Raw genomic sequence first — 57,671 nt, forward strand, 5'->3', positions numbered from 1 at the left:
GTGCGCTAAGTGTGTGTGTGTGTGTTAGCAAATTATTTGGATTAACCAAATAATAAGCGTTAAAAGATGCAGAGAAATCAAAGTTTCTTTGCATCGTGTTTACACATTTATTATAATGGGTTGTTAATATCATCTTGGCGGCAAAGGTAAGGCTAATTCTGCAAACAGCCAAACTTTTCGCAGCTTTTTTGTCTTGCTGCGATTCGACCTTAAGGTGGCTATGCCTATTATTTTCGGGCGTAGTAGTTGTGTTCTGACTTCACACTTCCGTTCTTACTGAGCGTCAACGTCACCTGCTGGAGCGACTTGTTGGCATGGTCGAAGACCACAGCGGGGTTCATGCGACGGCCCTGAAAGAACACTTCAAAGTGGAGATGCTCGGTGGTTGCGCGCCCCGTTCGGCCCGTCAAGCCAATCACTTGCCCTGCTTTCACCCGGTCACCCGGCTTGACAAAGTTCTTAGACTGATGGCTGTAAAGGGTCTCAAAGCCGTATTTATGCTTAATGCGAATGCAGTTTCCGTAGCCCGAGAAAGGGCCGCTCATGGTGACAACGCCGTCGAATGCGGCCAGGATATTGTCGTTGGGCTTGGTCTTGATGTCCACTCCCGAGTGGTGACGTGCCCCACCATAGGGGCTGATAACATGGCTTCCGGGCAACGGATAGGCCCATTGTTCTTTCTCTATGTCGGCAAGGTTGAGCTTGAAAGTATTGGCATTCTCAAACGGGTTCTCCGGGTCTATATCGTTCTTTTTGCTCTTTTTGTTTGTGTTTGCCTTGTTTCCGTCTTTCACGGCCACGTCTACATAACGGCCGTTCTTGGTGCATAGCAACGTTTGCTTGCGCAGTTTGTGGCTGCGCACCTCGAGAACAGTCTCGGGATTGATGCGTCCGCCGTTCACCATGATAGAGAACTTGCAGTAAGTCTTGCCTCCTTCGCTTCCCACAATGGCTATCGACCGACCGGCACTGACCTTTTGTCCCACCTTTACAAGGTTCTGTGCATTGTTCGCATAAACTGTTTCAAGCCCGTTGTCGTGGCGGATAACGATGACGTTCCCATAGCCGTTGACGTTGCGTGAGAGCCTTACGACACCCGCGAACATTGCTTTGACGACGTCGCCCTCCTTGGTCTTGATGTCTAAGGCCTGACGGTTGTCGGTCAATTCGGCTTTTCCCACGGGCAACGGAAAGGAGTATTCGTTGTCGTTGAGTATGCCGAGATCGATACTGATGGCGTTCGAGCGACTGAAGAGGTCGGGCGTTGCAATGCTGATTTGTTGTTGTTCGGCGGCGGTAAAGGTGTTGTTGGCCGGTGCAAAGGCCGATGTTGTCACGACGAACAGTACTCCGAAGAGGTTGTATTTCAAATTTAGTTTCATATCCTTGTTGTTAAAGGGTTGTAAAAGTTAGCTGTTATTATTCAGTTTGCATGATTCCTGTGAATATCCTGCCAGACTTCAAGCCCAGTTTCCGGGCCGAGAAGTATTCGTCGGCATGTGAGAACGTGCAGCAATCTGCCATTTGTATACGGTCGGTCTGCAGACCTGCGGCCAAGAGTTGCAGTCGGTTACAGGTCGGAAGGTCGATATGCCATTTGCTGAAACGGCAGGCGATAGCCTTCATATCGAAGCCTTCGGCACGGAAAGCCTCGTAGACCTCGTCGCCCACCTCAAAGGCTTCGAGCGAGATGCCCGGCCCGATGACGGCCTGAAGACCAGAAGGTTGGGTGCCATAAGCCTGTTGCATGCGGCGGATAGTGTGCTCCGCAATGCGCTTCACCGTGCCCCGCCAGCCCGCATGGACGGCTGCTATGGCATCATGTTCGGCATCATAGAGCAGCAAGGGTATGCAATCGGCCGTCGAAACACCGATGCAAATGCCCCGCAGTCGGGTCATAACGGCATCATAACCTTCGGCCTTTTGGCAGCGTTCCGCTGCAGTATAGGCAAGCCATGTCTCGTCTATTTGCAGGCATTCCGTGCCATGTATCTGATGGGGCATGACGATATGGTCGGCCGATATGCCCAATTCTGCGGCCAAAGCCTTGCGGTTTTCAGCAATACTCGCAGGGTCGTCGCCGCAGAAGGCATTGATGTTGAACGCACGAAAGGGCCCTTTGCTGAAGCCTCCCCTGCGGGTCGAGCTGAAAGCACGTACACCTTTTGCGATGCTATATTCGTTTAATTCGGGCCTGATCATGCTTGAATGTCGTTGTATTCAAAGTCTTCTAAGTCCTCAATATCGGCCTCGTCGATGAACTCAACATCGTCATCATCGACCCCTTCGGCCTGAATCTCGGCCGCAAAAAGGCGCATATCTTTGTCGCGATGCACGAGCGTGTCTTCGGCAATGATGTCTTGCAGCTTGTTGCTCTCGCTGTTGAGTTCTTTCCACAACGTGTCTTTGAGCGGCTCAAGGCCCATACCTGTGACCGAAGAGATGAAGACCACGGGCAGATCCGTGGGCAAAGTGTCTTTCAACATCGCGATGAGTTCCTCGTCGAGCAGGTCACTTTTCGTCACAGCCAACACGCGATGCTTGTCTAACATCTCGGGATTGAACCTTTGAAGTTCGTTGAGCAGCACCTCATATTCCTTTTTGATGTCGTCGGTGTCGCCCGGAACCATGAACAACAACAGCGAGTTGCGCTCGATATGGCGCAGGAAACGCAGGCCTAAGCCCTTGCCCTCGCTCGCACCTTCGATGATTCCCGGAATGTCGGCCATGACGAACGACTTGCTGTCACGGTAGCCCACGATGCCCAGTGAGGGCTCGAGCGTGGTAAAAGGATAGTTGGCAATCTTCGGACGTGCGCTCGAAAGGGCCGAAAGCAGCGTGGATTTCCCGGCATTTGGGAAACCTACGAGGCCAACATCGGCCAAGAGCTTCAACTCCATGATGACCGTCATCTCCTCCATGGGCTCACCGGGCTGCGCATAACGTGGCGTTTGGTTGGTAGCCGAGCGAAACTGGAAGTTGCCCAAGCCTCCGCGGCCTCCTTTCAGTAGCAATACTTCCTGCCCGTCGTAGGTGACATCGCACACATACTTGCCTGTTTCGGCATTGTAGACCACGGTTCCGCAGGGCACATCGATGTAGGTATCTTTCCCATTTGTGCCATGACATTTGTCACGCCCGCCGTTTCCGCCGTGTTCGGCGTAGATGTGGCGTTGATATTTCAGGTGGAGTAGGGTCCAATAGTTGTGGTTTCCCCTTAGATAAATGCTTCCTCCGTGTCCTCCGTCGCCTCCGTCAGGTCCTCCGTTGGGCTGATATTTCACGTGACGCAAGTGCATGGAGCCTCTTCCGCCCTTTCCCGAACGGCAATAAATCTTTACGTAGTCAACGAAGTTAGATTCCATTCCTTATTCTTCTTTATCTTTTTGAACATTGACCTCTTTTACTTTGAACATTGACCTTTGAACATTGACCTTTATGATTAGCTATCTTTGAAGTTTGACCTTTGGACATTGAACTTTATGATTAGAAAGAGTGGACAACAGGAACTATCATCTTGCTATCAACTCCTTAGATATAGGCTTCTGCTATCAGCCACTTCACCGTGTAATATCAGTCATCTTAGTTCATAAAATAGGCCATCTTGTAACTCAAACATTGATAATATGTTCTCAACCGCTACGAAGCACGGCCCTTGAGTCTTTTATTTTAATTCTTTAGTCCTTGCATTTGAACCTTGTTTTATGATTGGCAAACCATCACTTCTCTAAAGAGGAGCGGACAGACTTTACGATTTTAGTGAGCACAGCATTGATTTTCTTGCAGTCATCTGCCAAAGAAGCATGCATGGTTTCTTCTATATAGTCAGCCTCTCGCAATAAATCTATCCAGTATTCGGCCTCCGTTGCCTCCTTTAACGCAATATTCATCTTGCTACAAAAGTCGGGACGGCTCTGTGCATTCTTTCCTTCATGCACATTCGCGCCGATACTTGTACCACAACGTAGCAGTTGTTTAGACATGATAAACTCTTTTCGCTCATCAATCAAATGGCGATAGAGCTGTACTATTCTTAGCGCAAAGGCCTTGGACAATAGATATATGTCGTTCTCAACCACTTTTCTTTCCAACATAATAAGTTCATCAACGCGTTTAGTATATTGCTATTAAAGACAATAAGTCATATCCTAAAGTTCAAAGTCTAAAGTTCAAAGTTCAAACTTCAATGTTCAAAGTTCAAACTTCACACCTTGTCAACGACCGAAGCGATGCGTTCAAAGATGTCATCCACTGTGCCAAGGCCTTCCACATGATGGTGTATGCCCTCTTTCTTATACCAATCGATGAGCGGAGCAGTCTGAGTGTGATAAACATTGAGGCGTTTCTTGATGGTTGCTTCATTGTCGTCGCTGCGTCCGCTTTCCTTTCCGCGATTGATAAGCCGTAACATCAGCTCCTCTTCTGGTACGGATAGTTCGATCATGGCCGCTATCTTGTGGCCACGTTCATGGAGCATCTTCTTCAAAGCCTCTGCTTGTGGCGTGGTACGTGGGAAGCCGTCGAAGATGATTCCTTTGTGGTCTTTGCCAAAACTGTCGTAAACGTTGGCAAGGATGTCTATCATCAGCTCGTCAGGTATGAGCTGTCCGTTGTCAATATAGCCCTTTGCGGTCTTTCCGAGTGCCGTTTCATTCTTGATTTCACGGCGCAATACGTCGCCCGTAGAGATGTGTCCGAAGCCATACTTCGCTATCATCTTGTCGCTCTGTGTGCCTTTTCCTGCACCGGGAGCACCGAAAATTACGATATTCTTCATTGTTTCTTTGTGTATATAATGATGTTCTTGTTCGTTATTATGGGTCGATGACCGTGTAGATGTCGCGGAGTTGGCGGCCTTGTTGGTCGTAGTCGAGCCCGTAACCCACGATGAAATCGTTGGGAATTTCCATGGCAACGTATTCGATATTCAGTGGAACCTGAAGCTTGTCGGGCTTGACGAGCAGCGAACAGATATGGATTGACGCCGGATTTCGGGTGCCGAGACTCTCTATCATGCGCTTCATGGTGAGCCCGGTGTCGATGATGTCTTCAACAATAACGACCGTTCTGCCGGCCAAGTCTTCGTTCAATCCGATGACTTCCTTGATTTCTCCGGTCGAAGTAGTACCTTGATAGGAAGCCAACTTCACGAACGAAATCTCGCAAGGTATCGTGATATGGCGTATCAAGTCGGCCGCAAAGATGAACGAACCGTTAAGCACGGCCAGCAACAACGGGTTCTTTCCGTCTAAATCGCGGTTGATTTTCTCGGCAACGGCCTTCACACGTTGTTGGATTTCGGCTTCGGGAATGAACGTTTTGAACGTTAAATCCTTGATTTTGACGATGCTCATAGGAGGCGAAATAAAATAATTTGTGGCAAAATTACTAAAAATATGGGAAACGACATCTACCGATTAGCATTAATTTTGTATTTTTGCAGCATTATATAATAATGCATGAAGATATTCAATAGTGCTCAAATTCGTGAGCTCGATGACTATACCATCAGGCATGAAGCCATCACTTCGCTCGACTTGATGGAGCGTGCTGCCAAGGCAATCGCGCGAGTTGTCATGCAACGATGGGCGACAGCGACGCCTATTGTGGTCTTTGCTGGCCCGGGAAACAACGGGGGTGATGCCTTGGCTGTGGCTCGATTGATGGCCGAAGCGGGCTATGCGGTCACGGTTTTCCTCTTCAATATCCACAATCGCCTGTCGGATGACTGTGCGAAAAACAAGCAACGACTGATCGATTGTAGGGCGTTGAAGGCCTTCACCGAGGTAGTTGTGGACTTCGAACCACCACGTTTAGATGCCGAAACGGTGGTCATTGACGGCTTTTTTGGCAGCGGGCTCAACAAACCATTGGCGGGTGGCTTCGCTTCATTGGTGAGATACATCAATCAAAGCCCGTGCAAGGTGGTCAGCATTGACCTGCCTTCGGGGCTAATGACCGAAGACAACACGTATAATGTCAGGCAGAATATCATTCGGGCCGACCTCACCTTGACCATTCAGCAGTTGAAGTTGAGCATGCTCATGGCCGACAATCAGCAATATCTTGGCGAAGTACGCGTGCTTGACATTCGGCTTTCGCCCGATTTCATAGCTGCTACCGACTGCCAGTTCAGCCTGCTTGAAGAGCATGATATCCGCAGTAGGTTGCGTCTGCGCAGTGCTTTTGCCCATAAAGGAACCATGGGTACGGCATTGATGATAGCCGGATCGTATGGCATGGCGGGTGCGGCTGTGTTGGCCACGCGGGCATGTTTGCGGGCCGGGGCAGGCAAAGTGATTGCCTGCACACCCAAACGAAACTGCAATATCCTGCAAGTCAGCGTGCCCGAGGCAGTGCTTTTGATAGACAAAGACGAGAAGATTTTCTCCGAACCTGTCGATACTGAGGACTTTAAGGCTGTGGCCATGGGACCCGGAATGGGTCGGAATGAAACCACGGCTATCGCATTAATCGCCCAAATCCGACACACACAATGCCCTATGGTGCTTGATGCCGACGCCTTGAACATCTTGGGTAACCACCGTGCATGGCTGCAACAACTGCCCGAAGGCATTGTCATGACACCGCATGCAGCTGAATTCGACCGTCTTGAAGGCAGCATTTCGAACGGTTGTTACGACCGTTTGGCGCGGGCAATTGCCTTGGCCGAGCGGCTTCACGCCTATGTTTTGCTCAAAGGACACTACTCCGTTTTGTGCACACCTGATGGAAAAGGGTTCTTTAATCCAACGGGAAACGCCGGCATGGCAACTGCCGGTAGCGGCGATGTGCTGACGGGCATCATCGCAGGACTGTTGGCACAGGGCTACAATCAGCAAGATGCGGCCTTGATAGGAATGTACCTGCACGGCTTGGCAGGCGATTTGGCAGTACGAGATTTGGGTCAGGAAAGTCTCATTGCAGGCGATTTGATTCACTATCTTCCCAAGGCTTTCGCACGTATCAGAGAATAAAAAACATCAATATAGCTTATGAAGAAAATAACAATGCTGTTGTTGGGGTTCATTGCGCTTGCAGTTCATGCGCAGCAACCTGTGGAAGGCAGCACTTACTTCTTGCCGAAAACGGCCATACAGTTCCATATACGCGTAGAAAAAACGGTTTATGAGCCGGGAGAACTGGCACTTTACAGTGAGAAATACCTGAAACTGAAAAATGTTTCAATGGAGCCGCGCACCTCTTATCGCATCATCAGCGTTGAGACACGGTCGGTCGGTGTGCCCGACACGGCGAAACAGCACATGGCCTTGATAGATAAGAAGCACAGTATCATCAGTCTGAGCCGCGATGACAACGGCGTTTTGCTGGCTGTGAACACCATCGGGCGCCGAACCGAGGCGCCCAAGCCGTTCGTTTCGGCCCCCAAACCGGCCCCACTTAACCCGCATGATTTTATGAATGCAGATATTCTGGCTGCAGGAACAAGGCCCAAGATGGCCGAACTGATTGCTTCTGAGATCTATGAAATACGTGAAAGCCGCAATCAATTGACGCGTGGAGAAGCCGACAACATGCCGAAAGACGGCGAACAGCTGCGTATTATGATGGCAAACCTTGACAAACAGGAGCGAGCTTTGCTGCAGGAGTTCACAGGTACGGTGGAGAAAGACACGACGGAGCGTATTCTCACGTTTATGCCCAATAAAGAAACAAGCCGACAGCTGCTGTTTCGCTTTTCTTCCAAGCTGGGAATGGTCGACAGTGACGACTTGAGCGGCCGTCCGTTCTATGTAACTGTTGAGGATTTGCACTATCTTCCAACGCTCAACCTGCCCGATGTGGGCAAGAAAAGCAAGGAAGAGAGCGGCATCTACGTGAACTTGCCGGGCAAAATCCGCCTTTCGCTCTTCGATGGCACCCAACTTCTTGGCAAGTTCGAGCATTATGTGGCGCAATTCGGCCGTTCCGAATCGCTGAGTGGCGAGCTTTTCGGCAAGAAATTCACCACGCATATCGTGCTCGACCCCGTGACGGGCAATGCTCAAAGGCTCGAAGTGGTGCCCTTGCAATAGTCCGTTTGCTCGAAACCCCGCCGTATCTCTTCTTCAATCCGAATATTCCTATCACCTGATGTAGCCCGTGATGAGGGATAATTAATGCCGTGTTGCGCATCAATATGGGCATCGTGAGCATGTAGGGACGCACGGTTCGTGCGTCCGCTCAAGCAGAATAGAAGGCTAAACACATGTTTATTTGGGCGGACGCACGAGCCGTGCGTTCCTACATACATTCAAATGGTTCGATGCATTATCCATATTGACAATCAATCACTTACACCTTGCTTTTCAATCTCAGCCATTTTACCGTTCAATCTCACCCATTTCACCGTGTAACCTCAGCCATATTGCGCGGTGAAATGGCTGAGATTGAAAAGCAAGGTCCGTGTGCCCACTCACATTTCAGTTGACAGTTGACAAGTAAATGGGGTCGCGCGTTGTTTGTTTGTGCGCATATTGCGACGCTTATGCCCGAACATGGAACACCTTCCCGTTGTTTCAGCCTCGCCAAGGAGCGGTTATAACAAAACAGTATGTGTTGTTAACAAAAACGACATACGCCATTAACAAAACAACATTTGTTGTTAACAAAACGTTATATGAGTATGAAAGGAATATTGTATCTTTGCAACATAACTAAAAAGCAACAGCAATCAAATCATGAGAAGACTCATCTTATTATCCTTGGCACTGACGATGTGCCTATGTTTCGGCCAAGCCGGCGAGGCATTGTCAACCGATTGCAAGGTCATGGTGCGCCCCACGAGCGGTCAGGCCCGCGTGGTTTGCCTGCAAGTCGTGGGTGATGGCATCGTAAGAGTGCGGGCCACGACTGCCAATGTGCTGCCCGACAAGCGTGAGAGCCTTATCATCGTGCCGCAAACGGCGAACCCCAAGTGCCACATCAGCGAAACAAACGGTACAGTGAGCGTGAAAACCGCGCGAATGCAGGCCGTTGTCAGCAAGCAAACGGGCGAAGTGACGTTCAAGGATGCCAAAGGCGAGACGTTGTTGCACGAGTCTTCGGGTGGAAAACGCTTTTGGTCGTATCGCGTTCCCGACCGCGAAATCGGCGTAGACAGCAATAATGTTCCCGAAAGTCAGCGCAATGGGCTTTCTTGGCAGCTGGTGTTCGACAGTCCGGACGACGAGGCTTTCTACGGACTTGGGCAACATCAGGCCCACGAACTCAACATGAAAGGCAAGAACGAAGACCTTTTTCAATACAATACCAAGGTAAGTGTGCCCTTTGTTATCTCCAACAAGCACTACGGAATCCTGTGGGATACTTACAGTTATTGCCGCTTTGGCATGGCTGAAGACTATCTGCAAGCGGGCCATGTCTTCCGTCTTTACGACAAACATGGGCGCGAGGGGCATCTCACGGGCACCTATACGGATAGCAACGGACAGCAAATCGTGCGCGACGAAGACAGCATCTACTATGAATATGCCTGTCCGCCGAAGTCGGAGATAGCCAACCGAACGGACAACGGAGGCACGAAGAACCTGCCAAAAGGCTTCAAACTCGACGGTGCAAAGGTGGTTTACGAAGGCTTTATCGAGGCTCCGAAAGACGATGACTATCAATTTCTGCTCTATTATGCGGGCTATGTGCGCGTATTCATCGGAGGTAAGGAGGTTGTTCCAGAGATATGGCGCACCAGTTGGAACCCTAATTCGCACAAGTTCAGCTGCCGTTTGCCGCAAGGACAGCGACAGCAGCTGCGCATAGAGTGGCGTCCCGACGGCGGCGAAAGCTATATTGGCCTGCGAGTGGCCCGCCCTCGCAGCCAAGAAGCGCGTAATCAGCTCTCTATCTGGAGCGAAATGTCGCCCGATATGGACTATTACTTCATCTACGGCAGCACGATGGACGAGGTAATCGGCGGCTATAGGACCCTGACAGGGCGTGCACCGGTCTATCCGAAATGGGCTTTGGGCTTTTGGCAGAGCCGCGAACGCTACAAAACTTCGCAGGAAATAGAAACAACGCTTGCCGAATTCCGTCGCAGACACATTCCTATTGACAACATTGTTCAAGACTGGAACTACTGGCCGGAGGACCAATGGGGCAGTCATCGCTTTGAAACTGCACGCTATCCTGACCCACAAGCCATGCTCGACTCGGTGCATCGGCTGCACGGACGCTTTATGATTAGCGTCTGGCCCAAGTTCTATTGCAACACGGAAAACTATAAAGAACTTGACAAAAACGGTTGGATGTATCATCAAAGTCCCACAGACGATATCCACGACTGGGTGGGAAAAGGCTACAAGAACTCGTTCTATGACGCCTATTCCCAAGGTGCTCGCAAGCTGTTTTGGAAACAAATGGACGACAATCTCTATTCGAAGTTCAACAACGCCAAGACGATGACGGCCGGAATTGACGCTTGGTGGATGGATGCTTCAGAGCCTAATGTGCGCGATTGCACCCCAATGTGGTATCGAAAAGCGCTTTGTGGGCCCACAGCCCTTGGCACTTCGACCGAATACTTCAATGCCTACAGCATCGTTAACGCTGATGCCATCTACAACGGACAGCGCAGTGTGTGGCAAGGTAGGCCGAACGAGCCGCGTGTTTTCCTGCTCACACGCAGCGGTTTTGCCGGTCTTCAACGCTATTCCACAGCTACTTGGAGCGGTGACATAGGCACCCGATGGGAAGATATGCGTGCCCAAATGACGGCAGGCATGAACTATTCGCTGGCCGGATTGCCCTTTTGGGGCATGGATCAGGGCGGTTTCTCCGTGGAGCGTCGCTATATGGCTGCCCAAAACGTGTGGAATGAGACCGGAATTGAGAACGAAGACCTGAAAGAATGGCGCGAATTGCAAACCCGTTGGTGTCAGTTTGGCTGCTTTGTACCGCTGTTCCGCACGCATGGTCAGTGGCCTTACAGAGAACCTTGGAACATTGCGCCCGACAATCATCCCGCATATAAAAGTATATTATGGTATCATCGGCTGCGTTATCGGCTGATGCCCTACCTCTATTCCATGGCCGGCAGGGTGCATACGAACCACTATACCATGATGAGAGCCCTCGTTATGGACTTCGGAACAGACCGGAATGTGCTCGATATCAAGGACCAATGGATGTTCGGACCATCGCTGATGGCTTGTCCGGTGGGCGAGTATAAGGCGCGCACCCGCAGCATTTACCTGCCCAAACAGACAGGTTGGTATGATTTGTACAGTGGAGAATACCTTGCAGGTGGCCAACATTTGACCGTTGAGGCGCCCTATGAGCGCATTCCGGTCTATGTGCCTGCGGGCGGAATCATTCCTTTCGGCCCCGAAATGGAGTGGACCGACGAGAAACCGGCTGAACTTATCCAGCTATATGTCTATGCTGGCCGCGATGGATGGTTCACTCTCTATGAAGACGAGGGTACAAATTATAACTATGAAAAGGGAAAATGCGCCACAATCGACATTCATTACGACGATACCGCACGCAAGATAACCATCGGAAACAGGAAAGGTAGTTTCCCCGGCATGCTCAAATCGCGCCGCTTTAACGTGGTCTTGGTTGCCAAAGAGGCACCGAAGCCCCTGAATATGGCTGATCCCAAGGGTAAGATGATAAACTATTCGGGCAAAGAAGTCAGTATCAATTTATGAAAAAGCGTACCTTCCTACTGATTTTCGCCTGCATTAGCCTGTCAGTTGGTGCACGTCAGCGCGTATCTTTGGACTGTGACTGGCGATTTACGCTGGCAGACTCGGCTTCTTTCGCGATGTCCGACTACAACGACAGCCATTGGCGGCGGCTCAATGTGCCACATGACTGGGCCATCGAGGGCGACTTCCATGCAAACAACAAGTCGGGAGCCTCGGGAGGTGCGCTTCCCGGAGGTGTAGGATGGTATAGAAGAAACGTAAACATCAGGCGCTTGACGAATGAAAAACTGTTCTTGAGTTTCGATGGCGTGTATATGAACTCCACCGTCTATGTAAATGGCCACAAACTTGGCTTCCGTCCCTACGGATACAGTTCATTTGAGTATGATATTACACCGTTTGTGCACGATGGGAACAACTCTATTGCGGTGCGTGTAGACAACAGTGACCAGCCAAACTCACGTTGGTATAGCGGTTGTGGCATCTATCGTCACGTCTGGTTGACCCGAACTTACCCCGTTCATATCAGGCATTGGGGCGTATATATACGTGATGGGAAGGTGGAAGTGGCCTATGAGAACCCCAAAAAGGAGAAAGTGACGGTGCGAAACATCTGGTCTGAGAAGGGAAGGCAACTGTGGTCGCCCGACAATCCGAAGACTTATAAGGTGCGTACGCAGTTATTGATCAAAGGAAAAGTCGTCGACGAGGTCGAAACCGTAACGGGTTTCCGTCGCTTCCGCTTTGATGCGAAGACGGGATTTTGGCTGAATGGGAAGAATATGAAGCTGAATGGAGTGTGCTTGCACCACGATTTGGGCTGCTTGGGTGCTGCTTTGAACGAAGATGCGCTGCACCGTCAACTGACGAAACTAAAGCAAATGGGTTGCAATGCCATTCGTTGTAGCCACAATCCGCCTGCTCCTGAACTGTTAGCCATGTGTGATACGATGGGATTCATCGTCATGGACGAGAGTTTCGACATGTGGAAGCGACGCAAAACCAAGAACGATTACGCCCGTTTCTTTGATACTTGGGCCGAACGTGACCTTTCAGACATGGTATTGCGCGACCGTAACCACCCTTCTGTCTTGATTTGGTCGATTGGAAACGAGGTGTTGGAACAGTGGTCTGGCGCAGAAGCCGACACGTTATCGGCTGAACAGGCCAACTTAATCCTGAATGCTGGGCGCGATACTTCCATGTTAGCCAAGAAAGGTGAGCTAAGTTTCAACAGTTTATTGACCAAACGGCTCGTTGATATCGTGCACCGCTACGACACATCACGCCCCGTTACGGCCGGTTGTAATGAACCTTCGCCCGATAATCACCTGTTTCGAAGCGGTGCTCTCGACATTATAGGGTTCAATTATCACCATCAATGGGCGAAAGATGTGCCGAAGAATTTCCCCAACAAGCCTTTCTTGTTCACCGAAAGCGTATCGGCTCTGCAGAGCAGAGGCTGCTATAAGATGCCAAGTGACAGCATTTATCAGGCTCCACGCGCTTGGTGGGAACCTTATACCGACCCAACAATGGAGTGTTCTGCCTATGATAACATGCATACTTCATGGTCTTGCACCCATGAAGCCATGTGGGAGGCGGTGAAACACACGCCGTACGTCGCAGGACAGTTCATTTGGACGGGCTGGGACTATATCGGCGAGCCCACTCCCTATGATTTTCCCGCGCGTTCGAGCTACTTTGGCATCATTGATCTTGCTGGATTCCCCAAGGATATCTATTATATGTATCAAAGCGAATGGACAAGTAGGCCCGTACTTCACCTGTTTCCGCATTGGAACTGGCTGGACGGGCAGGAGATAGACCTGTGGTGCTACTACAACAACGCTGACGAAGTGGAACTGTTCGTCAACGGTCGGAGCCAAGGGACGCGTCGCAAGACCGCAGGGGCTACTGCTTCCTTGTCCGGTTCGGCCTATCATGTCGGTTGGCGCGTGCGTTATGAGCCCGGAGAAATAAAGGTAGTGGCTCGCCAAGCGGGGAAAGTGGTGGGCGAACAGACGAGACATACCGCCGGACAACCCTCGATATTGCGCCTGAACATCGACTATCGGGGCCGTGACCTCAGCTTTGTTTTTGTCGATGTCTGCGACGATCGAGGCACTATCTGCCCGCATTCCGACGCCCAAGTGTTCTTCACGGCCGCCGATGGCTTGGAAATTGTGGCCGTAGACAATGGATGTCCCTTTTCAATGGAACGTTTTAAGGACGACAAACGCCGTGCCTATCACGGCCGATGCATGGTGGTGGTGCGCGGAAAAGGCACACTTACCGCCCGTTCCTACGGACTCAAACCGCAAAATATAACCATTCAATAAACTAAAAACAAAAAGAGAAAATGAAAAAACGGTTAATCTTTGCAGCATTTTTCATGTGCACGATCATGGCAAACGCCCAGACTTATCTCGATCCGACGGCTCCATTGGAAGACCGTGTTCAGGATGCACTCCGCCGAATGACGCTACATGAGAAGTTCAAAGTGCTACATGCACAGAGTAAATTCACCTCGGCAGGCGTGCCACGGTTGGGCATTCGCCAGCTAAACATGGACGATGGACCACACGGTGTGCGTGAAGAACTGGCGTGGAACTCATGGGGTACGGCCCAATGGACTAACGATTCCATCGTAGCTTTCCCCTCGCTCACTTGTTTGGCCGCTACATGGAACCGCGAACTCTCGGCACGTTACGGTCATGTTTTGAGTGAAGAGTTTGCCTTTCGCGGTAAGGATGTGTTGCTGGGGCCCGGTGTCAACATCGCTCGAACGCCGTTGAACGGTCGCGCTTTCGAGTATATGGGCGAAGACCCGCTGCTGGCTGGCGAGATGGTTGTGCCTTATATCCAAGCCGCACAGCGTAATGGTGTGGCCTGTTGTCTGAAACATTTCGTGCTCAATGACCAAGAAACAGATCGCTTCGGCGTGAATGTGAACGTCTCAGAGCGGGCACTTCACGAGCTATATCTGGCACCTTACAAGCGAGCTGTGGAGAAAGCGCACGTTTGGGCCATCATGGCAAGCTATAATTATTATAAAGGTGTGCACTGTTGTCAGAACAATGAGCTGCTGAACCGCGTGTTGAAGCACGATTGGAAATGGGATGGTGCCGTCATCAGTGACTGGGGTGGCGCCACAGATACGCGGCAGGCAGCGACGGGAGGCCTTGACATTGAGATGGGAACCTTCACGGATGGCAAAATAAAAGAGGCCGAATTCGGTTACAACGACTATTATTTGGCCGACAAGTTCGAGAAACTCGTTAAGGAAGGACAGATACCCATGGCTGTTCTCAATGAGAAAGTGAGCCGTGTCCTGCGACTTATCTTCCGAACAAGCATGAATCGGCAGAAAGCTATCGGCAGTCAATGCAGCGAAGCTCACTATGATGCGTGCCGAAGCATTGGAGAAGAAGGCATTGTGATGCTGAAAAACCGTAAATCCCTACTTCCTCTCGACCTTACGAAGTACAAACGGGTACTCGTTATCGGTGAGAACGCTGTCCGTTCACTGACGCAGGGCGGCGGTTCTTCAGAACTCAAGACCCTACGCGACACGTCTCCGCTCGAAGCACTGCGCAAATTGCACACAACCGACTATGCCCAAGGTTATGAAAGCGGCCGAGCCATATACGAACGGCAGGAAAAAATAGACGCAAACAAGCAGGAACAGCTGCGCGAAGAGGCGCTACAGAAAGCCAAGGACGCCGATCTTATCATCTTCGTTGGCGGATTGAACAAAAACTATCAGCAGGATTGCGAGAATAGCGACCGTCAAAGCTATGACCTTCCATTCGGACAAAACGACTTGATTGCGAATATCATCAAACAGAAACCATCAAACTGTCCGATTGTTATCGTTACCTTCGGAGGCAATGCTTATGCCACACCATGGCTTCCGCAGGTAGATGCCTTGCTGCATTGCTGGTATTTGGGCAGTGAGTCGGGCACTTCTCTGGCCAATATCCTCACAGGAAAGGTCAATCCCAGCGGAAAACTGCCTGTCACCTTTGCCAAACGCTTGGAAGACTATCCCTATTTTCGCTTCGGAAAAAGGGCATATCCCGGCATCACCGGCGTGAAAACCGAACCCAATAGCGCAGGCGAAGTGCCCAATTCTCAGGTTTATTACGATGAAGACATATTCGTTGGCTACCGCGGTTTCGAGCAAAACAACGTACAACCGCAGTTCCCCTTCGGCTTCGGGCTTAGCTATACCACGTTCAAATACGGCAACCTCCGACGCAACGGCAACCGCGTTTCCATCGACGTCACCAACATCGGAAGCCGAAAAGGCAAGGAAACCGTGCAACTCTACGTGGGTAGGGCTGATAAAAACAGCAATCGTCCGCGCAAAGAGCTGAAGGATTTCGCCAAAATAGAGCTGGCTCCGGGCGAGCAGAAGACGGTTACATTCGACTTAAATGACGATATGTTCGCTTATTTCTCTGAACAATCGCATCAATGGCAGCACGGAAAAGGCAAATATAACATCTATCTTGCCAGTTCATCTGCTGATGAACAGAACCGTATCGCCTATATCAAAGATTGAAAAAGACAGGATATCACACCCCAAGGGGCACCATGTTTCAATCGAAGCACGGTGCCCCTTTTTCGCAACATGGCCAATTCGCCAATGTAGGGACGCACGGTTCGTGCGTCCGCCCAAGGTGAATGAAATGCAAATGTATGTTTTTTTGAGCGAATATGCACAGGCGTTGGAGCGGACGCACAGGCCGTGCGTCCCTACATGCATTCGGGTCGCTCGCTCCATCAACCATTTTACGCATCAATCCGCCCATGATTGGTATGTAGGGACGCACGGTCCGTGCGTCCGCCCAAGGTGAATGAAATGTAAATGTATGTTTTTTTGAGCGAATATGCACAGGCGTTGGAGCAGACGCACAGGCCCTGCGTCCCTACATGCATTCGGGTCGCTCGCTCCATCAACCATTTTACGCATCAATCCGCCCATGATTGGTATGTAGGGACGCACGGTTCGTGCGTCCGCCCAAGGTAAATGAAGTGCAAATGTATGGTTTTTTGAGCGAACACATATGGCCGTTGGAGCGGACGCACGAGCCGTGCGTCCCTACATGCATTCGGATTGATAATCAATGGCTTATACCTTGCGTTTCAATCTCAGCCATTTTGCACGCTAATCTCAGCCATTTTACCTTGCAATCTCACCCATTTTGCGCGGTAAAATGAGTGAGATTGGAAAACGATTAAGCGCATGTAGGGACGTACGGCTCGTGCGTCCGCTCACGTTTCAGTTGATAGTAGACAAATAAACGGGTGGACGAGTTGATTGTTACAAGGTATGTAGGGACGCACGGCTCGTGCGTCCGCTCCAACAAGCTTGCATATCCGTTTGCTATTCCACTTGAACAGACGCACGGACCGTGCGTCCCTACATACCAATCATGGGCGGATTGATGCGTAAAATAGTTGATGGCACGAGTCCTGCGTCCCTATTTTATCCTGCAATATGGCAGTCGTGATGCCACCGGGCTCCTGCTTCAAGCCGGCAGACTGACTGAAAAGTCGGCTTGAAGCAGAAGCAATCGATGACGAACGCCTGTTTATAAGGTGTCGATAAAGTGCTGAAGACGGTCTTGTCCTTCGAGCGTCAGTTCGAAAAGACGGTACTGGTTGCGTGCTCGGTCAAGGTTGTGGGCAGGATAAGTGGTCTTGTAATAGGTGTCACCGTTGATATAATCCGTCAGGAAACGAACGCATTGCATATACGGAAACAGCTGCATAGCGAAGGGAAGTAGCTCGCGTTCGATGGGAAGAAGGAAGTGATGTGTTCCCTCAATGTAGCCTTTTGTGAAGCTTTCCACCACATCCCAGCGCAGAGAAACATGGCCAATGTCGGGGTCATCCTCCCGCGTTGCGTTGGCAGCTGTGCGAAGAAAGTCGCCATAGTCAGAGAAAATGAAGCTCGGCATGACCGTGTCAAGGTCGATGACACACAGCACTCCGCCCGCTTCATCAAAGAGCATGTTGTTTACTTTCGTGTCGCAATGGCAGATACGTTTGGGCAATCGGCCCTCACGATAGAGCACTTCGGCCCGGCACATGGCCTCGGCATGGGACTCCAGAAGGTCGACCAGCGGACGAACTTCGGTCAGTCGGCCGGCCACGTCGGCCAAAACGGCCTCGCGAAGTTGGCGTATTCGTAGTTCCATATTATGGAAGTCGGGTATGGTCTCGCCCAAGGTCTCGTCAACATCAGTGAGCATCGATTCGAAATTGCCGAAGGCCAGCCCAGCATCATAGGCATTCTTGGGTGTGACTTGGGCGAAACTCTGTGTCCGGGGAATGAAGACAGAGAGGCGCCAGAAGTCTCCTTCGGCCGTTTCATGATAGGTTTTACCCGAATGAGTGGGGATAAAACGGAGCACACGACGGTCGATATCCGACACGCCTGCAGCCAAAAGCTTCTTCCGGATATGCCCGGTTACGACCTCGATGTTGTGTTGCAGCAATGCCACATCGGTGAAAACGTGATGATTAATGCGCTGAAGCACGTACTCATGTGGGGCGCCTTCGCCCATGACGACCTTGTAAGTGTCGTTGATAAGTCCGTCTCCAAGCGGGACAATTGCTGTGGGTTTCTGTTCAATTTTGAAGTTCGACAGGATTTGTTCCTGCTTGTTTTCAGTCATTTGTTGCATAGAATGAGTCTTGATTCGTAAAAGATTATTTCCACAAATATAGCATAAAATAATCACTTAAAGGCCAAAAAAGAGAGTTTTATGTTCTATATGTTTTATTTAACAAATAGGGATTGTCTGGGCAAACTTGGTATTTTGCCCCTCAATTCCTCAGCCTTTTTCTTGCATATTTCGGTTTTTTTTCCGAATATTGCAAAACCATCGTGTCGGAAAATGGCCGGTTTCGTCTTTTCAAAATGCCACTGATAGTGCAAGAATCGGCTGGAAATACGTCACATGGACCTAAAACTAACGCGCGGGAGGCACAGCCTTCGTGCCTCAATCAATATGGAATAGCCATGGACTGCAAGAGACTTCATACGACAGCATTCTTTTCCCTCTTACTGATTTTCACCCTTTTTACGAGTCTGCTCAAGGCGCAGAACATCGAATTCAACCATCTTACACCCGATGAAGGCCTTTCCCAAATCTCGGCAAACAGCCTTTATGCCGACCGAGATGGGGTCATTTGGATTGCTACCCGTGTGGGATTGAACAGCTATGATGGCAATTCTATCCGCGTATATGCCAATAAAACCGGTGATGCCAACAGTCTTTTCTGCAACAATGTGACCCATCTCACGGGCGATGGTGACCGAAAACTCTTCCTACTTTGTGCTGAAGGAATTGCCCGACTCGACCTCCAAACGCGCCAATTCAAGACACTTAAGTATGGTAATACCATTGGAGCAATATGCTATTATGGGCGATTATACTTCAGTGAAAGGAACGAAATCCATCGGCTTCTTGATGAAACTGGGAGGTCGAAGGCCTGCGTGAGGCTGCCAAAAGGACAGTACGTGACGAGCCTAACCATTGACACGCGTGGCCGAATGTGGATAGGTACGCGCGAAAACGGTGTCTATTGCTACGCCGGAAACAGGCTCACGCACCCCATTATCGAAGGTTATATCACCCAAATCTATGAAGACCGTGGGGGAAAACTGTGGATAGGGAGTTGGAACAACGGCTTCTGGACCATCGACAATCAGGGACATATCAACAATATCCGGAAGGGAAAGCTGCTCGTTTCGAACTTCGTTCGCACCTTTTGTGAGGACAATTCGGGGAAAATATGGATTGGAACCTATCTCGGATTGGTGCGTTATGACCCGCGAACCGGGCAGTCTCGCACCTTTATTCCTGATGGTCGGGAAGACGGTTTGACCAATGCAAGCATCTGGAGCATCATCAAAGACAGGCAAGGAACGCTGTGGTTGGGCACTTATTTCGGCGGTGTGAACTACTTTAATCCCGAATATGAGATCTTTACACAGTACAGATTCAAAGGCGAAAACGCTGCAGGATTGAGCAGTCAGATAGTAGGTCGCATGACAGAAGACGACAAAGGGAACCTTTGGATCTGTACGGAAGGGGGCGGATTGAATATCTTTAGCCCCCGAAGTCAAGCCTTCTCGGTTTACAAATACCCTGATGCAAAACCCTCACATAATAATCTCAAGTCTATTTATTTCGACAAATTGCGGCGCACAATGTGGGTAGGTACGCACTTGGGTGGGCTCGATCGTATCGCTTTAAGCACGGGAAAGCTACGCAACTACAGGCACAAAGCGGGCGACAGGCAGTCGCTTCCCTCGGACATCGTGAGGGACATCAAGCCTTATCGTGGGCAACTTGTCATCGCAACGCAGGAAGGTGTCGTCATGATGGACCCTGAAAGGGAAACCTTCACGCCCCTTCTTGCCAAGGAAAACCTAAGGATGGTGCAGGGATTATGCATCGATCGGAAAGACCGACTGTGGATTGCAACGGAGGCACGCGGCGTGTATTGCTATGCATTCTCAACGAAGAAGTTCCGCCACTACAGGCATCTTCCGTCCGAAGGAAGCATCAGTTGCAACAACATCAACAGCATTATGACCGATCGCGAGGGCCGTATTTGGCTCTCAACAGCCAACGATGGCATCGATCTTTACGACGAACAGCACGACCGTTTCATTAATTATGGACGCAAAGATGGGCTCATTGGGGCTTGTGTTTACGCCATCGAGCCTTCTTCTTTGAATGCAAACGAACTGTTACTTATCACAAACCAAGGCTTTTCGGTCTTTAATATCAAGAGCAAAATCTTCAGGAACTACAACAAAGAAAACGGCTTTCCGCTGGCCACCATCAATGAGAATGCGCTCTATGTGGCCCGAGATGGCACCGTATATCTGGGTGGTGTGCGCGGTATGGTGGCCTTCCGAGAGCAAGACCTTTACAAGAAAAGCAGGCCTTACAAAGTGGGGTTCTGCGGTCTTTACATCAATGGAAGACAGATACTTCCGGGAGATGACAGTCGAATCTTGACGCATGCGCTGCGCTATACCAGCGAAATCGAACTCGGATATGACCGGTCTGTCCTCGGTGTGGAGTACTATACGTCGAACTATATCAAGGCCAATGCCTTGCCACTTGAATACCGTTTGGTCGGTTCCTCAGAACAATGGTTTCCCATACATGCAGGACAAAAGAAGCTGGACTTCTTCAATCTGCCTCCCGGACGCTATACCTTGGAACTCCGTTCCGTCGGAACAAAGGTGCCGGAAGCCCGACTCGGCATTCGAATCCTGCCGCCATGGTATCGCTCATGGTGGGCTTATGTCCTCTATTTTTGCCTGACTGCCATCGCTGTTATGTGGCTTGTGCGCGGTTATCGCAAGCGTATTCGACTGGCAGAGTCGCTGAAATATGAGAAAATACACGCCAGAAACATCGAAAAACGCAACCAATCTAAAATCCGTTTCTTTACGAATGTGTCGCATGAAATCAGGACTCCGCTCACAGTTATCATCGGATTGGCCGAGTCGTTGCTGCATTCTCGCAAGTTCACCAACGACATTTACAACCAACTTTTGGGCATCTACCGCAACAGTAGTCAGCTTCGAGAGTTGATATCTGAGCTGCTTGACTTCAAGAAACACGAGAAAGCGCACCCCAAAATCAGCGTGCACGAGGGCAAATGGTCGCCGTTTGTCTTCGATGTTTGCAGTCTGTTCAAGGAGTATGCCGCCTGTTTGGACATCAATCTGACCTTCAAATCGGAGACCGATGCAACGGTTTGGTTCGACAACCGACAGATGAGAAAGGTGGTCAACAACCTTGTTTCCAACGCATTGAAGCACACACCGCAGGGCGGAAGCATCACCGTGACGACGGAAAGTGACGAGACCTATGCGCGACTCCGCGTGACCGATACGGGCAACGGCATTGCCCCCGATGACCTTTCACATGTTTTCGACCGCTTCTATCAGGGACATGAGATTGAATCCTTGGCCGAAATGGGAACTGGAATAGGCCTGAATCTGACGCAGGACATCATTCGTCAGCATCACGGAAAGGTAACCGTGACCTCTGTTATCGGCCAAGGAACGACCTTCACCGTGGAACTTCCGCTCGGAAAAAGCCATTTCTCTGCCGACCAAATTGCTGTTGCTCCGGTGGCAGAAACGGCAGAAACCACGGCAGAAGAGCCGAAAAAGCAGTCGCAGATGCCCCTTCCCGCGCCACAAAATAACACTGATGACACTCCCACCCCGGCAACATTCGACGCAACGGCCTTGATTGTGGAAGACAACGACGATATCCGACAACTCCTTGTGACGCTTCTCAGCCCCTATTACCGCACACTTACGGCCGTTGACGGGCTGGAAGGACTGGAGAAAATCAAGGACGAAATGCCCGATATCATCATCAGTGACGTGCTCATGCCCAACATGTCGGGTATCGAAATGTGCAAGGCTATCAAGCAAGACTTTGCCATTTGCCACATTCCCGTGGTGCTTTTGACGGCCCGAACAGCTGCAGAACAAGCGTTAGAAGGCCTGAAAATCGGTGCAGATGACTACATAACGAAGCCCTTTAACAATGAGTTTCTCATCTCACGTTGCAACAATCTCGTCAATTCTCGCCGCCTTCTTCAACACAAATTCGGCGAACATCCGCACACAGAAGCCAACATGTTGGCCTCTAATCCCCTTGATAAAGAGATGCTCGATAGGGCAATGAAGATCATAGACAAGCACTATATGAACTCCGATTTCAGCGTAGATGTGTTCGCAAGAGAGATGGGATTGTCGCGCACAAGCCTGTTCACGAAGTGGAAAACCCTGACAGGTCAGACGCCCAACGAGTTCATTATGCGCATCAGACTGCGTAAGGCTGCGAAGATGTTGCGCGAAAAACCGCACATGAGCATCGCCGAAATCAGTTACAGCAACGGCTTTTCGAGTCCGCGTTATTTCTGCAAATGCTTTAAAGATCGCTATCAACAGCAACCTTCAACCTATCGGAACGGGGAGGGAACATAAAGGAAATAGGTAGCGATTTACGGCTCGTTCGTCTGCTTAAATCGTAGCTTCCTCGATGCTTCTCACAGCTTTTTGAAAACGTTTCCGTTTGAACAGACGCACGAACCGTGCGCCCTTGTTTTTCCATCTCTGCCACTGTGCATTTTAATTCCAGCCATATTGCGCGGTAAAATGAGCCATATTGCCGCGTAATATCACCCATATTGCACGGTAAAATGGCTGAGATTGGAACATGGAATGCAAGTGGTTGATTATCAATATGCGCAGCTGTCTGAGCGGACGCACGGACCGTGCGTCCCTACAACCACTCAATTGCTTTTCTTTTGAGAGGGAGTAGGGTGGGGGAATGCCGTTTTCGGGGGAATGAAACGCGGCATGTTTAGGGCCTAACGAAGCCGAGTGAGAGCACACTGACGGTCACTTCGCCGGCCTTGGCCAGTTCTTTGGCGCAGGAAAGTGTGGTGGCTCCGGTGGTAACGACGTCGTCGATGAGCAACAAGTGACGGCCTTTGACGTGCTCGGGATGACGAAGCTGGAAAGCATTTTTTACGTTTTGGCGACGCGCTTCGATGTCGTTTTGCGTCTGACTACCGTCGAAATGCACGCGCCGAAGGGCCTTATCGGCAATCGGAATGCCCGTGATGTGCGACACACCTTCGGCAATCAGCAGGCTTTGATTGTAGCCCCTTTGGCGTTGTCTGCCCCTTGTTAGCGGCACGGGAACCAGCAGTTCGATGCCTTCAAAAAAGCCTTCGGCTCGGAATTCGCGGGCCATCATTTCGCCCAACAGCCGTCCGATGTCGGCCTGATGATGGTATTTCAGGGCATAGATGGCGCGTCCGGCAGGCGAACCGGCCGAATAATAGAACCATGCGGCGGCCTTTCCAATGGGTATCTGCTTCCAATAGAGGCGGCAAAGTAGGTTGTCGAGCGGTGTAAGAACATGGTCGGTACGGGGCAAATGACGGTTGCATGCAGCGCAAATCGCCTGCTCGGGGCCAGCCAACCGATTGCCGCAGATGGCGCACACACGCGGTACTATGAGGTCGATGAGGCTGTTCCAGAGATTAATCATCGGGCAGTTCGGCTTCGTCGACACATTGTCTGATGAGTCGCATCTCGAATCCGCGGCCCAAAGCAAACTTAATGAGCTTCATAGAGCGCTCATAATCGTTGCGAGCCTTGATGGTCGGCCACTTCTGTTTGATGAGCGGTCGCAGCTTTTCAAGGTACAATTCGTCGGGAATCTCGTCGAAAATGGGGTCAGAAATACTGCGGGGAATGCGCTTCATGTAGAGAGCTTGCTCCACTTTTCGGCGTCCCCAGCCGTTATACCGTATCTTGTCTTTGACGAAAGCCGCGCAATATCGGCTGTCATCTATGAAGCGATGTTCGGTCAGATAGGCCATGATGCGGGCTTGTGCGGCCTCGTCAATCTCCCATTTCGCGAGTTTGTCGAGCATTTCTTGCGTGCAGTGTTCGCCTTGTGCGCACAAAGTAGTGAGGCGAAGTTGGGCTTGTTGTTCGGTAATCATAGGAAAAGTAAAAAACCAAATAGCCTCGGCCATCTTCTCATCAAAAGGGAGAAAGCCTCGTTTCTCGGCCACATTCCGAGGCGAGGAGAGCGATATGCAGAGATTGGTCGGGCCGTTTTATGTTGTTGTTATTGGTTGTTGATGATGTTATTATTGGTATATTAGTTTGTTCGTTTGGGGCTCTCTTCCTTGGGAGGGGCTGGGAGAGGTTTCTGGGCAGTGATGACTCGCTCTCTTCCATACGGATCTTTCTTCACATCAACGGTCCTAAAGCCCATTTCTTCCAGCATTTTTCTCAACGCTTCTGCATAAAGCGGATTGATTTCAAAGGCCAGAAGACCCGAAGGTTTGAGCCTGCGGAGCGCGTAACGGGCGATGGCGCGATAGAAAATAAGTGGGTCGTCGTCGGGTACGAAGAGTGCGCTTGGAGGCTCATGTTGCAGCACATGCGGTGCCATATCGCTGCGCTCGCGTTCGCAGATGTAGGGTGGGTTCGACACGATGACGTCGAACGGGCTGGCTTCAAAGGCTGCTTTGTCAAGCTGCAACACGTCGTGCAGTTCGAAGTTGACGCGTGCTTGCAGCCGATGTGCGTTCTCTCGTGCGGTGAGCAAGGCGTCCGATGAGATATCCCACGCCGTGATTGCGCTGTTCCAAAGGTCGAGTGCCAGCGTGACGGCTATGCAACCGCTGCCTGTTCCCACGTCGAGCACACGCAAAGGTTCGGGCGGTTGCAATGCACAATAGGGCGCATTGAAAGCCGAAATGACTGTTTGGCAGAGCAATTCTGTCTCAGGTCGCGGAATAAGTACGGCAGGATTGACCTTGAACTCTCGCCCACAGAACGATGCTTTTCCCGTGACATACTGCACCGGTTCGCCTTGTTCGAGTCGACCGAACAGGTTGTCCAGGAGGCTTGTTTCGGCGTCGGTCAGTCGTTCGAGCCCATCGGTATAGAGGTCGGTCAGTGAAAGTTTGAACACATCTTCCAGTAGAGTTCGTGCCACAGCCTTGGCTTCTCGCTCGTCGTATCGTGGCACGAGCCGTCGCCACAGTTCGCTATAGGTCATCAATATTGTCGAGTTTACGGATGAATTCCTCGTAGGCTTCGCGAATAATGCGTTCGGTTTTCGGGTCAAGCGCAGGGGCGATGTCGAACCGATTGTTCTTGTATCGGTTGTCACAAGCATGGTCGAGCAGGTCAACGATGCGGCCCATACGGAGCCGTTCCAATGCTTGTGCCGGTTGATAGCGCGTGTCTTCGTCTGCAGAATTGCCCACCGTCGTGACGAGTTTTACGCGTTCCAGACGGTAAAGTGCGTCGCCGACCAATCGGATGGGAATGCCCGTGAGTTGCTTGATTTCAAGTACCGTGAGCGCAGGTTTGCCGTTTCGGAAGCGAAGCATGATGTGCTTCATCACGACAAGGGCTATCTTTCGGCGGTTGGCTTCGCTGATGTCGGACGGACTTATCATGTATTCGTAGTAGTCGAGGTATTGGTTCATGTAGCAAAGTTCGGCACAAAACAGGCAGATATACCACGATAACTGCATCCAAAGCATGAAAAGCGGCAGCGCGGCAAGCGAGCCATAGATGGCGTTGTAGCCGGTGAGGAACATCTGGCCGTGCACATAGCCCCACTGCACGAGCAACATGGCGACGGAAGCCAGCAGGGCTGGGCCGATGACCGAAGTGAGTTTCACCCGCGTGTTGGGCATTACGGAAAAGAGGGCCGTGAAGATGAGCGTCAGGATGACGAAAGGCAGCAGCCGAATGCCGATGCGTGCCATCGGACCGAGGATAAAGAACGCCTGAAGATGCTCGGTCGTGGTGTTGGCAATGATGCTCATGCCCGACATGACGATGATGATGACGGGCACAAGGAACACCATCGAAGTGTAATCGGCAAGGATTCTGGCCACCGGTCGCTTGTTTTTCACTTGCCAAATCGTGTTGAACACGTACTCCACATTATAAATCAGGCTCAGCACGCTGTAGAGCATAAAGAGGATACCGATGCCGATGAAGAGGCCCGTTTGGGCGTGTTGGAGATACGAACCGGCAAGGTTGATAATGGAATCTGCGGCCTCTGGTTGACTGCTCAGCGTGTTGCGAAGCCACAGTTCAATGTATTCGGAGAGACCGAACCCGCGCCCGATAGCAAAAATCATCGCAAAAATGGGAACAATGGCGAGTATCGTACTGAATGAAAGTTGCGTGGCAAAGTCCACATGTCCGCGCTCGATGAACAGCCGCACGGCCATGTAGACCTTGCGGGAAAGGTTCAACAGCATGCGTTTCCATCGGCCGGCGTCTTGCCCGGGCGGTTGCCACATGCCGATGGTCAGGAAGTATTTCAGTTGGGAAAGCTTGCTCATCATGCTGCAAATGTAAGCAATTAAAACAAAGTTTGCAACGAAATGTGGCAGGAAATACATTGAAAAAGGGAAAAAATGATGATACCGCAGCTCCTGTCCCTATCAGAATAACCGCTGCAACGTGTCTGTTGTTGAGTTTCTCTACAATTTTCCTGACGTATCCCCTTGAAATCCCTCTGAAGTCTGTCCTTTTAGGGGTATACTGCCTGACAAGTCCGTTCATGTTCTCTATGGCGCCCTTTTCCCAAGAGCAATATGGATGTGCAAAGTAAACCGTGGTGTTTTTCATGGTGTCAAACACCACCAAGATTTTGCACTTCTATTTGGAAAGAGCCAGATGAATGTTCTCTGTTTCTTTTTTTAATGTCTTCCATGGAAGACAAGAGTTATTTCTTGTTTTTATTGTCGTCTTCCATGGAAGAAAAGAGGTGTTTGTTAAAAAATCCTTCGTCGTCCATGGAAGATGAACATTATTTTTACATTTTTTTATTTCCTCCATGGAGGAAAACACTTTCTGTTAAAATATCCTTCGTCATCCATGGACGACGAGCGTTCTTTTTACATTTTTTAGCTTCGCCCGCGGGCGACGAGCATTCTTTTTTTGTTTTACTATCTTCGCCCGCGGGCGAAGAACATTCTTTTTACATTCTACTATCTTCCGCCGCGGCGGAAGACCGTTTGTTTTCTGTTTTTTGTTCATCCGAGGCATCGGAAAGTCTTCCTTTTTCATAGGATTTATATCGAACTCACGTAAGTTTATAGGTAAAAAGCACGTCTTTTAACCAGTTATTCTGTTTTTTTTCTTAACTTTGCACCATTCAATCCTATCCTTAAAGGTTGAGGCCACGGCAGAGGCCCGAAGGGTGGGAAGACATATATGGGAAAGCGTTTACTGAAACATGTTCTTGACGCTACGAACATTGTAACGGTTGGTCACAATTAAAGCATTGCATATGGTCTACAATAGCATCGTACAGAGATTTTATAAGAAATTCCGCGACCTGATCTTGTATGGCATCATAGGGTCTTGTTCGTCGGGACTTGATTTCTTGCTGTACACGCTCTTCGTTACGGTCTTCGGCTGGCATTATATCCTGTCGAACTGCATATCCGTATTGGGCGGTATCATCACGAGTTTTACGCTTAACCGCAACTACAATTTCAAAGTCAAGGACAAGACAAAGAGACGCTTTTCGATATTCCTGACGGTCGGTTTATGCGGAATGTTGTTGAGTAGTCTTATTCTTTGGGTCTGCATCAGCCAACTGTCAATGAACAAGATTCTATCCAAATTGCTGTCGATAGTATTGGTCGTTGTCGTCCAGTTCTTAATCAATAAGTACGTTACGTTCAAACCAACTAAAATAAAAGGGGAATAATGAGTAAAATTTTCTTTGTGCTTCCCGCATACAATGAGGAGGCGAACATTGCAGAGACGATCGGTCGGTGGTATCCCGTAGTGGAGAAGGTAGGTGCAGATAGCCGTCTTGTCATTGCCAATGATGGCAGTAAAGACAAAACTATGGAGATCATGGAAAGCCTGAAAGACAAATATCCGCAGTTTATCCCGCTTTCCAAGCCGAACTCGGGACATGGTCCTACGGTTATTTATCTCTATAAATATGCCATAGAACAAGGTGCCGACTTCATCTTCCAGACTGACTCCGACGGCCAGACTAATCCCGATGAATTCCCGGCTTTCTTGGAAGCGAGTTGCGATTACGACTGTGTGATGGGCTGCCGTCCTGTCCGTGGCGACGGAAAAGACCGGAAGATGGTCGAGAATGTGCTGCGTTCTTACGTGTGGCTGTTCTTCCAAGTGTGGGTTCCCGATGCCAATGCGCCGTTCCGCCTGATGAAAGCATCTGTAGTAAAGAAGTATATCAACCTGATGCCGTCGGACTTCAATCTTCCTAATGCCGTTCTTGCCGCATGTTTCAGCAAGTTCCGCGAGCGGGTTAAATACATTGACATCACGTTCAAGCCGAGACAAGGCGGTGTGAACTCCATAAACCCGAAGAAAATCCTGAAGATTGGTTGGAAAGCCATCAGCGACTTTTGGAAAGTCAGCCGGGAAGTATGTAGAAACACAAAAGATTAAACGACAACGTGCTCACAACTTCTTCCATTCAGCAGGTCACAAAGCGAGAAATACTCATTATTGCTGCCATCGCTTTTGTTGCCGTGACGATATTCTCAACGTCTTCATTCCTTTATCCGTTCAATTCATGGGTGGATGCCAACTGCATGTTCACCGTAGGTAAATCTGTTTTCTGCGGCAAAGTGCCCTACAGAGACCTTATGGACCACAAAGGATTGCTGCTACATTTGATCTACGGCATCGGTTCCTTGATTTCTTTCAGGTCTTTCTTTGGCGTATACGTGCTGGAACTCATCGCCGGTTTCGTATTCCTGTTATACAGTTACAAGGCATTGTTGCTATTCACGGATAGGAAAATCTTGTATTATGTACCGTTGTTGGCTTTAGGAGTCTACAGCGCATGGAGCTTCGAGCAGGGCGCAAGTGCCGAGGAGTTCTGTCTGCCATTCCTTTCCATGGGACTTTACATAGGCTTGAAGTCGGAAAAGGTAGGCGGCCTTACCGGCAAGGACGCATTCCTCTTGGGTTTTCTTGCGTCGTGTGTGTTCTGGATAAAGTACACAATCGTAGGCCTGTTCATCGGACCTCCTCTTTACTACTTGTTCTTCTATGTCCGCAACAAAGACTATGCAGGACTGTTGCGGAGCGCGGCTTTCTTCCTTATGGGACTGATACCGTTGTCCTTGGGCGTTGTCTGTTATTTCGCCTTCAACCATGCTTTGGCAGATATGTGGACCGTATATTTCTACGACAACATCTTTCATTATGGTACTACTTCTGAATATCATGGTTCACTGCCACGTGTTGTCCATAATGAATTGGTCGGCGTTAAACTGATTTTGTACAATCCTGTCTTGGTATGTATGTTTATAGGTTCTCTGATAGTGCTCCTTTCGCAAAAGAACAAAAGACTGCTCTGTTGTTGTGGCGTTTGTTTTCTCTCTGCATACGTACCGCTGTTTGTCGGAAACCCAATAAGATATTACGTGTTACCGCTCGTTATCTTCGCGCCATTCTCCTTATTGATGGTCAGAAGTTGGTGCTCAAGAAGCAAAATATTGCAGGCGGGCAATAATAAAAGGTTCTTATATCCGGCCTTCTTATCTATAGCTTTGGTCCTCGGCATATTCATTAAATTTGACACGACAAGGGGACTGCTATCTAACGGTATGGATAACCCGACGTTCAAAATAAGAAACATTATTATGGAAAGAAGGGAGACTCCTCCTGTCATGATAGAATATGGCATTATGGATATTGGCGTTTATACCGTTTGTGGCAGTATTCCCGAATGCAAGAACTTCTGTCATCTTAATTTGAATCTCAGTGACGAAATGGAAGTTCAGAACAAATATATAGAGAAAGAACAGCCTTTATACATAATATCTAATAGGATATTGACCTTTAACGGATATAAACGCGTGTCATTTGATGCCGACGGGAAACCTTATTTCGTCTATCGGCTGAATGCATTATAAATAGAACTGATATGAAACCTTACGATTATCTTATCGTCGGCTCAGGCTTGTTCGGAGCCACTTTCGCCCACTTCGCCCACAAGCAAGGCAAGCGTTGTCTTGTCATCGACAAGCGGCAGCATCTCGGCGGAAACGTCTATTGTGAGAACATCAAGGGCATCAACGTCCATAAATATGGTGCTCACATCTTCCATACCTCAAATAAAAAGGTGTGGGACTTCGTCAACGCTATCGTTCCATTCAACCGCTACACCAATGCGCCCGTGGCCAATTATAAGGGCAAGCTGTATAACCTGCCGTTCAACATGAACACCTTTTATCAGATGTGGGGCGTTACCACTCCCGACGAGGCGCTTGCCAAACTGAACGAGCAAAAGGCAGAAGCCATGGCCAAGATGAAGAGCGAAGGAACAACCGAACCTCGCAATCTTGAAGAGCAGGCAAAGGTGTTGATTGGTAACGACATTTACGAAAAGCTCATCAAAGGCTACACCGAAAAGCAATGGGGACGGAAATGTGCGGAGCTGCCGGCTTTCATCATCAAGCGGCTTCCTGTCCGCATGGTTTTCGACAACAACTACTTCAACGACAGCTATCAAGGCATTCCCATCGGCGGATACAACAAACTCATCGACGCACTCCTTCAAGGCGTAGAAACCAAGACCGACACGGACTTCTTTGCCCGCGAACGTTCATATTGGGCGACCGTGGCCGACAAAATCGTCTACACGGGGCAGCTCGACGAGTTCTTCGACTTCCGCTTCGGCCGTCTCGACTTCCGAACGGTGCGTTTCGAGACCGAAGTAAAGCCCACGCCGAATTATCAGGGCAACGCCGTCGTCAACTATACCGACGCCGCTGTGCCTTACACCCGCATCATCGAGCACAAGCATTTCGAGCTGTTCGGTCAAGCGGTCTACGACAATCCCCACACGGTCATCAGCCGAGAATACAGCACCGAATGGGAACCGGGTATCGAACCCTATTATCCCGTCAACGACAACAAGAACAACGCATTGGCCGAACGCTACAGAAGCCTTGCCGAACAAGAGCCCAACGTTATCTTCGGCGGCCGACTCGCCGAGTATAAATACTATGATATGGCCCCTGTCATAGAAAAAGTGATGAACCTGTTCAGATATTAATCTCACGAAACGCTTTGCTTATTCAATAACTTGTCGTACCTTCGCACCCGGTCTTTACGACCCAATTTGAACCTTCACAGACATTCAAGGAATGATAATGAATAAGCAAGAGAAGAAGAACATAGGCAGGGCTTTGACGGCCCTCACAATGTTCGTTGCAACACTGCTGACCTCGTGCAGCGGCAACAACGAAGTCAACGACGACGGAGCTGCAGGTACCGACGTCAACCCGCGCGTCGTGTTCACCGGAGGACTGCCCCGGCAGGTCGGCGAATTCACATTGCAGACCAACAAGGACGGCCGCGTGGCTTCCATCACAAGCGACAACGGCCCGACAGCCGTGTTCGAATACCGCGAGCGTTACTATCGCGGCGGCATTCGCATGCCCGGCGTCATGATGACCGTCACCGAGGGCAGCAGCCGATACGTCTATGCGCTCTTCCTCAACGCCAAAGGGTTCGTCAGACGTTGCATGGAAACCGTCTACAAGACCACCGACGGAAAAGAAGAGAAGCCCTACAGCGACGGCTGGGCATTCAGCTACGACAAAGACGACCGCCTCACTTACGCCTATTATGCCGGCGCAAAGAAGGAAATCAACATCGACTACCTCAACGGAGACATCGTTCAAATCACCAACTCCACGAACGGTGTCAGAGAAGAACCGCTGCACGTCGTCTACCACACGGCCGCCACGTCTGCGCCGCTCGCAAACAAAGGCTGCCTGATGCTCTTCGACGATTTCACCGGAATAGACATCGGCCGGCTCCGCTACGCCTATTACGCCGGAATGCTCGGCAAGGCCCCCAGCCATCTGCCCGTGGCCGTCACGCAGAAAGACAAACTCCGCGGCAGCTTCGACTGGCGGTTGAGCGGCACGGGCTATCCCCTCATGCTCATCTACACCGAAACGGGCGCACAGCAACGCACGCTCCGCTTCGCGTGGTAAGTTCATTCTATCGGCCGGGTCACTTCCCCGGCCGATTTTTTTTCTTGTGTTTCCTTTCTATTTATAGGGACGAACGACCCGTGCATCCCTATTCGGACGCCCCGTTTCCCCGTATTTAAAAATTTTATTGCTGGTCGAAGCCCGAAACAAAGGCGAGGCATTTCCATTTCTAACGGTTCGCGTCACTTTTTGATACGGACGGAATTGAATTATCTCCGTGGAGAAAAATCCTTATCTCCATGGAGAAAAGAATTTATCTCCATAGAGAAAAATATTTTTCTCCACGGAGATAATTCAAAAAAGAATAGGAGGAAAAGGAACGGAATGCCTATGGAAAGAACGTTTCTCTCTGATATAAAAATATTTCTATCTGGTAAAAGAAATGTTGTTCTCTGATGAAAGAAGCGTTGCTTCACTACAGAAAGGACGTTCCCCCTAATGAAAAAACGTTTCATGCTAATGAAAAGGGCGTGTTTTCCCGGCTTTATGATTTGCCCCACATTTACAAAAAAAGAGCACTAATCATAAAGTTCAAAGTTCAAACTTCAATGTTCAAAGTCCAAACAAAAAAGAGGTTATGCCCGTGAGCACAACCTCTTTTTGTTTCATTGCGAACGATTTGCCGATTATTCTGCGGCAGTGGTGGTTCTCTTCTCGGCGATACGAGCCTTCTTACCCGTGAGCCCACGAAGATAATAAAGCTTGGCGCGACGAACCTTACCGCGTTTGTTCACTTCGATGGAGTCGATGTTCGGTGACTCTATCGGGAAGATACGCTCCACGCCGATGGTGCCCGACATCTTGCGAACCGTGAAACGCTTCTTGTCTCCGTGGCCCGAGATTTTGATGACTACGCCACGGTAGAGCTGGATACGCTCTTTGGTGCCCTCGATAATCTTATAACCCACGCTAATGGTGTCGCCGGGACCGAACGAAGGAAACTTTTTTCCGGTTGCAAATGCTTCTTCAGCAACTTTAATTAAATCCATTTTTATTTGAAATTAAATTTTGTTTGCGCCCAACGCAACATGGCCAAGCAACTCTTCTGCTGCCAGCGGTTACGCCGAAAAGCGGTGCAAAGTTACTAAAAAAGATGGTATAATGACGCTTCGGCGCTTTGTTTTTTTCGTTTTTAACACTATTCTTTCTTTTTTCCGCCCAAAAGAAGTAACTTTGTGACAACAAATTACAAGATGATGTATAAGAAACCTGTTACATGTTTCATTGTTTCGGCCTTGCTTGCCTTGGCATCCTGCAAGCAACATTACGAGCTGACGAGCGTCAGCCGCAGCCGTATTTTGATTGATAAACGCTATGATGCCCGTCCGGAACCGGAGGCTCAAGCTTTCCTTGCGCCCTATAAACACAAGGTAGACAGCATCATGAGCCCTGTCGTGGGCGAGGTTTCGGCCTATATGGCGGCCGGAAAGCCGGAGAGTTCGCTGTCGAATTTGCTTGCCGACATACTGCAATGGGGCGGTAAAAGCTATGGAGAGCGCGTGGATTTTGCCGTCTATAACATGGGTGGCATACGTGCGGCGTTCGCCAAGGGCCGCGTGACCTATGGCGACGTTGTGGACGTTGCGCCGTTCGAAAACAAGATTTGCTTCCTCACATTGACGGGCACAAAGGTTAAGGAACTCTTCCAGCAGATAGCATCAACAGGTGGTGAGGGTGTCAGTCATGGCGTTAACTTGGTCATTAGCGGCCGGAGACTCCTCGATTGCAGGCTCAATGGCGAGCCCATCGACGACAGTAAGACCTACCGCGTGGCTACGCTCGACTATCTGGCGCAGGGCAACGACAAGCTCGAAGCCTTCAAATCGGGGACCGATGTGGTCTCGCCTCAGACGCAGGAAAACAATGTCCGCTTCATCATCATGAACTATTTCCGCGACCAAATGGCCCAAGGAAAGGCCGTAAGCCGCGAGGTCGAAGGCCGCATCATCGTGAAATAACAACGCCAAATACTGAAAACAATGCAGAAATTTCAATACAGATACAAGCGAAACGCCTTTAAATTAGCCTGCTTCGGCCTGCTTTTGACGTGCATGCCTTTAACGCTTTACGCTCAAAAGCAGCTCACTATTCTTCACACCAGCGACACACATAGTTGCATTCTCCCGCTGAACGAGAACCTTGCCGACACGCTTTTTGCCGGTCGGGCAGGCTTCATTCGCCGCATTGCCATGCTTGAGGAGGAGCGAAAACAAGACCCCGAACTGTTGCTTTTCGACAGCGGCGACTTCTCACAAGGCTCACCTTATTATACACTCTTCAAGGGAGACGTAGAGATTGGCCTGATGAACCGCATGCATTATGACGCAGGCACCATCGGAAACCACGAGTTCGACTACGGCATCGACAACATGGTTCGCCTCTTCAAGCAGGCAAACTTCCCCATTATTTGCTCCAATTACGACTTTCGGGGCACGGCCCTTGACGGCCTTGTCAAGCCATATATCGTGCTGAAACGTAAGGGAATCCGCATCGGAGTGTTTGCCCTTGACCCGCAACTTGATGGACTTGTGGCTGCCAAGAACTATGGAAACATCAAGTATCTCGACCCCGTTCGCGTGGCCAACGACATGGTAAAGGTGCTTAGGGGCAAGGAAAAGTGTAATCTTGTTATCTGCATTTCTCACCTTGGTTGGGAAGAAACGGGCATGGGCGACCAGATGGTGATTGCCGGTTCGCGTGGAATCGACCTCGTACTTGGCGGACATTCGCACAGCTTTTTCAAAGAACTTCGCTACGTGAAAGACCTTGACGGCCGCGAAGTTCCCGTGGACCACGAGGGCAAGAACGCCATCTTCGTGGGCAAACTGAAGCTCGGTTTCACTCGAAGTAAAAGGTAAGTACGATCAACTTTGCGCGTGCATCGCTCACCGAACGGGCGTAGGGCAGCATTCCTTTGTCTTCCATACGGTTGATATGCTTGGTGTCTAAGCTGTTGACAAGGCTGTACATGAACTTCAATTCGGGCCTTATTTTGAAGAAAGGCAGGTAGAAATCGCAACCCATTCCTATTTCAACGAAGGCGTCATAGCGTTTCAGTTTCACGTAATCGTTGTCCTTTCCGCTCAGATTGACGGCCGGTGTGAGACCCGCCATCACGTAAGGACGATGGTTATTGAACCGTGGTGCGGAGAAAATCAAGTCGATCGGGGCCGTAACATACACCGTTTTCATGGTCTGTCTACGCTCCGTTGGACTGCCGTTTGGCGCAAGAACGCTCAAATTGTGCAGCAGGATATGACGCGAACCGAAGTACATTGTGGGGGCAATACGCAGTTGGAAGTGTTCCGAAAGCCTTGCTTCTGCGAGCACACCCACATTGAATCCCATGTCAAAACGGTCTTGATCGGTCGTTAGGGTCTGCCTGCTTGACGTGCCATCCTCGGCCACAACGGTTTGCTCTCCGATGTTGACAAACTCCAAATCCTGCACATGCAAGCCCACGGAAATGCCCAAATGAAAGGGCCGCAAGTCCGTGTAAGGACGGTTCTGCACCGTTCTTTGCTGTGCAACGGCCGTTATTTCGGCAGTCCACAATAGGAACATCAACAGCTGAAATCTCTTCTTCATCTGTTCCATAAACGGCATCCCGCGCGCTATATTGCATGATTTTAATCAAGAATTTGTATAAATTGAATAAAAAACAGTACCTAAAAGTAGGTATTTCTGAATATTATTTATACCTTTGCATCGTACAAATTGAGGAACAAGATTTGCTACATGGTACAAAAACATTATGAAATCTAAATTTTAAAGTTATGGCTTACGTAATTGGTAACGACTGTATCGCTTGCGGTACATGCATTGATGAGTGTCCGGTGGGAGCTATTTCAGAGGGCGACATCTATTCTATCAACCCCGAAATGTGCACCGAATGCGGCACATGTGCTGATGTTTGCCCCAACGAGGCAATCAGCCTTCCTGAATAAGGAGAGTGATTTTAAAAATAAATGAGCGGTATCTTGCAACCTTGCAAGATGCCGCTTTCCTTTTTATGGCAGGCAAAGTCTGATGCAGAGAGAGGGGTTCTATATAATAAGGTGTAAACGGCAGGCGAGGCATTGCTGGCCCGTTAATATCAATACTGCTTGAAACAACGTTCCGATATGAGCCATTTTGCAAGCTTATTCCAGCCATTTTGCACGGTAATATGGGCCATATTGCGCGGTAAAATGGCTGAGATTGAAACGCAAGACGTAAGTCGTTGATTATCAATCTGAATGTGTGTGGAGCCACGCGGCCTGTACGTCACGCTTCAACAAACATGTATTTGCGTTTCTATTCAACTTGAGCGGACGCACGAACCGTGCTTCCCTACAGTTTCTTCCCTGCCATTTCACCGGCTTGGAAACTCGAGGAAAGCAGCTGATGCTGAAAACGTTTACGTAGGAAACTTGAGGATTAATCCCACGATTATTTGAGCTTCTGACTTTTATAACGTAAATTTGCCGTTACAATCCATTAACTATCATTGACAAATGAAGAAGACAAAACGCAGTCTGAGTGTCATTTTACTCGGCTTTCTCAGTGTTTTTTTTATTCAATCTGCATGGGCACAGGCTCCGGCTTTCCCCGGTGCAGAAGGTCACGGACGCTATGTTACGGGCGGACGTGGCGGAAAAGTCGTACATGTCACCAATCTTAACGATGCCGGAACGGGCTCTTTTCGGGCGGCAGTAAGCGGGAATTCCAAGAAGATTGTGGTGTTCGACGTGGGCGGTGTCATTGCTTTGGCATCGGATCTTAAGATTGGTCAGAACACGACCATACTGGGACAAACGGCCCCTTATCCCGGAATCACGTTGCGCTATTACACGGTTCGGCCTGCTTCCAACAACATTATCCGTTTCATTCGCTTTCGTCGCGGGCAGGAAAAGAACGTCAATGACGGGGCAGATGCCCTTTGGAACTGCAATCTCACGGGGGTTATCATCGACCATTGTTCGGTGAGTTGGAGCATTGATGAGCTGGCATCGTTCTATGACAACAATAATTTCACGATGCAATGGTGCATGCTTGGCGAGGCCTTAACCAATGCCGGACACGACAAAGGTGCGCATGGTTACGGTGGAATTTGGGGCGGAAAGCTGGCCAGTTTCCACCATAATTACATCGGAAGTGTCGATAATCGGGCCCCTCGTTTCAATGGAGCTCGCTACCGATGGGACGGATATTCGAGCAATTTTCAGTTCACTTCGTATCATTGGGTCAATACGGTTATGGCCGAAAATGTGGACTTTCGCAACTGTGTTCTCTATAATTGGGGGAACGGAAACGGCTGCTATGGTGGTCCCGGAGGAGGACAAATCAACATCATTAACAACTATTATAAGGCCGGACCTGCCACAAAAAACACCCGAAGAGTAACGGAAATCAGTGTCGGAGACGCTGGAAATTCGACCACGGGCGACATGGTTGGCATGGCAAGTCGCTATTACATCCGTGGCAATTTCGTTGAGGCTGCGGGCACAAAGGCGCAGAACTATGATTGGAGTGGGGTTACTTTCGACAAAGGTGTGCAGCTAATTGATGGTGAACATTACACACTCGACGGTGCAGACTACTATCAAGGCGTACCCCACAAGACCTATAATGGCCGGCAATATGTGCCCATTAAACTGGCTGTGCCCATCGCTTCGGGGGACATCACTACGCACAGTGCAGAGAAAGCCTATCGAAAAGTGCTGGCTTATGCAGGCGCTTCGCTCTTCCGCGACAACGTAGATGTGAGGTATTCCAAGGAAGCTACCGACGGAACGGCTACCTTTTCGGGAAGCAAGACGGGCCGGGCAGGCATCATAGATATCGTGAGCGACGTAGATGGTTACACTGAAAAGAACTTCCCAACCGGCAAACGTTCTGATGCGTTCGACACTGATTTGGACGGTATTCCCGATGTGTGGGAGACCGCAAATGGGCTGAATCCGAACGCTGCAAACGATGCCCTTACAACGTCAATCGACCCAAATGGCTACTATACCAACCTTGAAGTGTATGCCAACAGCTTGGTAGAAGCGCTCGTGAAAAAGGAGAACGAGGAGGCTGAGACACCCATTTCTGAATACTATCCTGCATGCAATAAGGTCGCAGGGCTCGACTATTACAGTGGCCGAACGGTGCAACTTGTCAATCCGTCTGACCCTTCGGGAGACGTCAAAGGGGGTGAAAAGGTACTTTATACGACCGATTTCACCGACTGGACCAACGCAAAGGCCTCTACAACGGCAAGCGTCGTGAATGCTAAAACAAGTTATAGTCACGAGCCGTTCAGCTTCACCATCGTTGATACGGAGGTGAGTTCGACGAACAAGAACGCCGGCAAATTTCCGTCGTGGAAGGGAGGTTATCTCATGGCCTCAAAGCGTTCGACGCCCATGGTGACCCTTTCCGTACTGCAAAATATCACGAAAGTACACTTCAAACACGGTGCAACGGGCAGTCAACGTGGCTGGAAATTAGAGGCGAAAGGTGCAGGAGATGCCGATTGGGTTACGTTGAGTAACGGTCCGGCCGAGCCTATTACGGGAGCCGATGTGGACGTAGATGTGAACAAAACCAACTGTCAATTGCGCTTTACGAACCTCACAACAAACCAGAATGCCTATCTTTTTGAACTCGTCATCTATGGTAAAGTGGATATGAGTTCCAAGCCTGTTTTGGGCTCATTCAAGGTAAATGGAACGGCTTTCACGGCTGCCGACCGCTTCAAAGAACAGGCCGATGGCACGCTGCAAGCCACGATTGACATTTCAAAAAAGCAGCAAATGGTGTCGCAGACCAACCCTTTGACTGAAATTGTTGCCGAGAACGGAACGGTAAAAAGCGTCACCTATGCGCCCACAGCGAAAGGGACAAAGGTCACAATTCGGGTCGATGCAGGTGGCACAACAGCTGATTATGTGATTTTCTTTGAATGGAAATCCGACTTCACCCTCACCTATTATAATACCGACGGTAGCCTTATCGGCACGCAAAAAGTGGAGAAAGACGCCCCCATTGCGGCCTTTTCCTATTCCGCTTCGGCCGTGACAGTGCCTTCGGGCAACCTTTTTCGCGGTTGGTTTGCAGCTGCCTCGGGTTCCGGGAATCGCAAGTTCAACATCGAAGATAAGGTCACTTCCGACCTCGCTCTCCATGCCCTTGCCACCGAAAAAGAGGTGAAGAGCACTACGAAAAGATATGTTTTCAACCTCACCGACGGCTATTTCTACGACGAAGATCACGAGGCTTTCAATAGCAAAGGAACGGCAAAGTTCCACGACGGACAGCATGGTTGGGTCTTCGGACCATCGGATAATGTTGAACTTCTTGTCGGTGGAGACGCTTATATTCTTTTATCGGGCTGTGCATATTCGGACGGTAACATCATCATCAAGAACAGTAAGGGCGACCAGCTGGCCTCACTTGCGGCCAAAACTGACACAGACGGCGGTCTCATCTGTTATGAGTACCGTGGTAAAGCCGATGTGCTTCGCCTCGGTTTCGACAAAGCTTGCTATCTTCATTCCGTCACAATCGCCAACACACAGGCCAATCCTATCGCACAGAACGAGGCCGGTTATTATGTCGTCAAGGCCGGAGATGCCGATCATTTGCTCAATACTTTGACCATTGCCAACGTCAAAGCAGGTGCTAAACGCACCAAGATTTTCATTCCAAATGGCACATATGACCTCGGAGAAACGGTACTCACACCCATCAACGGCAACAATATCTCGCTCATAGGTGCAAGCACAGAGAAGACAATCATTCGGAACAAACCACTCGTTGCCAATGAAGGTATCGCGACAACTGCCACACTTTTGATTACAGGAAACAACACTTATTTGCAGGATTTGACCGTTCAGAATGCACTCGATTACTATAATAGCGGGTCTGCAGGACGTGCGGTTGCCATTCAAGATAAGGGGAATCGTACCATTTGCAAGGCCGTTCGGCTGCTCTCTTATCAGGATACTTACTACAGTAATGGCGACGGACAGTATTATTTTGAGGGAGGAGAAATCCATGGAACCGTTGACTATGTGTGCGGAAGTGGCGATGTTTTCTTCAACAAAGTGAACTTTGTCAACGAACCACGCAGCAATAAAGGTGGAACAGATGTGATTGCGGCCCCTTATCCGGCCGATAATTGCCACTATGGTTACGTGATGCGCGACTGCAAAATCACCAATCTTAACGAAGAAGGTTACTCGCTTGGACGCAGTTGGGGAGGCAAATCGAAAGTCGCATGGATAGGAACAACGATGACGGATGCCCCACTCAACGACGGAAAAGCCATCAAACGCTTCACCGTCGGCGGTATGAATGTTGCGGCATATCAATTCAAAGAATTTGGTTCGAAGACCGAACAAGGGGCCAATCTCACACCCGTTCACAACTATGTGACCTTCATTCACGGTACAGGCAACTTCACCTACGACACCACAATGAGTGCCGATTCAGCCTCATTATTCACACTTGACAAGGTATTTCCCGATTGGAAGCCGGCTGTTTTGGCCGCACAAGTAACCTCACCTACTGTTACACTCAAGGGAAAAACGCTTTCATGGACTGCTGCCTCGGGTAGCATTGGCACGCCATCGTATGCGGTTTTCAAGGACGATGAACTCCTTACGATTACCAATGCCCGACAATATGCACTCGAAGAGGTGGTAAAAGGGGCAACCTACACCGTCAGAGTAGCCAACGAAATGGGTGGTTTCGGCCCCTCCACGCCATCATCTACCACTACCGGACTTAGCCTCCTGGCCGCCAATGAGAGTAACGTTGTCGGCACACATTACTTTTATCTCGACGGAACGGCCTGTGATGCACAAGCCAAAGGTGTGGTGCTTGTGGTAGAAACCATGGCAAACGGCAGCCGGAAAAGCAGCAAAAAGATTCTGAAATAGACGCTTGCTATTGTCTTGCGCTGCAGTAAAAGGAAATCATTACAGCCTCGTCTCCTCTCCGGGACGGGGCTTTTTCGTGGTCATATACCGTAGAAAAAACAGCTTCGCCCCATGATTTTAAAGCCGTTTCAGCCTGTTCCGCTTTTTCTTGATAACGCTTTTTAACCGTATAAAGAATGGCAAAGTGAATAAAAAAGTTTATTTTTGCAACATTAATATGAGGCGACCATTATGCACCATAGCAAGGAAAGAAACATAATGGGTGTAAGATTGAAAGTCAGGACGCATCATTAAGCGGGACAAACCAATAGTTAGAGCGTTATAAAATGAAGAAGTTTATTTCAAAAATGTCTGTGATCATGCTGACAATGTTGGTACTTGGCGTATTGACAAGTTGTAGCAAAGACGAAGAAGACCAGTCTGTTCTCGGCGTATGGGGCATTGAGACAGATGCCTATCTGAATGCTTCCGGCGTTGCAACCGTACGACATTACGACGGAACAGAGCCAGATTATTATGTTTATCAACTGCTGCCTGATGGCACTTGTGCCTATTATACCTATAATGGCACTACGACTTCAGGTGGTAAGAAGATTGGGAAGAACTGGGATGTCAAGTACAGAGGAACCTATACAACAGGTAAAGGAACGATTACTTTGCGCTTTGATAAACAGGAAATCACTGCACCTTACACGGTAAAAGATGGGAGGATGACCTTTCAACTCAAGAAAAGTGATGGAAAAACTCACAGCCTCACCTTTCAATGGTTGGGTGGAGATCTTGTGATATGACAAAAGATGAACGCCATAAAGTCAAGAATAGAGAATTAAAAAGAAACATATAGACGTTTAATTATAGAATACTTACTTATTAAAAACAACATGAAAAAGTTATTATTTACCCTGTCTCTCCTGCTCATGAGCATGGGAGCATTTGCCCAGACCAAGACTTTTGAGGTGGGTGGAAAGTTGAATTATGGCACAGATGCACCTCATTTCGGAATAGGAGCAGTGGCCCGTTATAACTTCGATGAGCACTTTCGTCCGGAACTGACAATGAATTTCTATCCGAAAGACGGCAATGATGTCAGCGCATGGGATATAAATGCAAACCTGCATTACCTTTTCCACATGACCGACCGCTTCAAACTCTATCCTTTAGGCGGTGTAGGTATCATGGGAGCCAGCTATGATGGCCCCGCAGGTAGCACGAGTTCGACCAAGCTTGGCGCTAATCTTGGCGGCGGATTGCAGTTCAATCTCACCGATAAACTGCACCTCAATGCTGAGACCTACTATCAGTTTGTCTCCGACGACGGGCGCGGTGTGATGAGCGTTAGCCTTGTTTACGTGCTTTAAAAGCAAAGCTGGAGTGCTGAATAATGGGAGTGGGATACTTTTCTCACTCCTGTTATTGCTTTTTGGCATGCAGAATACGGAGAAGTCCTGTTTACCATTCCTTGAATTCCAGCTCCAATTGTATCCATTCCGGCCGTTTTGACGTTCCGTCGTCGCCCGGATTGGATACTGAAAGTCCCATGAGGCGGATGGTATGTGCATTGTCATAGCGGACAAGGTGCAGCAATCGCTTGGCCAAAGGCAGTATGTCTTCCTTGCTTTTCAGCACATTTTGCACCGTGATGCTGCGTGTTATCTGCTTGAAATCGCCGTACTTGATTTTCAAAGTCAGCGTTTTTCCCTCGAAATTTCCTTTGTGAATGCGTTCCGAAAGCTCAACCACAAGGTGGTAAAGTTCAATCAGTATGGCCGAAGGAAGGCTGAGGTCTTCAACGAAAGTGTGCTCGCAACCGACGGATTTCCGTGTGCGATCGGTGATGACTTCACGCTCATCGATGCCTCGGGCATAGTTGTAGAACGATGGACCTGCCTTTCCGAACATTGTAATAAGATGCTGAAGCGAGCACGACCGCAGCTGTTCTCCGTTGAAAATCCCCATGTAATGCATGCGCTGTGCGGTCTTTTTGCCTACTCCCCATAGGTCTTCCACGGGCAGTTTTGCCACAAATTCAAGGGCTTTATCAGGGTGAATGGTGCATATTCCATCGGGTTTTCGATAGTCAGATGCTATCTTTGCCAGCAGTTTATTGTAGGAAATGCCGGCCGAAGCCGTGAGATTTAGCTCGCTTTTGATGCGTTGTTTGATTTCTTTTGCAATGTCAACGGCCAGCTCAAAGCCCTTTTTATTCACCGTAACATCAAGGAAAGCTTCGTCCAAAGAGATAGGTTCTACGATGTCAGTGTAGTCATGAAAGATGGCATGAAGCTGTGTCGACACCTCTTTATAATGGTGATAATTGCCTTCAACGACAATCAGATTCTTGCACAATCGCTTGGCCGTTTGCATCGACATGGCCGAATGTATGCCGTATTTTCGGGCCTCATAGCTGGCTGTCGACACGACACCACGCACACCGTCATAGCCCACAGCAATCGGTTTGCCGCGAAGTTCGGGGCAATCTCTTTGCTCAATGGCGGCAAAGAAAGCGTCCATGTCGATGTGAATAATCTTGCGCATAAGTGAAAATGACGGACATTGAAGTCTCTTCCCAGGCTTTATGGTGAGAAAAGTGGGCGAGAACTTCGGGCGAGCTGCATGCTACAGGCTTTCCATCAGCACCCTCATACCTTCACTTGCTCCCTTTGTTATCTGCTTGATATGCCTACCTCCGGTCATGTTCACGGGGTTCGGGTCTATCAAGTAAATTGGAATTCCAGGCTTACAATACTGTATGAGGCCTGCAGCGGGATAGACATTGAGACTCGTTCCGATGATGATAAAGGTGTCTGCTTCGGCCACTTCGCGGGCTGCAGGCTCTATCATTGGGACACTTTCTTCAAAGAACACGATGAAAGGACGCAGCAAACTGCCGTCCTTAGCCAGTGTTCCGGGTTCCACATCGCTGTGTTCCGGCGTCAGTTCCTCAATGAAACGAGGGTCGTAGGGAGCCTTGCTTGAGCACACTTTCGACAGTTCTCCATGCAGATGAATAACGTTTTTGGAGCCTGCTTTCTCGTGAAGATTGTCCACATTCTGCGTGACAACGGTCACTTCATGGCTACTTTCGAGCTGTTTGATGAGCCGATGTCCCTCGTTGGGTTGCGCTTTCCAGAGTTTGCGGCGCAGCATGTTGTAGAAGTTAGTCACCAAGACGGGGTCGCTCTCCCAGCCATGATGCGTTGCAATCTGCTCCACGGGATAGTTCTCCCACAGCCCATCGCTGCCGCGAAAGGTCTTGAATCCGCTTTCAACCGACATGCCGGCACCGGTCAGGAAGACAATTTTTGATATTTCTTTCTTCATAACTTCATTCTGATTTTATCATTATCGGGACGTTTGCCCTGTTTCTTTGCGTTCGTGTTACAAATATATTAAAAAAACAAGTTACGCATATCATATTTTAATAAAATTAAAGAGTCGTTTCTTTTCTATTCGGTTTAATTCTGCTATCTTTGCAAACGATTTCGAAATATTTGATGTTTTAATCTGTCATTTTTAGGATTTTATGGATAAAGTAAGCTATGCGCTCGGCATTGGTATCGGCAGACAGTTGTCGCAGATGGGTGCCACAGCATTGAATATAGACGATTTTGCACAGGCTATCAAGGACGTTCTCGCCGGCAATCTGAAGATGAACGAGGCCGAAGCCCAACAACTTGTGCAGGATTTCTTTGCCAAACAAGAGGCTAAGCAACAGGCCGAGGCGGCCGAAAAGGGTAAGTCGGCCAAGGCAGAAGGGGAGCGGTTCCTTGCCGAAAACGGCAAAAAAGCCGGCATCATCACGACACCTTCGGGGCTTCAATACCAAGTATTGCGCGAAGGAAACGGCAAAAGTCCGAAGTCAACCGACACGGTTGAATGCCATTATGAGGGCACATTGATTGATGGAACGAAGTTCGATTCGTCCTATGATCGTGGACAAACGGCCACATTCCCGCTCAATCAAGTGATTGCAGGTTGGACAGAAGGCCTGCAATTGATGCAGGAAGGTGGCAAATATCGCTTCTTTATCCCCTATAATCTCGGTTATGGTGAGCGCGGAGCCGGTGCATCTATCCCTCCGTTTGCAGCCTTGGTGTTCGACGTAGAACTGGTAGCAGTGAAGTAATACATATCAAATAATATCTCAAATGAAACAATTAGCATTCGTAGCCGCTATGGCTATTGCAGCCGCAACATTGGCTTCTTGCGGCAATTCTACTCCAAAAGCCGACCTAAAGAACGACGTTGACACGATGAGTTACGCTATGGGTATGGCGCAAACACAGGGACTGAAGGACTTCTTGGTAGGTCGTATGCAAATCGATACCACCTATATGGACGACTTCATCAAGGGTTTGAACGACGGAGCCAACGCCGGAGACGACAAGAAAAAGGCTGCTTATTACGCCGGAATCCAGATTGGTCAGCAGATTTCAAACCAGATGATCAAGGGCATCAACAGCGAGGTTTACGGCCAAGATTCCACAAAGAGCATCTCTTTGAAGAATTTCATGGCCGGCTTTGTGGCTGGAACTACGGGCAAGACCGACAAGGTGAAGATGACCGTTGAGCAGGCACAGCAGATTGCACAGACCAAAATGATGGCCATCAAAGCTAAGAACATGGAACAACAGTACGGTCCCAACAAGGCAGCTGGCGAGAAATGGCTTGCTGCCAACAAGAAAAAAGAGGGCGTAAAGACGCTCCCTTCAGGCGTACAGTATAAGGTTATCAAGGTAGGAACAGGTGCGATGCCGAAAGATACATCGACGGTTGTCGTGAACTATGAGGGAAAAACGATCGATGGAAAGGTGTTCGACAGTAGCTATAAGCGTGGAGAACCTATCACATTGAAGGCCAATCAGGTGATTAAAGGCTGGACCGATGCCCTCGTTCACATGCCGGTTGGCTCCGTATGGGAGGTTTATATTCCTCAAGAGTTGGCCTATGGCGACCGCGAACAGGGTCAGATCAAGCCTTTCTCTGCGCTGATTTTCAAGATTGAATTGGTTAAGTTGGGCGCAAAATAAACGCTGCAATGAGAAAAATCATCATGCTAACGCTCGTCATCTTGGCGGGCGTTACACTTCATACACAGGCTAAGGACAAGAACAAAAAGCCGAACACCGCTGTGCAACAGCCTACGGTGAAGCTCGTTTCGCCCTCGGACACGGTCAGTTATATTGCAGGTATGGCTGCAACCGACGGTCTTTTGCCCTACTTGCAACAGGGTTTCGGCGTCGATGCCGAGCACATGGCCGACGTGATTCGTGGTTTTGAAGAGGCTCAGACCCACATTGACGACCCTGCTTTCAAGGCTTATGCAGCCGGAATGCAGATAGCCAATAAGGTCAACAGTAGCATTCTGCCGAACATGAAACTGGCTTTTGAAGGCTCGGCTGACTCCATTCGGCAGGCCATGTTCATCAAAGGCTTCATTGCAGCCCTGCAGAATGATACTACGTTCTTTGCACAAAGCGAGGCTTCAAAACTTTATCGGCAACGTGCCGAGCAGGTGGTTGAGACGCGTAATGCCGCTTATAAGAAAGAGAACGAGGACTGGTTGAAGGCCAATGCCAAGAAAGAGGGCATGCAAACCACGCCTTCCGGTCTGCAATACAAGGTACTCGTAGCCGGCAACGGTCCCAAACCCAAGGCCACAGACAAGGTGAAAGTGAAGTATGAAGGGCGAATGATAGACGGCACGGTCTTTGACAGTAGCTACAAACGTGACCCGCAAACCAATTCGTTCCGGTGCAACGAGGTCATCAAAGGCTGGACCGAAGCGCTCACAATGATGCCGGTTGGCAGTAAATGGGAGATTTGTATACCGCAGGAATTAGCCTATGGGGCTCGTCAGGCAGGCCAAATCAAACCTTATTCCACACTGGTCTTCACGGTAGAACTGCTGGAGATCGAGAAATAGATTCGTTCGATACGTTTACAAAATGCGCGGAAATCGTAAGATTTTCGCGCATTTTGTTGTTTAATCCGATAAGATTGCCTATATTTGCTACATTAAACCGGCCCACGTGGGCAATGATAAAACATAGAAAGATGGATAAGATTGACAACCTCGACAAGAAGATTCTGTGCATTCTGTCGCAGAATGCGCGTATTCCTTTTAAGGATGTTGCCGCTTCGTGTGGCGTTTCCCGGGCCGCCATTCACCAGCGGGTGCAGCACTTAATGGATAATGGAGCCATCACAGGCAGCGGATTTGACGTCAATCCCAAGAGCATCGGCTACTCCACTTGCACGTATGTGGGACTCAATCTTGAGCGGGGAAGCATGTATAAGAACGTGGTTCAGCGACTCAATGCCATTCCCGAAATTGTCGAATGTCACTTCACCACGGGGCCTTACACCATGCTTGTGAAGCTCTATGCCAAGGACAACGAGCAGTTGATGGACCTTTTGAACAATCAACTGCAGAGCATTCCGGGTGTCGTTTCTACCGAAACATTGATTTCACTTGAGCAAAGCATCAAGCGGGAAGTACCCGTAAAGGCCGATGCTGACCAATGATTTAGCAATTCATCTGATGGAAAACATGAACAAAGGCTTTCATCTCGACGCCTATCTCGACGAGATTTATTCCACATTTCCCGAGGCCGAGCGTCGCCCACTCATTGGTCTTACAGCCAATTACAGCGATATCGACGCCACCATTCGCAGTGTTTATTATCGTCAAATCATAGCGGCCGGGGGCATACCGCTTATTATTCCGCCCGTTGCCGACAGGCATGTGATCATCAATACGCTTGATGTTTTGGACGGAATCGTGCTCACCGGCGGGGCCGACTACAATCCCTTGTGGGCCGGAAAAGAGCCTTTGAAGGTCTTGGGACACATCAATCGCGAGCGCGACTTGGCAGAATTGCTCCTCGTCCGACTGGCCTATAACCGGCAAATACCCATGCTCGGGATTTGCAGGGGCATACAAACACTGGCCTTTGCGCTGGGAGGTTGTGTGGCACAAGACATCAAAACGGAGTTGAAACACAGTCAAGATGCCGACCGAAACGAGCCTACGCACAGTGTCACTATAGCCGAAGGAAGCATGCTTTTCGACCTCTATGGGCCGAAAATCTACGTCAATTCGTTCCATCATCAGGCCGTCAGCGATTGCGGAGAGCGGTTCCGTGTGACGGCAACTGCACCCGATGGCATCGTCGAAGCCATGGAAAGCAGCGAAGAAAAATCTGTCATCGGCGTGCAATGGCACCCCGAATGGCTCGAAGAAATGGGCCTGAAACTCTTTCAATGGCTCGTGGGGCGCAGTGCGGAATTCGCCAAAGCGAAACGTCTCCACAGCCATATCCTGACCTTCGACAGCCATTGCGACACACCGATGTTCTTTCCCCAAGGCATTCATTTCGAGCAAAGAGACCCGCGAATCCTCTATGATTTGCACAAAATGACCGACGGACGGCACGACGCAGTGACCATGGTTGCCTATCTGCCTCAGCATCCCAAACCGGGAGAAATGGCTGGAATGACACCCAAGCACTATGCCGACAGCATCTTTGACCAGATAGAAAGCATTGTAAAAAGCCAAAATGCCTATGTGGCTTTGGCGCGAACGCCCGACGACCTCTATCGGAATAAGGCGCAAGGCCGCAAAAGTATTATGCTTGGAATAGAGAACGGACTGGCTATCGAGGACGATATCAGGAACGTGGAGCACTTTGCCCGCCGCGGAATCACGTATATCACGCTCTGTCATAACGGTGACAATGCCATCTGCGACAGCGCACGTGGCACGGGAACCCACGGCGGAGTGAGCGATTTCGGCGAGCAGGTTATCCGCGAAATGAACCGCCTTGGCGTGATGGTTGACCTGAGTCACGGTGGCGAAAAGAGTTTTTATGATGCGTTAGACATCAGTGCTACGCCGATTGTTTGCAGTCATAGCAACTGTAAGGCCCTGTGCGACGTGCCCCGAAACCTGACGGACGACCAGCTTCGGGCATTGGCAGCGAAGGGTGGTGTGGCCCAAACAACGATGTATCACGGCTTTCTTAGGCAGTCGGGCGAGGCCACCATACGCGATGCCGTGGCCCATTTGGAACACGCCATCAGCGTGATGGGCATCGATCACGTTGGTGTTGGCACCGATTTCGATGGAGACGGCGGTATCAAAGGAATGGCCGATGCGTCGGAAATCATCAATTTCACGATCCAACTGCTGCGCCGGAGATACAGTGAAGCCGATATCGAAAAGATATGGGGCGGCAATTGGCTCCGCATCATGCGGCTCGTACAGGGGATTTCAGTTGACAGGTGACGCATAAACGGGTGGGCAAGTTGATTGCGCATGTACATGTAGAGACACACGGCCCGTGCGTCCGCTCCGACAACCGTGTATTTGCGTTTCATTCTCCTTGAGTGGACGCACGGCTCGTGCGTCCCTACAGCCACTTTGCAGGTTTTCACGGGCAAATTTCGCCGAAACGGTTTTTTCTGTGCCCTGAAATTCGCCCTTCATCAGGTGGAAGAAGCGGGCAAACTTGATGCACTTTGCAACATAAACCCGCAAATACTTGCGCATTCGGGAATTTATACCGAACTTTGTCCCCAAGCATCAAATAACACAAAGATGAAGATATTTGCCGTTGGAATGAATTATGCGCTGCACAATCTCACGCTACATGAGCAGGCTGAAAGGCCCGAAACGCCGGTCATTTTCACCAAATGCGACACCGCATTGCTGAAAGACGGCAAGCCATTCTTCATTCCCGACCACCTCGGAAGCATCGAATACGAAACCGAACTCGTGGTGCGTATCTGCAAACTTGGCAAGACGATTCCCGTAAGGTTTGCACATCGGTACTATGATGCCGTGACGGTGGGCATCGATTTTACGGCACGCGACCTGCAGAAAAAGCTGCGCGAGGCCGGCCAACCATGGGATCTTTGCAAGGGGTTCGACGGTTCTGCCGTGCTTGGCGCGTGGGTTTCGACAGACAAAACCAAGCCTGTTCAGCAGCTTCGCTTCCGTCTTGACGTCAATGGGAAGCCCGTTCAGGAGGGCTATTCGGGCAACATGCTCTACACGGTAGACGAAATCATCGCCTATATCAGCAGATATTTCACCCTGCGCACGGGCGATTTGCTCTTCACGGGCTGCCCTTCAGGCTGCGGACCTGTGCGGATTGACGACCATTTGGAGGGCTATCTCGAAGACAAAAAAGTGTTGGCATTCAATTGTAAATAAGGCTTTCACAGCTGAAAACGACAGACAACGCGAGCCGATGACACGCTGTTTCAAACGATTTCTCATGGCGATGTTGCTGTTGTTGAGCCTGAATGCACAGGCTTCGCAACGCTTCTTCAACCTCACTTACGACCAAGTGAGGATTGACTCCGTGTTGCCTCGCTTCACCTACAGCCTGCCCCTCGCCGACAATTACGCCGACTCGGTCTATCAAGTCAGTATCGTTTATCCCGAATTCACGGAGATGTCGCGCGCCGAAGTCGCCCGCTACAAGCGCATTTCCGATGCACCCTTGCCTGCGATGCCGGCTATTCGGCAGTTCGTTTCGTTCGATCGGAAGCGTCCCACCCTTGTGGTTTCGTTCCTTCCGCTGGTCTTTCGCGACGGTCGTTACTCCATTTTAGCGAGCTTCATGCTGAAGGTAGAGTCGTTTGCCACAGCGCATGCCAAGCCGAGAAGCGGCATCTTGCCCACCCGTACGGCAGCCGACCGCTATGCGCGACAGTCCGTTTTGGCGCAAGGACGCTGGGTAAAGATACGAATACCGGCTTCGGGCGTTTATCAACTCACCGAGTCGATGATCAGAAAAGCCGGTTTTACAGACATCAACAAGGTGCATCTCTATGGCTATGGCGGCCATCTGCAACGCGAAGTGCTGACAGAATCCGACCTGATTCAGTATGACGACCTACGCGAAGTGCCCTTGTGTGTGGTCGAAGGCAAGCGACTTTTCCATGGGAAAGGGCCCATTTCGTGGGCCTCAAAGGGTGCTTCAAGACGCCTACGCAACCCCTATTCGGACTTTGGTTACTATTTCCTTACGCAGTCAGATACGCCATCTTCGACCGTTGACTCCACGACTTTCCTGCGCGATTTCTATCCTTCGCCCGACGATTATCACTCGCTTTACGAGCGCGATGCCTTTGCTTGGTATCAGGGAGGCCGCAATCTTTTCGACCCAGAAGCTGTTCCTGTGGGGCAAACCAAGACCATCTTGCTGCCCAAACCCAGCCAACCGCAACACGGAACCCTTAGTGTTGCCGTGACAGCCGGTATGAAAAGCGAAGTCGAAATCAGCCTGAACAGTCGCAAACTTGGCTCGCTTTCCATCCTTTTGGGCGAGTATGACAAGGCCAACGAACAGCATGCAAGCTATCCGTTCGAGTCACTTGGCAATGCGGATACGCTGAAGATAAAAACCATTTCGGGCACTGTGCGGCTCGATTACGCTTCTATAGCGTGGGAAAAGGCCTTTCCGGCCCCGTGGTTCAAAGAAAACGACTTTCCCGTTCCGCAGCTTGTGGGAGTCATTCCCAATCAAAACCGACACGCAGACGGGCAAGCCGACATGGTGATTATCATTCCTTCTTCGCGCAAACTCAAGGCGCAAGCCGAGCGACTCAAGGCTTTTCACGAGCAAAAAGACGGCTTGCGGGTGAACATTGTGGCTGCCGATGAGCTCTATAACGAGTTCTCCAGTGGCACACCCGACGCCAATGCGTATCGCCGTTACATGAAAATGCTCTACGACAGGGCCACGCCCGGCGACATTCCCCGCTATCTGCTGCTCTTCGGCGACTGCCTTTGGGACAATCGCATGCTGACTTCAGCGGCCAAAGGCCTTGACCCCGCCGACTATCTGCTGTGTTATGAGAGCGAGAATTCATTCAATGCCATTGAGTGTTTCGTTGACGACAGCTTCTTTGCCCTGCTGGATGACGGCGAAGGAGGGGCCTTGCAGACGCACGATTTGCCCGATATAGCGGTAGGACGTTTCCCCGTTTCGACTGCCAATGAAGCCAAGATCATGGTCGATAAAACGTTGGATTATACCACAAACTCCAATGCCGGGGCATGGCAAAACACGCTGATGTTCATGGGAGATGACGGAAACAACAACCTTCACATGGACGATGCAAACACCGCGGCTGAAGAAACAGCGAAGCAACATCCGGGCTTTTTGGTGAAGAAAGTCATGTGGGACGCCTACAAACGCGGGCGTTCAGCCACGGGATACACCTATCCTGATGTGCGGAAAACCATCATCGGGCAACAAGAACGCGGTGCACTCGTCATGGATTATGCCGGCCATGGCTCCGAAATCCAGCTGTCGCATGAAACCGTTCTGCGCCTTAATGACTTCGCATCCTTCACGAATAAGAACCTACCTTTATGGATAACGGCCTCTTGTGACATCATGCCTTTCGACGGAACCACGCCGACTATCGGCGAAACGGCACTGCTTAACGAACGCGGAGGAGCCATGGCTTTCTACGGAACCACGCGAACCGTGTATGCAATCTACAACAAACCGATGAACATGGCCTATCTGAAACACGTCTTAGACAGGCCAAACGGCATCGCCAACACGCTGGGAGAGGCTGCCCGACTGGCCCGAACGGAGATGATAACCAAGGGATTGGACCTCACGAGCAACAAGCTGCAATATGCTCTTTTGGGCGATCCTGCCCTCCGATTGAACCTACCCAAGCCGCAAATCATCATCGATTCGATCAACGGAAAGGCTGTAAATGCGACCCTTCCGGTTATCAAGGCCGGCGGAATGGCCCGTATTGCAGGGCATATTGAGGGCATGCTGCACTTCAAAGGCATTGCAACAGTGACGGTTCGCGACTCACGTGAGCTGATAACCTGCAGGCTCAACGACACCAACGAGGCTGATACGGCTTTTCAATATTACGACCGCACAAAGGTGATTTTCATGGGTTCGGACAGCGTAAGAGGCGGAAAAATCAGCTTCACCTTTGCAGTTCCGCGCGATATCAACTACAGTAACGGTCGTGGTCTCATCAATATCTATGCATTAAACGACGACCATTCGCTCGCTGTCCACGGTGCTTCAGACCGCTTTTTGGTGGGCGGTTCGGCCGAAACCGCCAACGATTCTATCGGACCTTCCATCTATTGCTACCTCAATTCGCCTGCTTTCGAGAACGGAGGACGCGTGAATACCACGCCTTACTTTGTGGCCCAAGTGGCCGATAAGGACGGTATCAACGTGTCGGGAAGCGGCATCGGTCACGATTTGGAGCTTATCATCGATGGCGATATGAACCAAACTTACGTGTTAAACGACTACTTCCGGTATGATTTCGGCAGCTATACGCGTGGCTATACCTATTATAATATACCCGAACTCAGCCCGGGCAAGCACCGGTTGCAGTTCAAAGCGTGGGACATTCTCAACAACTCTTCGACCGCATGGCTTGACTTCGTGGTCGAAAAGGGCCTGCGTCCGAACCTTTTCAGCGTGGCTTTGTCGCGCAATCCGGCCACCACTTCCACGCAATTCATCATCAATCACGACCGAACGGGCAGTAGAATGGACGTCGAGATAGAGGTCTTCGACATGAGCGGGCGCCTGCTTTGGAGGCACAAAGAGTATGGTGTGTCCACCTCGAACGCCTATACGGTAGACTGGGACCTGTGCATTGATGGCGGAAGCCGACTGAAAACGGGTGTCTATCTCTATCGGGCTAAAATTTCATCTGACGGTAGTGAGCAGGCAAGCAAGGCGCAGAAACTCATCGTTGTGGGCAATAATTGACCGCTGTGCACGTTAAATTCTCATACAAGCATACAAGAAACGATATGAAAAAATCCTTGATGGGTCTTTCTTTATTGCTGCTGTTGCCGGCTTCGGCAGCTGCGCAAATCGACAAAAACAAGATATTCAACCCCGTTTATACGGCCGTTACGTCGCAGACAATCGCCCCCGATGCACGTGCAGCAGGCATGGGTGACGTGGGAGCGGCAACCGATCCGGACGTCAATTCACAGTATTGGAACCCCGCAAAATACCCTTTCACCATCAGCAGGGCAGGCGTTTCGCTCAACTATACGCCTTGGTTGCGCGAACTGGTCAACGACATGTACTTGGCCAACTTGGCCGGATACTATCGCATCGGCGACTATAGTGCGGTCTCAGGTTCGCTCCGTTACTTCAATATGGGAGAGGTTATGATGAGCAGTTCACAGTCGGGTAGCAACGATATGACCATCAATCCCTACGAAATGTCGGTGGATTTGGCTTATGCTTTGATGCTGAGTGAACACTTATCTCTATCAGCCGGCGTGCGATGGATATACTCTGACCTCACTTACGACTATACTTCTGAGACCTCACCCGGCAGTGCTTTCGCCGCAGACATAGCCGCTTATTATCAAAACTACGTTGACATCGGACAGCGAGAGTGCCAGCTTGGCATCGGATTGAACCTGTCGAACATCGGTAGTAAGATTAACTTCGGAAGCACAGACAACAGCGAATTCATTCCGACGAACATGCGGTTGGGGGCCTCTTTGATGATTCCTGTAGACGAATTCAACCGCTTTACCATCGCTGCCGACGCCAACAAGCTGCTCGTTCCGACGCGTCCCATACAGAAAGATGGCGAGTCAAAGGTGGATTACGACACGCGGTTGCAGCGCGATTACTATGATGTTTCGAGCATAGGTGGCATTTTCAAGAGCTTCAGCGACGCACCCGGAGGACTTAAAGAAGAGCTTCAAGAGGTGAGTTGGAGCCTTGGTGGCGAGTATATCTACAATGATAAGTTCGCTCTCCGCGCCGGTTATCACCACGAAAGTGAGACGAAAGGCAACCGAAAATACTTCACCGTGGGGGCCGGTCTCAAGATGAGTGCCTTCTCACTCGACGCAGGTTACGTCATTGCGACGGCCAAAAGCAACCCCCTCGACCAGACGCTTCGCTTCACGTTGACCTTTGACATGGACGGCATCAAGGACATTTTTAAACGGTAAAGGGCGGCAGTTGCAACGCTATTCACGAACCATTCAATTTGGAAAAGCATGATACGAGTAGGCATGGGCTTTGATGTCCACAAGTTGGTTGAGGGCCGCGACCTTTGGTTGGGAGGCATAAAGATCGGCCATTCCATGGGTCTTCAGGGCCATAGTGACGCAGACGTGCTCCTGCATGCAGTGAGTGACGCCCTCTTGGGGGCTGCAAACATGCGCGATATTGGCTTTCATTTCCCCGATACCAGCGCGAAAACGCTCGACATGGACAGTAAGATTATCTTGCAACGTGTTGTGGAATTGATTGGCGAGAAAGGCTATAAAGTGGTCAATATCGATGCAACCATCTGTGCCGAACGGCCCAAAATCAATCCTCATGTGCCTGCAATGAAGACCTGTATGTCTGCAGTTATGGGCATTGATGAGGACCAAATATCCATCAAAGCCACTACAACCGAGCGATTAGGTTTCACGGGAAGAGAGGAAGGAATGGCCGCTTATGCTGTCTGTCTGATAGAGAAATAGGAGCCACGTCCGGCCTTTTTTCTTCAAATTGCAGCCAAATTTGTCAGGAATGAAAAGGATTTTCGGCATCTTCAAAGTGAAAGCAGAGGAGCGATGGGCAGCTTTTCTGATGCTCGTCTACGTCGTTCTGCTCAACAGTTTGGTGGTTTATAAGTACTTAGACCGCTTCTCCCAGCTCACAACCGACTATCACAAGGTGTTTGTCGGCACCTTTCATATCTCGGGATTCGACCCATTGAGCTATGAAGTTGTGTCTGATTGGGACACTGCCTACAACATTTATCGCCACCCGTTGCTGGCATTTTTCATGTTCATTCCCAATCAAATCAATCAAGGTTTGATGCTCCTCACGGGCCGGAACTGCGCACCTTTCGTCGTTGCAGCCCTGCTCGTGTTCTGCGGTTTCTACAGCTTTCTTTTCCTTTATCGCCTGTTGCGCGAGGTCATCGTGCTGCCACGGTTCGACAGTCTGCTGCTTTCGGCGATGCTCTTCAGCTTTGCCTACGTGATGGTTTCGGTCAGTGTGCCCGACCATTTCGCCCTTTCGATGTTCATGTTGCTGCTGACCCTCTATGTGGCCGGCAAGAAAATGAAGCGCAAAATCAGGTTCACCAAATGGCAGACCCTGCTCTTCTTCCTGCTCACGGCAGGCATCTCGCTCAACAACGGCATCAAGGTATTCATGGCAAACGCCTTCACCAACGGCCGAAGGTTCTGGCATCCGGCCAATCTCCTGCTGGCGATTGTCTTGCCGTCGGCCCTGCTTTGGGGACTTGCCCGGCTGGAATGGAACCACTATGAACGCCCTTCTTTCGAGGCACGTCAGCAGGCTAAGGCCACGAAAGCTGCGCGGGAGCACGCCCAACTGGCCCGCGTTTTTCGCGATACCACGCGATTAAAGGACTCAATGGCTATCGAATCGGCCATCAAACAGCTGATAAAAAAGAAGGCTTACGCAAAGTATTTGGCCGATCATAAACAGCCTTGGAACGCGCATAAAGGCCAACCTATCGCCAAAGGAGAGTTCAGCCAATGGACCGATATCACCACACCTCGCCTGCCAAGTGTTGTTGAAAACCTCTTTGGGGAGTCCATTCAGCTGCATCAAGACCATCTTCTTCAAGACACACTCCGCGAACGTCCGCTGATTGTTACGTACAGATATGTCTTCAATTACATTGTCGAAGGGCTCGTTGTGCTGCTCTTTCTTTGCGGAATATGGTGCGGTCGGCACGCCCGTTTGATGTGGCTTGCCCTCTCGTTTTGGGCATTCGACATGCTGATTCACGTCGTTCTCGGCTTCGGTCTCAACGAAGTTTACATCATGGGTGCCCATTGGCTTTGCACACTTCCCATCATCATGGCCTACTTTTTCAAGACTTTGATGCGCCATCTTGCCCTGCTTCACCTCGTCCGCATCGTCACCTTGGCCCTCACGGGCTTCTTGTTGGCATGGAACCTCATGCTTTATGCCGGCTATCTCGTCGGCTGAAAGCCGGAGAAACACACTCTCTTCGCTCTCGAAAAAGGGCGAATGAGTCTGCAAATACCCCGTTTTTCAATGCAATATGCCCCATATGGCGATGTAGGTATGCACGGTTCGTGTGCCCATTCAAGGTGAAAGGAAAGCGTATAGGGGTGGTTGTCGGGGCGGACGCACGGGCCGTGCGTCCCTACATACTGTACAATAATCAACTTATTCACCCGTTTACTTGTCAACTGTCAACTGAATTGATAATCAACGACTTGCACCTTGCGTTTCAATCTCAGCCATTTTGGCCTGCAATATGGCCCATATTACCGCCTAATATGACCCATTTCACCGCGCAATATGGCTGGAATTAAAATACAATGTGGCAGAGATGGAAAAATAGGGACGTGTGGTTCATACGTTCGCTCAAGGAATTGAAAGTGCAGTAGATGGCCGATAGCGGAATACTT

Annotated in this window: 42 protein-coding genes and 1 pseudogene; 27 read left to right on the top strand and 16 right to left on the bottom strand. The window is 49.9% G+C overall.

Going from position 1 to position 57,671, the window contains the following annotated elements; all coding sequences use genetic code 11:
- Positions 1–227: 227 nt before the first annotated feature.
- The 6 genes from HMPREF9944_RS04355 to hpt all read right to left on the bottom strand — a co-directional run bounded on the left by HMPREF9944_RS04355 (position 228) and on the right by hpt (position 5,354).
- On the bottom strand, positions 228–1,382 hold the full coding sequence (locus HMPREF9944_RS04355; RefSeq protein WP_008564713.1) for a M23 family metallopeptidase: 1,155 nt from the start codon (positions 1,380–1,382) through the stop codon (positions 228–230).
- Positions 1,383–1,419: 37 nt separating this feature from the next.
- Positions 1,420–2,202 carry a peptidoglycan editing factor PgeF gene (gene pgeF / locus HMPREF9944_RS04360; RefSeq protein ID WP_008564715.1) on the bottom strand — a complete coding sequence of 261 codons (783 nt, stop codon included), beginning with the start codon at positions 2,200–2,202 and terminating at the stop codon, positions 1,420–1,422.
- A complete protein-coding gene (gene obgE / locus HMPREF9944_RS04365; RefSeq protein WP_008564717.1) occupies positions 2,199–3,365 on the bottom strand; it encodes a GTPase ObgE in 1,167 nt (388 codons plus the stop codon). Before obgE ends, pgeF begins: the two co-directional genes overlap by 4 nt.
- 354 nt (positions 3,366–3,719) lie before the next feature.
- On the bottom strand, positions 3,720–4,094 hold the full coding sequence (locus HMPREF9944_RS04370) for a four helix bundle protein (RefSeq protein WP_008564719.1): 375 nt from the start codon (positions 4,092–4,094) through the stop codon (positions 3,720–3,722).
- 110 nt (positions 4,095–4,204) lie between these two features.
- On the bottom strand, positions 4,205–4,777 hold the full coding sequence (locus tag HMPREF9944_RS04375) for an adenylate kinase (RefSeq protein WP_008564721.1): 573 nt from the start codon (positions 4,775–4,777) through the stop codon (positions 4,205–4,207).
- A gap of 37 nt (positions 4,778–4,814) precedes the next feature.
- Positions 4,815–5,354 carry a hypoxanthine phosphoribosyltransferase gene (gene hpt / locus HMPREF9944_RS04380; protein ID WP_008564723.1) on the bottom strand — a complete coding sequence of 180 codons (540 nt, stop codon included), beginning with the start codon at positions 5,352–5,354 and terminating at the stop codon, positions 4,815–4,817.
- 105 nt (positions 5,355–5,459) lie between these two features.
- On the opposite strand from hpt, the gene HMPREF9944_RS04385 reads away from it, so the two are divergent.
- The 5 genes from HMPREF9944_RS04385 to HMPREF9944_RS04405 all read left to right on the top strand — a co-directional run bounded on the left by HMPREF9944_RS04385 (position 5,460) and on the right by HMPREF9944_RS04405 (position 16,221).
- Positions 5,460–6,977, top strand: coding sequence for a bifunctional ADP-dependent NAD(P)H-hydrate dehydratase/NAD(P)H-hydrate epimerase (locus HMPREF9944_RS04385; RefSeq protein ID WP_008564724.1), 1,518 nt, complete (start codon positions 5,460–5,462; stop codon positions 6,975–6,977).
- An 18-nt stretch (positions 6,978–6,995) separates the two neighbouring features.
- A complete protein-coding gene (locus HMPREF9944_RS04390; protein ID WP_008564725.1) occupies positions 6,996–8,036 on the top strand; it encodes a DUF4831 family protein in 1,041 nt (346 codons plus the stop codon).
- 645 nt (positions 8,037–8,681) lie between these two features.
- Positions 8,682–11,651 carry a TIM-barrel domain-containing protein gene (locus tag HMPREF9944_RS04395; RefSeq protein WP_008564726.1) on the top strand — a complete coding sequence of 990 codons (2,970 nt, stop codon included), beginning with the start codon at positions 8,682–8,684 and terminating at the stop codon, positions 11,649–11,651.
- Positions 11,648–13,993 carry a glycoside hydrolase family 2 TIM barrel-domain containing protein gene (locus HMPREF9944_RS04400; RefSeq protein WP_008564727.1) on the top strand — a complete coding sequence of 782 codons (2,346 nt, stop codon included), beginning with the start codon at positions 11,648–11,650 and terminating at the stop codon, positions 13,991–13,993. Before HMPREF9944_RS04395 ends, HMPREF9944_RS04400 begins: the two co-directional genes overlap by 4 nt.
- Before the next feature lie 20 nt (positions 13,994–14,013).
- Positions 14,014–16,221, top strand: a complete 2,208-nt coding sequence (locus HMPREF9944_RS04405) for a beta-glucosidase (RefSeq protein WP_008564728.1) — start codon at positions 14,014–14,016, stop codon at positions 16,219–16,221.
- A 1,033-nt stretch (positions 16,222–17,254) separates the two neighbouring features.
- On the opposite strand, the gene HMPREF9944_RS04410 is transcribed toward HMPREF9944_RS04405, so the two are convergent.
- Positions 17,255–18,352 carry a phosphotransferase enzyme family protein gene (locus HMPREF9944_RS04410; RefSeq protein WP_008564729.1) on the bottom strand — a complete coding sequence of 366 codons (1,098 nt, stop codon included), beginning with the start codon at positions 18,350–18,352 and terminating at the stop codon, positions 17,255–17,257.
- A 338-nt stretch (positions 18,353–18,690) separates the two neighbouring features.
- Here HMPREF9944_RS04410 and HMPREF9944_RS04415 point away from each other — a divergent pair, with 338 nt between their 5' ends.
- Positions 18,691–22,704, top strand: a complete 4,014-nt coding sequence (locus HMPREF9944_RS04415; protein ID WP_044113415.1) for a hybrid sensor histidine kinase/response regulator transcription factor — start codon at positions 18,691–18,693, stop codon at positions 22,702–22,704.
- 379 nt (positions 22,705–23,083) lie between these two features.
- On the opposite strand, the gene HMPREF9944_RS04420 is transcribed toward HMPREF9944_RS04415, so the two are convergent.
- The 5 genes and pseudogenes from HMPREF9944_RS04420 to HMPREF9944_RS13560 form a co-directional block, all read right to left on the bottom strand.
- Positions 23,084–23,779 (bottom strand): ComF family protein, encoded by a 696-nt coding sequence (locus HMPREF9944_RS04420; protein ID WP_008564732.1) that lies wholly within the window; start codon positions 23,777–23,779, stop codon positions 23,084–23,086.
- Positions 23,772–24,236, bottom strand: coding sequence for a regulatory protein RecX (locus HMPREF9944_RS04425; protein WP_025829930.1), 465 nt, complete (start codon positions 24,234–24,236; stop codon positions 23,772–23,774). Before HMPREF9944_RS04425 ends, HMPREF9944_RS04420 begins: the two co-directional genes overlap by 8 nt.
- Positions 24,237–24,400: 164 nt before the next feature.
- Positions 24,401–25,309 (bottom strand): peptide chain release factor N(5)-glutamine methyltransferase, encoded by a 909-nt coding sequence (gene prmC, locus HMPREF9944_RS04430; protein WP_008564735.1) that lies wholly within the window; start codon positions 25,307–25,309, stop codon positions 24,401–24,403.
- Positions 25,299–26,621 carry a YihY/virulence factor BrkB family protein gene (locus tag HMPREF9944_RS04435; protein WP_244861114.1) on the bottom strand — a complete coding sequence of 441 codons (1,323 nt, stop codon included), beginning with the start codon at positions 26,619–26,621 and terminating at the stop codon, positions 25,299–25,301. The genes prmC and HMPREF9944_RS04435 overlap by 11 nt, the downstream gene beginning before the upstream one ends.
- Before the next feature lie 121 nt (positions 26,622–26,742).
- A pseudogene (locus HMPREF9944_RS13560) lies at positions 26,743–26,898 on the bottom strand (IS30 family transposase); the annotation flags it as partial.
- Between the two features lie 673 nt (positions 26,899–27,571).
- Between HMPREF9944_RS13560 and HMPREF9944_RS04450 the strand changes: the two are divergent.
- The 5 genes from HMPREF9944_RS04450 to HMPREF9944_RS04470 all read left to right on the top strand — a co-directional run bounded on the left by HMPREF9944_RS04450 (position 27,572) and on the right by HMPREF9944_RS04470 (position 32,291).
- A complete protein-coding gene (locus HMPREF9944_RS04450; RefSeq protein WP_008564739.1) occupies positions 27,572–27,997 on the top strand; it encodes a GtrA family protein in 426 nt (141 codons plus the stop codon).
- Positions 27,997–28,719 (top strand): glycosyltransferase family 2 protein, encoded by a 723-nt coding sequence (locus tag HMPREF9944_RS04455; protein WP_008564740.1) that lies wholly within the window; start codon positions 27,997–27,999, stop codon positions 28,717–28,719. The genes HMPREF9944_RS04450 and HMPREF9944_RS04455 overlap by 1 nt, the downstream gene beginning before the upstream one ends.
- Before the next feature lie 8 nt (positions 28,720–28,727).
- Positions 28,728–30,197 carry a hypothetical protein gene (locus HMPREF9944_RS04460; RefSeq protein ID WP_008564741.1) on the top strand — a complete coding sequence of 490 codons (1,470 nt, stop codon included), beginning with the start codon at positions 28,728–28,730 and terminating at the stop codon, positions 30,195–30,197.
- A gap of 11 nt (positions 30,198–30,208) precedes the next feature.
- Positions 30,209–31,342, top strand: a complete 1,134-nt coding sequence (glf, locus tag HMPREF9944_RS04465) for a UDP-galactopyranose mutase (protein ID WP_008564742.1) — start codon at positions 30,209–30,211, stop codon at positions 31,340–31,342.
- 97 nt (positions 31,343–31,439) lie between these two features.
- Positions 31,440–32,291, top strand: coding sequence for a DUF4595 domain-containing protein (locus tag HMPREF9944_RS04470; protein ID WP_008564743.1), 852 nt, complete (start codon positions 31,440–31,442; stop codon positions 32,289–32,291).
- A gap of 626 nt (positions 32,292–32,917) precedes the next feature.
- Here HMPREF9944_RS04470 and rplS read toward each other — a convergent pair.
- Complete coding sequence (gene rplS, locus HMPREF9944_RS04480; RefSeq protein WP_008564746.1) at positions 32,918–33,280, bottom strand: 50S ribosomal protein L19; 363 nt, start codon at positions 33,278–33,280, stop codon at positions 32,918–32,920.
- 207 nt (positions 33,281–33,487) lie between these two features.
- Here rplS and HMPREF9944_RS04485 point away from each other — a divergent pair, with 207 nt between their 5' ends.
- Complete coding sequence (locus HMPREF9944_RS04485) at positions 33,488–34,249, top strand: 5'-nucleotidase C-terminal domain-containing protein (RefSeq protein ID WP_008564748.1); 762 nt, start codon at positions 33,488–33,490, stop codon at positions 34,247–34,249.
- A 21-nt stretch (positions 34,250–34,270) separates the two neighbouring features.
- Positions 34,271–35,149, top strand: coding sequence for a bifunctional metallophosphatase/5'-nucleotidase (locus HMPREF9944_RS04490; RefSeq protein WP_008564750.1), 879 nt, complete (start codon positions 34,271–34,273; stop codon positions 35,147–35,149).
- Here the strand turns inward: HMPREF9944_RS04490 and porT are convergent.
- Entirely contained in the window at positions 35,130–35,879 is a 750-nt protein-coding gene (porT, locus tag HMPREF9944_RS04495; RefSeq protein WP_044113420.1) for a type IX secretion/gliding motility protein PorT/SprT, read from the bottom strand. The two genes, HMPREF9944_RS04490 and porT, sit on opposite strands and share 20 nt — an antisense overlap.
- Positions 35,880–36,067: 188 nt before the next feature.
- Between porT and HMPREF9944_RS04500 the strand changes: the two genes are divergently transcribed.
- From HMPREF9944_RS04500 to HMPREF9944_RS04515, 4 genes are all read left to right on the top strand, one after another.
- A complete protein-coding gene (locus HMPREF9944_RS04500) occupies positions 36,068–36,238 on the top strand; it encodes a DUF362 domain-containing protein (RefSeq protein WP_008564753.1) in 171 nt (56 codons plus the stop codon).
- A gap of 549 nt (positions 36,239–36,787) precedes the next feature.
- Positions 36,788–41,203: a pectinesterase family protein gene (locus tag HMPREF9944_RS04505; protein WP_008564754.1), complete on the top strand. Its 4,416-nt coding sequence runs from the start codon at positions 36,788–36,790 to the stop codon at positions 41,201–41,203.
- 359 nt (positions 41,204–41,562) lie between these two features.
- Positions 41,563–41,994 carry a hypothetical protein gene (locus tag HMPREF9944_RS04510; RefSeq protein WP_008564755.1) on the top strand — a complete coding sequence of 144 codons (432 nt, stop codon included), beginning with the start codon at positions 41,563–41,565 and terminating at the stop codon, positions 41,992–41,994.
- Positions 41,995–42,084: 90 nt separating this feature from the next.
- Entirely contained in the window at positions 42,085–42,561 is a 477-nt protein-coding gene (locus tag HMPREF9944_RS04515; RefSeq protein ID WP_008564756.1) for a porin family protein, read from the top strand.
- A gap of 91 nt (positions 42,562–42,652) precedes the next feature.
- Here HMPREF9944_RS04515 and dinB read toward each other — a convergent pair whose 3' ends face one another.
- A complete protein-coding gene (gene dinB / locus HMPREF9944_RS04520) occupies positions 42,653–43,738 on the bottom strand; it encodes a DNA polymerase IV (protein ID WP_008564757.1) in 1,086 nt (361 codons plus the stop codon).
- Positions 43,739–43,819: 81 nt separating this feature from the next.
- Positions 43,820–44,524: an SIR2 family NAD-dependent protein deacylase gene (locus HMPREF9944_RS04525; RefSeq protein ID WP_008564759.1), complete on the bottom strand. Its 705-nt coding sequence runs from the start codon at positions 44,522–44,524 to the stop codon at positions 43,820–43,822.
- A gap of 202 nt (positions 44,525–44,726) precedes the next feature.
- Between HMPREF9944_RS04525 and HMPREF9944_RS04530 the strand changes: the two genes are divergently transcribed.
- From HMPREF9944_RS04530 to HMPREF9944_RS04575, 10 genes are all read left to right on the top strand, one after another.
- Entirely contained in the window at positions 44,727–45,329 is a 603-nt protein-coding gene (locus tag HMPREF9944_RS04530) for an FKBP-type peptidyl-prolyl cis-trans isomerase (RefSeq protein ID WP_008564760.1), read from the top strand.
- A 22-nt stretch (positions 45,330–45,351) separates the two neighbouring features.
- Positions 45,352–46,233, top strand: coding sequence for an FKBP-type peptidyl-prolyl cis-trans isomerase (locus HMPREF9944_RS04535; RefSeq protein ID WP_008564761.1), 882 nt, complete (start codon positions 45,352–45,354; stop codon positions 46,231–46,233).
- Positions 46,234–46,241: 8 nt separating this feature from the next.
- Positions 46,242–47,129 (top strand): FKBP-type peptidyl-prolyl cis-trans isomerase, encoded by an 888-nt coding sequence (locus tag HMPREF9944_RS04540; protein WP_008564763.1) that lies wholly within the window; start codon positions 46,242–46,244, stop codon positions 47,127–47,129.
- Positions 47,130–47,260: 131 nt separating this feature from the next.
- Positions 47,261–47,731 carry an Lrp/AsnC family transcriptional regulator gene (locus HMPREF9944_RS04545; protein WP_008564764.1) on the top strand — a complete coding sequence of 157 codons (471 nt, stop codon included), beginning with the start codon at positions 47,261–47,263 and terminating at the stop codon, positions 47,729–47,731.
- Positions 47,732–47,756: 25 nt separating this feature from the next.
- Positions 47,757–49,493 carry a membrane dipeptidase gene (locus HMPREF9944_RS04550; protein ID WP_044113423.1) on the top strand — a complete coding sequence of 579 codons (1,737 nt, stop codon included), beginning with the start codon at positions 47,757–47,759 and terminating at the stop codon, positions 49,491–49,493.
- A 312-nt stretch (positions 49,494–49,805) separates the two neighbouring features.
- The gene (locus HMPREF9944_RS04555; RefSeq protein WP_008564767.1) at positions 49,806–50,423 is read left to right on the top strand and encodes a fumarylacetoacetate hydrolase family protein; all 618 of its coding nucleotides are present in this window, start codon (positions 49,806–49,808) and stop codon (positions 50,421–50,423) included.
- A 37-nt stretch (positions 50,424–50,460) separates the two neighbouring features.
- Positions 50,461–53,991: a type IX secretion system sortase PorU gene (gene porU, locus HMPREF9944_RS04560; protein ID WP_052300149.1), complete on the top strand. Its 3,531-nt coding sequence runs from the start codon at positions 50,461–50,463 to the stop codon at positions 53,989–53,991.
- Between the two features lie 59 nt (positions 53,992–54,050).
- Complete coding sequence (gene porV, locus HMPREF9944_RS04565) at positions 54,051–55,208, top strand: type IX secretion system outer membrane channel protein PorV (protein ID WP_008564770.1); 1,158 nt, start codon at positions 54,051–54,053, stop codon at positions 55,206–55,208.
- A 48-nt stretch (positions 55,209–55,256) separates the two neighbouring features.
- A complete protein-coding gene (gene ispF, locus HMPREF9944_RS04570) occupies positions 55,257–55,730 on the top strand; it encodes a 2-C-methyl-D-erythritol 2,4-cyclodiphosphate synthase (protein ID WP_008564773.1) in 474 nt (157 codons plus the stop codon).
- Between the two features lie 49 nt (positions 55,731–55,779).
- Positions 55,780–57,222, top strand: coding sequence for a DUF6080 domain-containing protein (locus tag HMPREF9944_RS04575; RefSeq protein ID WP_008564774.1), 1,443 nt, complete (start codon positions 55,780–55,782; stop codon positions 57,220–57,222).
- The last annotated feature ends 449 nt before the right edge of the window (positions 57,223–57,671 follow it).

The organism is Segatella maculosa OT 289 (assembly GCF_000243015.1).
Lineage (GTDB): Bacteria > Bacteroidota > Bacteroidia > Bacteroidales > Bacteroidaceae > Prevotella > Prevotella maculosa.

Coding starts and splice junctions, on each gene's coding strand:
- HMPREF9944_RS04355 (WP_008564713.1), bottom strand. CDS start 1,382: ATGAAACTAAATTTGAAATACAACCTCTTCGGAGTACTGTTCGTCGTG.
- pgeF (WP_008564715.1), bottom strand. CDS start 2,202: ATGATCAGGCCCGAATTAAACGAATATAGCATCGCAAAAGGTGTACGT.
- obgE (WP_008564717.1), bottom strand. CDS start 3,365: ATGGAATCTAACTTCGTTGACTACGTAAAGATTTATTGCCGTTCGGGA.
- HMPREF9944_RS04370 (WP_008564719.1), bottom strand. CDS start 4,094: ATGTTGGAAAGAAAAGTGGTTGAGAACGACATATATCTATTGTCCAAG.
- HMPREF9944_RS04375 (WP_008564721.1), bottom strand. CDS start 4,777: ATGAAGAATATCGTAATTTTCGGTGCTCCCGGTGCAGGAAAAGGCACA.
- hpt (WP_008564723.1), bottom strand. CDS start 5,354: ATGAGCATCGTCAAAATCAAGGATTTAACGTTCAAAACGTTCATTCCC.
- HMPREF9944_RS04385 (WP_008564724.1), top strand. CDS start 5,460: ATGAAGATATTCAATAGTGCTCAAATTCGTGAGCTCGATGACTATACC.
- HMPREF9944_RS04390 (WP_008564725.1), top strand. CDS start 6,996: ATGAAGAAAATAACAATGCTGTTGTTGGGGTTCATTGCGCTTGCAGTT.
- HMPREF9944_RS04395 (WP_008564726.1), top strand. CDS start 8,682: ATGAGAAGACTCATCTTATTATCCTTGGCACTGACGATGTGCCTATGT.
- HMPREF9944_RS04400 (WP_008564727.1), top strand. CDS start 11,648: ATGAAAAAGCGTACCTTCCTACTGATTTTCGCCTGCATTAGCCTGTCA.
- HMPREF9944_RS04405 (WP_008564728.1), top strand. CDS start 14,014: ATGAAAAAACGGTTAATCTTTGCAGCATTTTTCATGTGCACGATCATG.
- HMPREF9944_RS04410 (WP_008564729.1), bottom strand. CDS start 18,352: ATGCAACAAATGACTGAAAACAAGCAGGAACAAATCCTGTCGAACTTC.
- HMPREF9944_RS04415 (WP_044113415.1), top strand. CDS start 18,691: ATGGACTGCAAGAGACTTCATACGACAGCATTCTTTTCCCTCTTACTG.
- HMPREF9944_RS04420 (WP_008564732.1), bottom strand. CDS start 23,779: ATGATTAATCTCTGGAACAGCCTCATCGACCTCATAGTACCGCGTGTG.
- prmC (WP_008564735.1), bottom strand. CDS start 25,309: ATGACCTATAGCGAACTGTGGCGACGGCTCGTGCCACGATACGACGAG.
- HMPREF9944_RS04435 (WP_244861114.1), bottom strand. CDS start 26,621: ATGATGAGCAAGCTTTCCCAACTGAAATACTTCCTGACCATCGGCATG.
- HMPREF9944_RS04450 (WP_008564739.1), top strand. CDS start 27,572: ATGGTCTACAATAGCATCGTACAGAGATTTTATAAGAAATTCCGCGAC.
- HMPREF9944_RS04455 (WP_008564740.1), top strand. CDS start 27,997: ATGAGTAAAATTTTCTTTGTGCTTCCCGCATACAATGAGGAGGCGAAC.
- glf (WP_008564742.1), top strand. CDS start 30,209: ATGAAACCTTACGATTATCTTATCGTCGGCTCAGGCTTGTTCGGAGCC.
- HMPREF9944_RS04470 (WP_008564743.1), top strand. CDS start 31,440: ATGAATAAGCAAGAGAAGAAGAACATAGGCAGGGCTTTGACGGCCCTC.
- rplS (WP_008564746.1), bottom strand. CDS start 33,280: ATGGATTTAATTAAAGTTGCTGAAGAAGCATTTGCAACCGGAAAAAAG.
- HMPREF9944_RS04485 (WP_008564748.1), top strand. CDS start 33,488: ATGTATAAGAAACCTGTTACATGTTTCATTGTTTCGGCCTTGCTTGCC.
- HMPREF9944_RS04490 (WP_008564750.1), top strand. CDS start 34,271: ATGCAGAAATTTCAATACAGATACAAGCGAAACGCCTTTAAATTAGCC.
- porT (WP_044113420.1), bottom strand. CDS start 35,879: ATGAAGAAGAGATTTCAGCTGTTGATGTTCCTATTGTGGACTGCCGAA.
- HMPREF9944_RS04500 (WP_008564753.1), top strand. CDS start 36,068: ATGGCTTACGTAATTGGTAACGACTGTATCGCTTGCGGTACATGCATT.
- HMPREF9944_RS04505 (WP_008564754.1), top strand. CDS start 36,788: ATGAAGAAGACAAAACGCAGTCTGAGTGTCATTTTACTCGGCTTTCTC.
- HMPREF9944_RS04510 (WP_008564755.1), top strand. CDS start 41,563: ATGCTGACAATGTTGGTACTTGGCGTATTGACAAGTTGTAGCAAAGAC.
- HMPREF9944_RS04515 (WP_008564756.1), top strand. CDS start 42,085: ATGAAAAAGTTATTATTTACCCTGTCTCTCCTGCTCATGAGCATGGGA.
- dinB (WP_008564757.1), bottom strand. CDS start 43,738: ATGCGCAAGATTATTCACATCGACATGGACGCTTTCTTTGCCGCCATT.
- HMPREF9944_RS04525 (WP_008564759.1), bottom strand. CDS start 44,524: ATGAAGAAAGAAATATCAAAAATTGTCTTCCTGACCGGTGCCGGCATG.
- HMPREF9944_RS04530 (WP_008564760.1), top strand. CDS start 44,727: ATGGATAAAGTAAGCTATGCGCTCGGCATTGGTATCGGCAGACAGTTG.
- HMPREF9944_RS04535 (WP_008564761.1), top strand. CDS start 45,352: ATGAAACAATTAGCATTCGTAGCCGCTATGGCTATTGCAGCCGCAACA.
- HMPREF9944_RS04540 (WP_008564763.1), top strand. CDS start 46,242: ATGAGAAAAATCATCATGCTAACGCTCGTCATCTTGGCGGGCGTTACA.
- HMPREF9944_RS04545 (WP_008564764.1), top strand. CDS start 47,261: ATGGATAAGATTGACAACCTCGACAAGAAGATTCTGTGCATTCTGTCG.
- HMPREF9944_RS04550 (WP_044113423.1), top strand. CDS start 47,757: ATGAACAAAGGCTTTCATCTCGACGCCTATCTCGACGAGATTTATTCC.
- HMPREF9944_RS04555 (WP_008564767.1), top strand. CDS start 49,806: ATGAAGATATTTGCCGTTGGAATGAATTATGCGCTGCACAATCTCACG.
- porU (WP_052300149.1), top strand. CDS start 50,461: ATGACACGCTGTTTCAAACGATTTCTCATGGCGATGTTGCTGTTGTTG.
- porV (WP_008564770.1), top strand. CDS start 54,051: ATGGGTCTTTCTTTATTGCTGCTGTTGCCGGCTTCGGCAGCTGCGCAA.
- ispF (WP_008564773.1), top strand. CDS start 55,257: ATGATACGAGTAGGCATGGGCTTTGATGTCCACAAGTTGGTTGAGGGC.
- HMPREF9944_RS04575 (WP_008564774.1), top strand. CDS start 55,780: ATGAAAAGGATTTTCGGCATCTTCAAAGTGAAAGCAGAGGAGCGATGG.